Annotated in this window: 56 protein-coding genes and 1 riboswitch (1 of these 57 running past the window's edge); of the genes, 41 read left to right on the top strand and 15 right to left on the bottom strand. The window is 40.5% G+C overall.

The annotated features are described in order from the left end of the window. The 11 genes from QM923_RS06455 to QM923_RS06505 form a co-directional block, all read left to right on the top strand. Positions 1-620 (top strand): LPXTG cell wall anchor domain-containing protein (locus QM923_RS06455; RefSeq protein WP_414291285.1); only part of this gene is annotated, 620 nt, incomplete at its 5' end. 79 nt (positions 621-699) lie between these two features. After that, the gene (gene pgfS / locus QM923_RS06460; RefSeq protein ID WP_414291286.1) at positions 700-1,659 is read left to right on the top strand and encodes a glycosyltransferase PgfS; all 960 of its coding nucleotides are present in this window, start codon (positions 700-702) and stop codon (positions 1,657-1,659) included. A 21-nt stretch (positions 1,660-1,680) separates the two neighbouring features. After that, complete coding sequence (gene pgfM1 / locus QM923_RS06465) at positions 1,681-4,602, top strand: glycosyltransferase PgfM1 (RefSeq protein WP_414291287.1); 2,922 nt, start codon at positions 1,681-1,683, stop codon at positions 4,600-4,602. Between the two features lie 221 nt (positions 4,603-4,823). After that, a complete protein-coding gene (locus QM923_RS06470) occupies positions 4,824-5,027 on the top strand; it encodes a helix-turn-helix transcriptional regulator (RefSeq protein WP_000916945.1) in 204 nt (67 codons plus the stop codon). Continuing rightward, a complete protein-coding gene (locus QM923_RS06475) occupies positions 5,027-5,230 on the top strand; it encodes a hypothetical protein (RefSeq protein WP_414291453.1) in 204 nt (67 codons plus the stop codon). Before QM923_RS06470 ends, QM923_RS06475 begins: the two co-directional genes overlap by 1 nt. Then, positions 5,227-5,577, top strand: coding sequence for a PspC domain-containing protein (locus tag QM923_RS06480; protein WP_414291288.1), 351 nt, complete (start codon positions 5,227-5,229; stop codon positions 5,575-5,577). Before QM923_RS06475 ends, QM923_RS06480 begins: the two co-directional genes overlap by 4 nt. A 14-nt stretch (positions 5,578-5,591) precedes the next feature. Beyond that, positions 5,592-6,293, top strand: a complete 702-nt coding sequence (locus QM923_RS06485; RefSeq protein ID WP_414291289.1) for a DUF3169 family protein — start codon at positions 5,592-5,594, stop codon at positions 6,291-6,293. A 9-nt stretch (positions 6,294-6,302) separates the two neighbouring features. Then, positions 6,303-6,944, top strand: a complete 642-nt coding sequence (locus QM923_RS06490; protein WP_414288073.1) for a CPBP family intramembrane glutamic endopeptidase — start codon at positions 6,303-6,305, stop codon at positions 6,942-6,944. 18 nt (positions 6,945-6,962) lie between these two features. Then, entirely contained in the window at positions 6,963-7,178 is a 216-nt protein-coding gene (locus QM923_RS06495; RefSeq protein WP_004250454.1) for a hypothetical protein, read from the top strand. 137 nt (positions 7,179-7,315) lie between these two features. Further along, complete coding sequence (aspS, locus tag QM923_RS06500; protein ID WP_414291290.1) at positions 7,316-9,121, top strand: aspartate--tRNA ligase; 1,806 nt, start codon at positions 7,316-7,318, stop codon at positions 9,119-9,121. Further along, a complete protein-coding gene (locus tag QM923_RS06505; protein ID WP_414291291.1) occupies positions 9,099-10,040 on the top strand; it encodes a YitT family protein in 942 nt (313 codons plus the stop codon). Before aspS ends, QM923_RS06505 begins: the two co-directional genes overlap by 23 nt. A 53-nt stretch (positions 10,041-10,093) precedes the next feature. On the opposite strand, the gene QM923_RS06510 is transcribed toward QM923_RS06505, so the two are convergent. The 5 genes from QM923_RS06510 to QM923_RS06530 form a co-directional block, all read right to left on the bottom strand. Beyond that, positions 10,094-11,080 (bottom strand): LacI family DNA-binding transcriptional regulator, encoded by a 987-nt coding sequence (locus tag QM923_RS06510; protein ID WP_414259824.1) that lies wholly within the window; start codon positions 11,078-11,080, stop codon positions 10,094-10,096. Between the two features lie 9 nt (positions 11,081-11,089). Then, a complete protein-coding gene (locus tag QM923_RS06515) occupies positions 11,090-11,890 on the bottom strand; it encodes a DUF1189 domain-containing protein (protein WP_414291292.1) in 801 nt (266 codons plus the stop codon). Between the two features lie 204 nt (positions 11,891-12,094). Continuing rightward, positions 12,095-12,937, bottom strand: coding sequence for a sugar ABC transporter permease (locus QM923_RS06520; protein ID WP_254724668.1), 843 nt, complete (start codon positions 12,935-12,937; stop codon positions 12,095-12,097). A 1-nt stretch (position 12,938) separates the two neighbouring features. Then, positions 12,939-14,228 (bottom strand): carbohydrate ABC transporter permease, encoded by a 1,290-nt coding sequence (locus tag QM923_RS06525; protein WP_318779987.1) that lies wholly within the window; start codon positions 14,226-14,228, stop codon positions 12,939-12,941. Between the two features lie 138 nt (positions 14,229-14,366). Continuing rightward, positions 14,367-15,635, bottom strand: a complete 1,269-nt coding sequence (locus QM923_RS06530) for an extracellular solute-binding protein (protein WP_414291293.1) — start codon at positions 15,633-15,635, stop codon at positions 14,367-14,369. 202 nt (positions 15,636-15,837) lie between these two features. On the opposite strand from QM923_RS06530, the gene QM923_RS06535 reads away from it, so the two are divergent. From QM923_RS06535 to QM923_RS06560, 6 genes are all read left to right on the top strand, one after another. Further along, positions 15,838-15,990, top strand: coding sequence for a hypothetical protein (locus QM923_RS06535; protein WP_414291294.1), 153 nt, complete (start codon positions 15,838-15,840; stop codon positions 15,988-15,990). Between the two features lie 62 nt (positions 15,991-16,052). After that, entirely contained in the window at positions 16,053-17,570 is a 1,518-nt protein-coding gene (gene malQ / locus QM923_RS06540) for a 4-alpha-glucanotransferase (protein WP_371620683.1), read from the top strand. 22 nt (positions 17,571-17,592) lie between these two features. After that, the gene (glgP, locus tag QM923_RS06545; RefSeq protein WP_414291295.1) at positions 17,593-19,851 is read left to right on the top strand and encodes a glycogen/starch/alpha-glucan family phosphorylase; all 2,259 of its coding nucleotides are present in this window, start codon (positions 17,593-17,595) and stop codon (positions 19,849-19,851) included. Between the two features lie 182 nt (positions 19,852-20,033). After that, positions 20,034-20,717: a hypothetical protein gene (locus tag QM923_RS06550; RefSeq protein WP_414291296.1), complete on the top strand. Its 684-nt coding sequence runs from the start codon at positions 20,034-20,036 to the stop codon at positions 20,715-20,717. Between the two features lie 144 nt (positions 20,718-20,861). Further along, positions 20,862-21,569, top strand: a complete 708-nt coding sequence (locus tag QM923_RS06555; RefSeq protein WP_414291297.1) for a hypothetical protein — start codon at positions 20,862-20,864, stop codon at positions 21,567-21,569. Next, a complete protein-coding gene (locus tag QM923_RS06560) occupies positions 21,569-22,294 on the top strand; it encodes a hypothetical protein (protein ID WP_414291298.1) in 726 nt (241 codons plus the stop codon). The genes QM923_RS06555 and QM923_RS06560 overlap by 1 nt, the downstream gene beginning before the upstream one ends. Before the next feature lie 69 nt (positions 22,295-22,363). Here QM923_RS06560 and QM923_RS06565 read toward each other — a convergent pair whose 3' ends face one another. After that, on the bottom strand, positions 22,364-23,212 hold the full coding sequence (locus QM923_RS06565) for a putative RNA methyltransferase (RefSeq protein WP_414291299.1): 849 nt from the start codon (positions 23,210-23,212) through the stop codon (positions 22,364-22,366). Between the two features lie 52 nt (positions 23,213-23,264). Continuing rightward, on the bottom strand, positions 23,265-24,521 hold the full coding sequence (tyrS, locus tag QM923_RS06570; protein WP_414291300.1) for a tyrosine--tRNA ligase: 1,257 nt from the start codon (positions 24,519-24,521) through the stop codon (positions 23,265-23,267). A 183-nt stretch (positions 24,522-24,704) separates the two neighbouring features. Between tyrS and mutL the strand changes: the two genes are divergently transcribed. The 3 genes from mutL (at position 24,705) to QM923_RS06585 (ending at position 27,943) form a co-directional block, all read left to right on the top strand. Next, positions 24,705-26,654, top strand: coding sequence for a DNA mismatch repair endonuclease MutL (gene mutL / locus QM923_RS06575; protein ID WP_414291301.1), 1,950 nt, complete (start codon positions 24,705-24,707; stop codon positions 26,652-26,654). Between the two features lie 119 nt (positions 26,655-26,773). Beyond that, entirely contained in the window at positions 26,774-27,367 is a 594-nt protein-coding gene (gene ruvA, locus QM923_RS06580; protein WP_414291302.1) for a Holliday junction branch migration protein RuvA, read from the top strand. Between the two features lie 9 nt (positions 27,368-27,376). Then, on the top strand, positions 27,377-27,943 hold the full coding sequence (locus QM923_RS06585) for a DNA-3-methyladenine glycosylase I (protein WP_414291303.1): 567 nt from the start codon (positions 27,377-27,379) through the stop codon (positions 27,941-27,943). A 58-nt stretch (positions 27,944-28,001) separates the two neighbouring features. On the opposite strand, the gene QM923_RS06590 is transcribed toward QM923_RS06585, so the two are convergent. From QM923_RS06590 to QM923_RS06605, 4 genes are all read right to left on the bottom strand, one after another. Then, entirely contained in the window at positions 28,002-29,033 is a 1,032-nt protein-coding gene (locus QM923_RS06590) for a S66 family peptidase (protein WP_414291304.1), read from the bottom strand. 155 nt (positions 29,034-29,188) lie between these two features. Beyond that, positions 29,189-29,452, bottom strand: a complete 264-nt coding sequence (locus QM923_RS06595) for a SemiSWEET family transporter (protein WP_004250486.1) — start codon at positions 29,450-29,452, stop codon at positions 29,189-29,191. 200 nt (positions 29,453-29,652) lie between these two features. Then, positions 29,653-30,327 carry a DUF1129 domain-containing protein gene (locus QM923_RS06600; RefSeq protein ID WP_414291305.1) on the bottom strand — a complete coding sequence of 225 codons (675 nt, stop codon included), beginning with the start codon at positions 30,325-30,327 and terminating at the stop codon, positions 29,653-29,655. A 12-nt stretch (positions 30,328-30,339) separates the two neighbouring features. After that, complete coding sequence (locus QM923_RS06605; protein WP_004250490.1) at positions 30,340-31,284, bottom strand: magnesium transporter CorA family protein; 945 nt, start codon at positions 31,282-31,284, stop codon at positions 30,340-30,342. Between the two features lie 142 nt (positions 31,285-31,426). Here QM923_RS06605 and uvrA point away from each other — a divergent pair, with 142 nt between their 5' ends. From uvrA to QM923_RS06655, 10 genes are all read left to right on the top strand, one after another. Beyond that, positions 31,427-34,258 (top strand): excinuclease ABC subunit UvrA, encoded by a 2,832-nt coding sequence (uvrA, locus tag QM923_RS06610; protein ID WP_414291306.1) that lies wholly within the window; start codon positions 31,427-31,429, stop codon positions 34,256-34,258. Next, entirely contained in the window at positions 34,251-35,312 is a 1,062-nt protein-coding gene (locus QM923_RS06615) for a M24 family metallopeptidase (RefSeq protein ID WP_414291307.1), read from the top strand. Before uvrA ends, QM923_RS06615 begins: the two co-directional genes overlap by 8 nt. 53 nt (positions 35,313-35,365) lie before the next feature. Next, a riboswitch (M-box (ykoK) riboswitch) is annotated at positions 35,366-35,519 on the top strand. A 298-nt stretch (positions 35,520-35,817) separates the two neighbouring features. Next, on the top strand, positions 35,818-38,478 hold the full coding sequence (gene mgtA, locus QM923_RS06620; RefSeq protein WP_414291308.1) for a magnesium-translocating P-type ATPase: 2,661 nt from the start codon (positions 35,818-35,820) through the stop codon (positions 38,476-38,478). Positions 38,479-38,613: 135 nt separating this feature from the next. Next, positions 38,614-39,012: a transcriptional regulator Spx gene (gene spx, locus QM923_RS06625; protein WP_006149601.1), complete on the top strand. Its 399-nt coding sequence runs from the start codon at positions 38,614-38,616 to the stop codon at positions 39,010-39,012. A gap of 60 nt (positions 39,013-39,072) precedes the next feature. Next, positions 39,073-39,645, top strand: coding sequence for an SP0191 family lipoprotein (locus QM923_RS06630; protein WP_414291309.1), 573 nt, complete (start codon positions 39,073-39,075; stop codon positions 39,643-39,645). Between the two features lie 97 nt (positions 39,646-39,742). Further along, entirely contained in the window at positions 39,743-40,009 is a 267-nt protein-coding gene (locus QM923_RS06635) for an IreB family regulatory phosphoprotein (protein WP_004250500.1), read from the top strand. Between the two features lie 3 nt (positions 40,010-40,012). Continuing rightward, on the top strand, positions 40,013-40,432 hold the full coding sequence (gene ruvX, locus QM923_RS06640) for a Holliday junction resolvase RuvX (protein WP_414291310.1): 420 nt from the start codon (positions 40,013-40,015) through the stop codon (positions 40,430-40,432). Positions 40,433-40,447: 15 nt separating this feature from the next. Further along, complete coding sequence (locus tag QM923_RS06645) at positions 40,448-40,753, top strand: DUF1292 domain-containing protein (protein ID WP_000017624.1); 306 nt, start codon at positions 40,448-40,450, stop codon at positions 40,751-40,753. A 248-nt stretch (positions 40,754-41,001) separates the two neighbouring features. Next, complete coding sequence (locus tag QM923_RS06650) at positions 41,002-42,252, top strand: bifunctional folylpolyglutamate synthase/dihydrofolate synthase (RefSeq protein WP_414291311.1); 1,251 nt, start codon at positions 41,002-41,004, stop codon at positions 42,250-42,252. Positions 42,253-42,338: 86 nt separating this feature from the next. Beyond that, positions 42,339-42,764, top strand: a complete 426-nt coding sequence (locus tag QM923_RS06655) for an SP_0198 family lipoprotein (RefSeq protein WP_414291312.1) — start codon at positions 42,339-42,341, stop codon at positions 42,762-42,764. Positions 42,765-42,898: 134 nt separating this feature from the next. On the opposite strand, the gene QM923_RS06660 is transcribed toward QM923_RS06655, so the two are convergent. After that, positions 42,899-43,711: a Cof-type HAD-IIB family hydrolase gene (locus QM923_RS06660; protein WP_414291313.1), complete on the bottom strand. Its 813-nt coding sequence runs from the start codon at positions 43,709-43,711 to the stop codon at positions 42,899-42,901. Positions 43,712-43,907: 196 nt separating this feature from the next. Here QM923_RS06660 and QM923_RS06665 point away from each other — a divergent pair, with 196 nt between their 5' ends. From QM923_RS06665 to recA, 6 genes are all read left to right on the top strand, one after another. Then, entirely contained in the window at positions 43,908-45,329 is a 1,422-nt protein-coding gene (locus QM923_RS06665; RefSeq protein WP_214262619.1) for an NCS2 family permease, read from the top strand. A gap of 89 nt (positions 45,330-45,418) precedes the next feature. Continuing rightward, complete coding sequence (gene tsaE / locus QM923_RS06670; protein ID WP_195183423.1) at positions 45,419-45,862, top strand: tRNA (adenosine(37)-N6)-threonylcarbamoyltransferase complex ATPase subunit type 1 TsaE; 444 nt, start codon at positions 45,419-45,421, stop codon at positions 45,860-45,862. Next, positions 45,852-46,373 (top strand): GNAT family N-acetyltransferase, encoded by a 522-nt coding sequence (locus QM923_RS06675; RefSeq protein WP_414291314.1) that lies wholly within the window; start codon positions 45,852-45,854, stop codon positions 46,371-46,373. Before tsaE ends, QM923_RS06675 begins: the two co-directional genes overlap by 11 nt. 4 nt (positions 46,374-46,377) lie before the next feature. Beyond that, positions 46,378-47,427 (top strand): glycopolymer--peptidoglycan transferase LytR, encoded by a 1,050-nt coding sequence (gene lytR, locus QM923_RS06680; protein ID WP_414291315.1) that lies wholly within the window; start codon positions 46,378-46,380, stop codon positions 47,425-47,427. 76 nt (positions 47,428-47,503) lie between these two features. Continuing rightward, on the top strand, positions 47,504-48,760 hold the full coding sequence (locus QM923_RS06685) for a competence/damage-inducible protein A (protein WP_414291316.1): 1,257 nt from the start codon (positions 47,504-47,506) through the stop codon (positions 48,758-48,760). A 54-nt stretch (positions 48,761-48,814) separates the two neighbouring features. Continuing rightward, positions 48,815-49,963 (top strand): recombinase RecA, encoded by a 1,149-nt coding sequence (recA, locus tag QM923_RS06690; RefSeq protein WP_414291317.1) that lies wholly within the window; start codon positions 48,815-48,817, stop codon positions 49,961-49,963. Positions 49,964-50,015: 52 nt separating this feature from the next. Here the strand turns inward: recA and QM923_RS06695 are convergent, their stop codons facing one another. Next, the gene (locus QM923_RS06695; RefSeq protein ID WP_414291318.1) at positions 50,016-50,570 is read right to left on the bottom strand and encodes a GNAT family N-acetyltransferase; all 555 of its coding nucleotides are present in this window, start codon (positions 50,568-50,570) and stop codon (positions 50,016-50,018) included. A 108-nt stretch (positions 50,571-50,678) separates the two neighbouring features. Here QM923_RS06695 and QM923_RS06700 point away from each other — a divergent pair, with 108 nt between their 5' ends. Together QM923_RS06700 and QM923_RS06705 are read left to right on the top strand one after the other, a co-directional pair. Then, positions 50,679-52,049, top strand: coding sequence for an MATE family efflux transporter (locus tag QM923_RS06700; RefSeq protein WP_414291319.1), 1,371 nt, complete (start codon positions 50,679-50,681; stop codon positions 52,047-52,049). A gap of 97 nt (positions 52,050-52,146) precedes the next feature. Beyond that, positions 52,147-52,863: a YebC/PmpR family DNA-binding transcriptional regulator gene (locus QM923_RS06705; RefSeq protein WP_414291320.1), complete on the top strand. Its 717-nt coding sequence runs from the start codon at positions 52,147-52,149 to the stop codon at positions 52,861-52,863. A gap of 21 nt (positions 52,864-52,884) precedes the next feature. On the opposite strand, the gene QM923_RS06710 is transcribed toward QM923_RS06705, so the two are convergent. Then, positions 52,885-53,064, bottom strand: a complete 180-nt coding sequence (locus tag QM923_RS06710) for a hypothetical protein (RefSeq protein WP_414291321.1) — start codon at positions 53,062-53,064, stop codon at positions 52,885-52,887. Between the two features lie 379 nt (positions 53,065-53,443). Beyond that, complete coding sequence (locus QM923_RS06715) at positions 53,444-54,127, bottom strand: hypothetical protein (protein ID WP_414291322.1); 684 nt, start codon at positions 54,125-54,127, stop codon at positions 53,444-53,446. Positions 54,128-54,334: 207 nt separating this feature from the next. On the opposite strand from QM923_RS06715, the gene QM923_RS06720 reads away from it, so the two are divergent. The 3 genes in view from QM923_RS06720 to QM923_RS06730 are tightly spaced (each overlapping or abutting the next) and all read left to right on the top strand, a layout consistent with a single transcriptional unit that may run on beyond the window. Continuing rightward, positions 54,335-54,796 (top strand): MarR family winged helix-turn-helix transcriptional regulator, encoded by a 462-nt coding sequence (locus QM923_RS06720; RefSeq protein ID WP_414291323.1) that lies wholly within the window; start codon positions 54,335-54,337, stop codon positions 54,794-54,796. Further along, positions 54,780-56,549, top strand: a complete 1,770-nt coding sequence (locus tag QM923_RS06725) for an ABC transporter ATP-binding protein (RefSeq protein ID WP_414291324.1) — start codon at positions 54,780-54,782, stop codon at positions 56,547-56,549. The genes QM923_RS06720 and QM923_RS06725 overlap by 17 nt, the downstream gene beginning before the upstream one ends. Beyond that, positions 56,539-57,671: the 5' portion of an ABC transporter ATP-binding protein gene (locus QM923_RS06730; protein WP_414291325.1), read on the top strand. Its footprint extends 628 nt past the window's final position; the window shows 1,133 of its 1,761 coding nt (coding positions 1-1,133); its start codon is at positions 56,539-56,541; its stop codon lies beyond the right edge, outside the window. Before QM923_RS06725 ends, QM923_RS06730 begins: the two co-directional genes overlap by 11 nt.

Below are 57,671 nucleotides of genomic sequence, written 5' to 3' on the forward strand. Positions count from 1 at the left end.
CAACAACAGAAGAGCCAACAACTACTTCTACAACTACAACAACAGAAGAGCCAACAACTACTTCTACAACTACAACAACAGAAGAGCCAACAACTACTTCTACAACTACAACAACAGAAGAGCCAACAACTACTTCTACAACTACAACAACAGAAGAGCCAACGACTACTTCTACAACTACAACGACTGAAGAGCCAACGACTACTTCTACAACTACAACAACAGAAGAGCCAACAACTACTTCTACAACTACAACAACAACAGAAGCTACTACAGTAACGACTGAAGGAACAACAGAAGCTACTACAGTAACAACTGAAGAAACAACAGAAGCTACTACAGTAACAACTGAAGAAACAACAGAAGCTACTACAGTAACTACAACAACAACAGAAGAGCCAACAACGACTACTTCAACTACAACAACAACAGAAGCTACTACAGAAACAACAGAAGGTACAACTGTAGAAACTACAGTTCCAACTCCTTCTGAAACTACAACTACAGAAGATAAACCAGGTCTTCCAAATACTGGTGAAGCTACAGGAGCAACACTTGTATTGGCAGGTCTAGTAATCTTGTCAGGTACTGTAGTCTTGAAACGTAAATTTTCTAAATAATATTTAGATGTGTTTCTATTGAGAGGAGAGAGCTAGGCTCTCTCCTTTTTAAGGATAATAAATAGTATGGAGCATTTAGATGAAACTATCAATTCTTATTACACTTTTAAATGAAGAATTAGTTCTATCTCAAACTCATAAAGCTATTTCGGAACAATTGGATAGCATGCTCGTTTCAGAGGAACTATCTGATTACGAAATTCTTTATATTGATGATGGGAGTCGTGACAAGACTTTAGAGCTAATTGACGCCATTTCCCAAGAAAACCACCGAGTAAAGTATATTAGTTTTAGCAGAAATTTTGGACGTGAAAGTGGGATTCTTGCAGGTTTTAAATATGCAACTGGGGATGCTGTCATGGTGATGGATGGGGACTTGCAACATCCGCCCTATTTAATACCACTTTTTGTCAATGCCTTTAAAGAGGGATATGATATTGTTAGTGGGCAAAGAACTCGTGAAGGTGAATCTATTATTGGAAGCTTTTTTGCTCGCTGTTTTTATGCATTTTCGAATCATTCTATGGATGTGCAACTCACAGACGGTAAATCAGAATTGCGTCTTTTGAGTAAAAGAGCAGTTGATGTATTTGTTTCTCTTCCAGAATATAATCGATTTAACAAGGGATTATATGAATGGATTGGCTTTAAAGAGAAAGTTATTTCTTATAAGAATGAGGTTCGTAAAGCAGGAAAAAGCAAATTTGGATTTAAAAAGTCTATGGACTATGCTGTTCAAGGAATCATCTCTTTTAATGATCGCCCATTGAGAATTTGTATTCAATTTGGTTTTGTTAGTATGGCTCTATCTTTGCTCTACATTATTTATGAGCTATTTAAAGTTCTCTTTTCTGCGGACTATACAAGTGGTTACTTTACAACAATAGCTTCAATTATTTTATTCAGTAGCGTTCAACTTATTTTTATCGGTGTCTTAGGAGAGTATATCGGTAAGATTTACTACGAAGTGAAAAACCGTCCTCATTTTATTATAGCTAAGAGTAATATCGAACAGGCTGAAAGAGACAGAATTGGTTAATTTCAAATAGGAGAAACAACAATGAAAAATTGGTTAATGCGTTGGCATGAACTAAAGCAGAAACACCCCAAAGGAGTTCTTTATACTATTAGTGCCTTGCTACCGATGACAATCATGCTGGTTGTTTGGTACTTTATGGGTAGCTACCCCTTTGGGAATAAAAGTTTAATGGCTGTTGACTTCGGTCAGCAGTACATCAGCTTTTTTGGACTGCTAAAAAATGCTATACTCTCTGGTGATTTAAGCAGTTTGACATATTCCTTCACAAAATCTCTAGGTGGAGATATGATTGGGATATTAGGCTATTATTTGATGAGCCCCTTCAATATTATTTATATTATCCTGCCATTCAAATACTATGGACTAGCAGTCGTTCTGACAATCTGGCTTAGATATGGTGCGATTGGTATTTCTTTTGCCCACTTACTAATTAAACGTTTTAAAGGTGCAGAATCAAAACTTTGGATGGTGCCTCTGTTTGCAACAGCATATGCTCTTTCAGGAATGTTGGTATCTTACCAAATGAACGTCATCTTTTATGACGCTATGATTATGCTTCCGCTTGTTATTGTTTATCTTGAACAATTACTGGATGGAGAAACACCTTATCCTTATGCTTTTGTATTAGGTTTAACTTTATTACTTCAATTCTACATGGGCTATATGATTTCGATTTTTGTCGTTTTATATGCCTGCTATTATGTTTCGCCTCGCCTTTCTATTGAGGGTAATTGGAAACAAAAAATAAGACATTATCTACAACCTCTATGGAAGGCTTTCGCCTATTCTGTACTTGGAGTAGCAACAGCATCTATCTTACTTGTCCCTGTCTTCTACAACTTGCTTGAAAGTAAGGGGCAGGTAGGGGATGCCATGAGATTTTCGTTTGCCTTCCAGATTAATCCCTTAGATATTTTATCAAAACTATCTATCGGGGGATTTGATACTGCCTCAGGTTGGTCAGCAGGACCAAATCTACCAAACATCTATATTGGGGCACTTGGTTTTATCGGTTTTATCTTATTCTTTACATCAAGGAAAATTGTAAAAGAAAGAAGGTGGGCTGCTGGGATTGTAACTCTCATTTTCCTTATTTCTTTTGTAAATGAATTTGTAAGCAAAATCTGGCATATGGGACAAAATCCAGCAGGATTCTTCTTCCGATTTTCATGGATCTTTTCTTTCTTTATGTTGGTTCTAGCTTATCAAGTTTTGAAAGAGAAAATTGAGATTTCTCGTCTAGGAAAACTGAGCTCAGTTCTTCTACTAGTCTTGGCAGGAATCTATCTTTATACCAAAGACTTCACATATCTACCAAAGACTCAACCTGAAGCGTTGAATCAGTTCGTTTCAAGCAATTATGTTGTTCTCCTAGTTCTCCTAGTCCTTGCGACAGCTGCTGGATTCTATCTATATTGGGATAGGTCCTTTAAGCCGCAGAAGGAGAAAAAACTTGTATTGTTGATTACAACTGGAGTAATTTGTGCCCTAGTAGCCTTGTTACAGACAGGATTCTTATTCTCTAGAGTAATTCTAACGGTGCTGGTTTATCTAGCTGTTCTTGCCTTGTTACGCCCGAAAATGACGAAACTAGCGGTTGCCCTTTTATCAACATTAACTATTTTTGAACTCGGCTATAATGCCTATCTATCTCAAGTAACTTTTGGTTATGCTGATGTCGATAAGTTTACAGACGCAGCCGTCTCCGTTAAGCGTGTAACAGATAGTGTTCAAGAGAATGCAGATCAACCGTTCTATCGTATCGCAACAACGTTTGCATACTCAAGAACCTTCCCTTCCCTTATTAGTTACCCAGGTTTAAGTACCTTTAGCTCAAGCTTGGAGCGTACTACTATGGATCAGTTCGCCTATATGGGTGATATAGGGATTAATGCTGCGACAGAATACGAAAACGGAACTCCATTAACAGACGCCTTATATGGTATTCGTTACTATATGGATGTTAAGGATGTTGATAAACAAGAAAAAGATGCTCATCCTGAAAGAATGTACTTTAACCGTTTTACAACGCGCTACGATATGAATCGCTACTTTACAGAGAAAGTATATGAAGATGAACGTTATATCGTCTACAAAAATCCAAATTCTTTCCCTATAGCTTTTGGAACAACTGACTTGGTTAAAAATATTGCCTTTGGAAAAAATAATGCTGTGAAAAATCAGGATATTATTCTCAATTCCATGGAGGGAGTTCAAAAAAATCAAGAGAACTATGTAGACTACTTTAAACCTTTAGCCTATGGAGAAGTTGAAACAGAGAATCTAGTGGCAGAAGATGTCAATAAAGATAAAGGAACAGCGGTTTATAAGCGTGAAGATTCTAACAAGGAAGCTATTGTTCGCTATCGCATTACCCCTCGAACAGATTTGACCTATTACTTCTTTGTTCCGGCAGGTCTCAATTCGGAAAAAGACTATTCAGTCTTGTTAAACGGGAAATGGTTGACTCATTCTAAGAGAAATACGCAACGTCAATTATGGCAGATTGCTGACAAAGCAAATGGTAAAGAAACGGTTCTAGAATTTCGATTTAAAACGGATAAAGTAGATCTTTCCAATGTAGGAGTTTATCGAGCAGATGTTGAACAGATACAAAAGGTATTAGAAAATCGTAAAGCTCAAGGTTTAAAAGTTGAGAAGTTTTCAAATACGAATATTGTGGGTTCAGTCAACATTACCGATAATAGCAAGTTCATGATGACTTCTATCCCATTTAGTGAAGGATGGAAAGTAAAAGTGGATGGTAAATATGTTCCGACATCAAAAGCTTGGAATAGTTTCTTATCCTTCCCAATTACTTCTGGGCAACACAAAGTAGAATTTATCTTCTCTCAAAAAGGTAGATTTGTTGGGACTGCTATTACAATTATCAGTGTTATTATTCTTTATTTTGTTCGACTAAAATATAAAGATCAAGAATAGACTGTTGATTAACAAACTTTACCTAGCAGTTACCAGTGATTAAAAATCACTGGTAACTGCTATTTTTTTTTGTAGATTAAATTAGGATAGATGTTTAAAGCTAAATGTCTTGTTTCGTTTACAAAATGACAAAAATCTTAAACTTTTTGACAAATATGCTTGTCAAAAATAAAAAGATATGTTACAATGAAATCAAGATAAGAACAAAGGAGAAAAAAGACATGCTAAAAAATCGTCTAAAAGAGCTTCGGGCTCGCGATGGCCTGAATCAAACAGAGCTGGCCAAACTAGCTGGCGTGTCCAGGCAAACCATCAGCTTGCTTGAGCGGGATGAGTACACGCCATCCATCGTCATTGCCCTGAAGATTGCTCAGATCTTCAATGAGCCAGTCGAGTCAGTCTTTCGCTTAGAGGAGGATGAATGATGAACAAGTATAAAGTGATTTATTACATTAGTATTATTGTATTTATTGCAAATATCTTTGTTATGATTGGAAGCCTCATTGGTTGGTTTACCATCGTTCAAAATAAGTATCTCTTCTGGATTAACATAGTTTTACTATTAGTCTTTAGATGGGTAGAGAGAAAGATAAAATTCAAAAAGATCCTAAAAGGAGAAAAGTCATGAAAGAGTTTTTAGCAGGTTTTCAAGTCGATACTGAGCATAAAGAACTTGCCGGTGTTTGTGCAGGTTTAGGAAATTATTTTAACATTCAAGCCAATATCGTTCGTTTGGCGACAGTCTTGTTGTTTCTCTCTTCTACGGAGATTGGTATTTTAACAGTTACAGCCTATGCTTATCTAGCAGGTTGGCTTGGCAATGAGCCCTTGGGGGATGGAGCAAAAAAAGCAAGAAATCAAGCTTTACTCTTACTTGCTGTTTGTTTGCTTTTGGTATCACTTGGAACAGAAGGCTTGACCGCTATCTTCGAATCAGGTAAAGCTTTTGGTCAATGGTTGTCTGGCTTGTTTTAGAAAGAGGTTGAAATATGGAAAAGAAACAAATCATTTTTGCACTAAAGATTTTTCTTGCAAGTGCTTTATTAGGAATATTTGCTGGTTTCCTTGGTGTTAATCCTTTAGGTATCAGTCAAGAGCAAGTGGTCGTTGCCTTGAAATCACTCTTTCTTGGTTTAGGGATGCTTACGGTGATTCTAACCTTTTATTTCACTAGGAAAAGCCATCAGGCCTATCAGAGTTATCAAAGAGAAGAAGAGGACGAAGAAAACGAACAAGACTACCTTGCCATGTATCGTTTCTTAGATTATGGTACAGTAGCTTGGAATGTTTGCCAAATTAGTATGCTATCCTGCCTACTGATAGATTTGGGAGCTTTAGGTCTATCAGCAGCATCCTTACTTTTGATAGTTTTAGGTATCTGGGCAGGTGCTTACTGTCTAAAAATCACCAGCAAGATTCGTAACTACAAACTTTCTATTACGGCGACGCCTAAGGAAGTTTTGGACTACCTTGATACTTATGATGAGGGAGAAAAACAGGCTGAAATGGAAGAAGCTTACTTGATCTTGTTCAAGGTCAATCAGCTCCTCATTCCTGGTATCTACGTTGTCTTAGTAGTTCTATCTGTAGTATTAGGACAAGTACAGTTGGTTGCTCTACTTGTGGCAGTTGTCATCCATTTGTATACCAATGTTGCACAATTGCGCAAAACAAAACGTTATTTTAAATAGGAGAATCTTATGAAAACACTTAAAAATATCGGCTGGTATAGCCTTGCCTTCTTATCATTTCTTATGGTTTATAGTTTTATTCAGGGCGTAGGTTTAGCTGCCTTGATATTGGGAGCACCTAGCTACGTTGCTGTCCCTGTTTATGTCTTATTAGCAGGAATCTTCACCTTCGTTACCTACAAGTGGTATAAGACAGGAACTGTTACAATAGAAAAAACGGCTCTTAACAAATACATCTGGTTACCTGCCTTGGTATGGATCTTTGTCATTGTTGCAGAAAACTTTTTACCAAATGATCCATCAGTCAATCAAAAGATGGTAGAAGAATTGACTCATAATCAACCTCTTTTCTCTTTCTTTATGGTGGTTGTCTTTGCACCTCTGACAGAAGAGTTAACATTTAGAGGTATGTTAGCTCGCTTTGTCTTCCCTCAGCAAGATAACATCAAGCAAACAGCTATCTTTCTTCTTGTAAGTAGTCTCATTTTTGCTCTTGTTCATTTTCCTGGAACTCCACTACAGTTCCTAGTTTATGCTTCACTTGGATTTAGCATGGGCTTGGCTTATATCAGTAAAGGTGGTTTGGCTTATAGTATAGCCCTACATGCTTTGAATAATTTAATCGCATTTTTAATGATAGTCATGCTATAATAGACTCAGGAGGAAATCATGAAACGAGTACTATTATTAGCAGTGATTCAGGCTGTATTTCTCTTCTTTGTCATCGGCCTACTTGTCTATTTCATTAAGGGGGATTTCTTTTATAACAATCTAGCGATTATCTTTGCTCCTATCGCAGGAGTGATACGATTTGCGACGGCTTATGTGACAGAAATTGTCCTACCAAAGAAGACAGAAGGGATTGCTGAAAAGCGTAAAAAATAAAGAAAACCCAAATCCAGCGAATGACTTTGCTGGATTTTTTCATTTATAAGAGGATTCTCTCAACTTTTCTGCTGATTTTCATGAAGAGCCTGCGCTTTTATGGTAAAATAGTAACAGAATACAAGAGGAGAGAAAACATGAAACGTAGTATGTATGCTGGTCGTGTTCGTGAGGAGCACATCGGACAAGAAATTACCTTGAAAGGATGGGTTGCCCGTCGTCGTGACTTGGGTGGATTGATCTTCATCGACCTTCGTGACCGTGAAGGGATCATGCAGTTAGTTATCAACCCTGAAAAAGTTTCTGCGGAAGTGATGGCAACAGCTGAAAGCCTTCGTAGTGAATTCGTTATCGAGGTGACTGGACAAGTTGCAGCACGTGAGCAGGCAAATGATAAATTGGCGACTGGAGCGGTTGAACTGGATGTAACGGCTCTTACTGTGCTTAATACAGCCAAAACAACACCATTTGAAATCAAGGATGGCATTGAAGCAAACGATGATACGCGTCTACGTTACCGTTACCTTGACCTTCGTCGTCCAGAGATGTTGGAAAACCTTAAGCTTCGTGCCAAGGTGACTCACTCTATCCGCAACTACTTGGACGAGTTGGAATTTATCGATGTGGAAACGCCATTCCTTTCTAAGTCAACACCAGAAGGGGCGCGTGACTATTTGGTGCCATCTCGTGTCAATAAAGGGCATTTTTACGCTCTTCCTCAAAGTCCGCAGATCACAAAACAGTTGTTGATGAATGCTGGATTTGACCGTTACTACCAAATCGTCAAATGTTTCCGTGACGAAGACTTGCGTGGAGACCGCCAACCAGAGTTTACTCAGGTCGACTTGGAAACTTCATTCCTGACTGAGCAAGAAATTCAAGGCATCACAGAAGGCTTGATTGCGCGCGTGATGAAGGAAACAAAAGGCATCGAAGTGACATTACCATTCCCTCGTATGAAGTATGATGAGGCCATGGCTCTTTATGGTTCTGACAAACCTGATACTCGTTTTGAGATGTTGCTTCAAGACGTGAAAGCAGTTGTTAAAGGATTAGATTTCAAAGTCTTCTCAGAAGCCCCTGCCGTTAAAGCCATTGTCGTGAAAGGCGCAGCAGATAACTACTCACGTAAAGACATCGACAAGATGACAGAAGTAGCCAAGCAATATGGTGCTAAAGGCCTTGCTTGGGTCAAGGTTGTTGACGGTGAATTAAATGGTCCAGTTGCTAAGTTCTTGACTGGTATTCAAGGCGATTTAACAAGTGCGCTTGGTCTTGAAGATAAGGACTTGGTTCTCTTTGTAGCAGATACGCTTGAAGTAGCTAACGCAACTCTTGGTGCCCTTCGTGGACGTATTGCCAAGGAACTAGGCTTGATTGATAACGACAAATTCAACTTCCTCTGGGTTGTTGACTGGCCAATGTTTGAATGGTCTGAGGAAGAAGGTCGTTACATGAGCGCCCACCATCCATTTACCCTTCCTGATAAGGATTCTGCAAGAAAGCTAAAGAATAGTGAGAACTATTTACAAAGTTGTTCCAAAGAAAAAGGAAGTGTTCTTGAGAGAATTCATGCAGTCGCATATGATATTGTCTTAAACGGTTATGAGCTTGGTGGTGGTAGTCTTCGTATATATAAAAAAGACTTACAGGAATGCATGTTTAAGGCTCTTGGTTTCTCAGCTGAAGAAGCAAATGACCAGTTTGGATTCCTTTTGGAAGCCATGGACTATGGATTCCCACCACACGGTGGCTTGGCGATCGGTCTTGACCGCTTTGTCATGCTCTTAGCAGGCGAAGATAACATCCGTGAAGTCATTGCCTTTCCTAAGAACAACAAGGCGACAGATCCAATGACCCAAGCGCCATCAACTGTAGCTCTTAAACAACTAGAAGAACTCAATCTACAAGTAGAACAAGATGAAACAAACGAAACTAACTAAAAAGTGGCACTATTATTTGCGCCGCTTTGCTCACCGAGTGAAGATTTTGCGTGTTTTGCAAAGTATCTCCCGAGAAAAATACGATGAAAAAATTTCAGCTTCTCTAGTATATGGTTTTCTATCAGCAGTAGCTGTCAATTTTTTCTTCCAACCAGGACACGTTTATTCAAGTGGTGCAACAGGTTTGGCTCAGATCATTTCTGCGCTTAGTAATCACTTGTTTGGCTTTTATTTCCCAATTTCAGTAGCATTTTACGCTATCAATATCCCGCTGATGATTTTAGCCTGGTACCAAATTGGACATAAGTTCACGATTTTCACCTTTATCACGGTATCCATGAGCTCGCTTTTTATCCAGTTTGTGCCAGTGGTGGTCTTGACAGAGGATCCAATCATCAATGCTCTCTTTGGTGGGGTCGTCATGGGACTGGGAATCGGCTTTGCTTTACGCCATAACATCTCCAGTGGTGGAACAGATATTGTCAGTCTGACTATTCGTAAGAAGACGGGTCGTAACGTCGGAAGTATCTCCTTCCTAGTGAACGGGACAATCATGCTGATTGCAGGTTTGACCTTTGGTTGGAAATATGCCCTTTATTCCATGATTACCATCTTTGTCTCCAGCCGTGTAACAGATGCAGTTTTCACCAAACAGAAACGCATGCAGGCTATGATTGTTACTAGTAATCCAGATGCTGTGATTGAGAAAATTCACAATAAATTGCACCGTGGAGCGACCATGATTCACGATGCTGAAGGGACTTATAACCATGAGCGTAAAGCGGTTTTGATTACGGTTATCACTCGCGCAGAGTTTAATGATTTTAAACTCATCATGAAACAAGTTGATCCGACAGCCTTTGTATCTGTCTCAGAAAATGTCCATATTCTTGGGCGATTTGTCGAAGTTGAAAACTAGTCGTTCAGGTAAATAGGATACAAAAAAACCAACTCAAAATAGAGAGTTGGTTTTTATTTTTCAACGATTTTGTGGGCAATCAACTGGCGGTAACAAATTTGTTTGTTGTTTTTAGCATCATCGATGATCTGGAGAATAGTTTCAAAGGAAACACGACCAAGCTCCAAACTATTGATATCGACATAGGCCGCCAAGTTGAGCTTGGGATTGACTGAGTCGAAGCTGAGGACAGGGACATCCAGTTGGTGTTTTGCGATGTAATCACAGACCCCTGCAGCAAGGAGACTATCAATGGTAATAATAGCGTCAATATTTGGATTGTGTTTGAAGAGAAGTCTACTAAAGCGATAACCATTATCTTCAAGAAATTCAGTAGCAAAGTAAGTCAGATTACTATCAAGAGGCAGATTGTGTTCTTGAAGAGCTTGCTCGTAACCTGTCAGACGGTCTAGTGTTACGAAGAGTCGCTTAGTACCTCCGATAAAGGCAATTCGCTTGCATCCTTTTTTGATGAAATACTCTGTCGCATCAAAACCAGCTTGGACATTGTCATTATCGACAAGTGGAATGAAGGGAGAAAGTGATTTTCCAAGAATGAGGAAGGGGAATTGCTCCTCGACAACAAGTTGCACCAAGGGATCATTTTCTTGAGCGTACAGGAAGATAAGCCCGTCCACACGTTTTCCGTAGACCATTTGTGAAATGGCGTTTAAACGCTCTTTGGCATCTTTACCTGTCGCAATCTGAATGGCGTAGTGGTTTTCAGAGGCGACTTGGGCGATACCACGGAGGACAGATGGGAAGAAAGGATTTTGATAGAAGGCATCTGAGTCGTCAGGAAGGACCAAGCCAATAACTTGGGTATAACTGCTAACAAGACTTCGAGCATTTAGATTAGGATGATAATTGAGTTCTTTCATTGCTTTTCGAACTCGTTTTTTTGTTTCGTCACTAATCGTTGATTTGTTTTGAATAACACGGGTTACGGTTGAAGGAGAAACTCCTGCAGCTTTGGCCACGTCTTTAATCGTAACAGGCATAATAATCTCCTACTTTTTGTAGTCTGGATCACGATAATGAGTCTTATAAAAGATAGTGACCAGGTATAGAACAAATAAAATGTTTTGAACAGTAATCAAAGTTGCCATATTCTGCCCCAAGAGACCTAGAATCAGGGTAAGTAAAGTTGGTAATCCTAAACAGTTCAAAATAAAATGATAGCACTCTTTATAGGTCTTAAATGAGAAGAGACGTGATTTTTTCGTGAAGTAGAGCAGAAGGCTAGCACCTAAAGCTACAATGAAAAAATTAAGTCCAAAGAGGAAACTAGCACCTAAGACCAGGAAGAGACTGATATAGACGCGATTCTGTTGATACCAGTCTTTTGAAATAGCCTGAGTCAAGCTTTCCTTGTTTTGGAAGCTATCAGTTGTGATAGCGTGATAGCGAATGCTGGTTAGTTCTTTTCCTTGCTTACTGATGACGAGTTGCTCAGGTTCAAAGTTAAGAAGTAATTCCTCAGGGAAACTTGAACTAGCGGTAGCCCCGATTTGTACAGAAGCTTGATGAGGAGTCGAACCCGTATAGCTTAGTTTTCCATCTACAATCTGAGCATTGGTAGCTAGATCCTGAACGACTTCGTCGGTCAATGGAGCATAGACATCATCGATGAACGTCTCTAAAGGATAGGTTTCCTGAGAACTGTTCTGGATAGCAATAGGCACCATGGATAAGCTAATCAAGAAAATACTGGTAAAAATCAGTTGAAACCAGTTTAGACCAAAACGATGAGAGAGGGGCTTACGAAATCCCCAAATACTATTAAAATAAGAAAACGGATATGGTAACATAAATCTCTTTCTATAGGCATTTTCTATACGAGTATTATATAGAGAAATGTTTTTTATTTCAAGCGGGGATAGTAGAATCCTTGGTAAAAGTGAATGTTTGTTATGATTCGTCCACTAACTAACAAGGAAATCTCAGCAAGCTCATGTTTCTCACCAGACAATCGATGTACAAGTTCAAAAATGAAAAAGGGTGGCGAGGGTATATTACCCCTTGTCGCCACCGCTTGTAAGTCCTGAAACGAAGTTCTTTTGCAAGAAGAAGAAAAGTGTACAGATTGGAAGAGCGATGAGGATGGCACCTGCTGAGAAGTAGGCGATCTTCAAGTTCTTCGCATTGCTGACGAAGGTTTGTAGACCAACGGCAACTGTAAAGTATTCTTTTTCACGAAGCAAGAAACTAGAGAGGATATAGTCTCCGAAAGGTCCCATGAAGGCCCAGAGTGCTTGTACAGCAACCATTGGGCGAACAAGAGGGAGAACGATTTGCCAGAAGCGGCGGAAGTGTCCTGCACCATCTAGTTTTGCAGACTCATCAAGAGACATTGGCACGGTGTCAAAGTAACCTTTCATCAACCAAGCATTCATAGGGATACCACCACCGACGTAGAGGAAGATGAGGAACCAGCTATGGTTAAGGGCGTTCAACATGAGGGCCATAACAAAGAAGGCAGTCAAAGCGGCCATTGTTGGCACCATTTGGATAATCAAGAAGAAGACCAAACTTTGTTTACGAGCCAAGAAGTTGTAACGGCTATAGGCATAACCAGCAAGTACGATAATACTTGTCTGAACAACCATAGTGATCAAAGCGATGATCAAAGTGTTGAGGTACCATGTGCCGTACAAGGTTTCTGTAAAGAGCCCTTTGAAGTTATCAAGACTGAAATTAACATTGCTGTCGAGCTTGAAGGCCACAACGTTACCGGCCTTAAAGGCTGACATAATCGTGATTAAAAGAGGATAGATAATAACGATTGAAAGTCCAATTAAGTAAAGATAAGTAAGGGTTTGAGTCAGTCTACGTTTGATTTTGATTGAGTTATTCATCTTAGACGTCCTCCATATCAAATGCGTGTAGTTTCTTGAATGCAATCATAGAAATAGAGATGACAATGATTGAAATAATCAAGGTAACAGCAGCTGCCATAGAGTATTGAGGAGCTGTACCAGTTGTCAAACGGTAGATCCATGAGATCAAGATATCGGTTGAACCAGCTCCACCACCGACACTACCAGGACCACCACCATTGAAGAGATACATGATAGAGAAGTTGTTGAAGTTGAAGGTGTATTGGCTGATCAAAGTAGGTGCCGCAACGGCCAAAATCATTGGGAAAGTAATGTTGCGGAATTTTTGCCAAGCGTTTGCACCGTCGATATAAGCTGCTTCATACAAGTCATTTGGAATAGACTGTAGGATACCGAGAGTCAAGACGTAGATATAAGGGAATCCAAGCCAACCTTGCATCATAATCAAGGCAACCTTAGTCCAAGTAGGGTCTGTTTTCCAAGGAATGAGTGCCCCGTCGAGGAATGGAAGAACCTTAGCAAAGAGAGGGATAACTTGGGTATTGATAGCACCAACACTATCGTTGAACATGTTTGAGAATGTCAAGATAGTGATAAAGGCTGGAACCGCCCAAGGTAGAAGGAAGATAACACCAAAGATACGTTTCCCCTTGATGAATGGTTGGTTAGCGATAATAGCTGTAAAGATACCGAGTACGATTTGCAAAGTAGATGCAGATAAAGCCCAGATAATAGTCCAAGAAAGGACAGAACCGAAGGCTGAACGGAAGGTACTTAAGCTCCAGATATTTGTAAAGTTAGTCAATCCAACCCAATCCAAGAGTTTGTTTGGTGGTAAATGTTGGAAATCGTAGTTAGTAAAGGCAATCATCAAGGTTACAATAACCGGGAAGATGATGGCAAATGTCATGGCAACGTAAGATGGAATGATAAGCAAGTAAGGGAATCCATTTTCATAGATACCTTTAATCATATCCTTAAGTGTCAATGGGACAGGGATGCCATTATTGATACGTTTTGCAATCGTGTGAGCGTCTTTAATATTGAGAATATAAAAGGCTAGATAAACAATTACAAAGATAGAGTGAAATGCACCACGAATCAACATGAAGAGAGAGTTGTCACGGCCAGGTTTTTCACCGAGTGTGATCAAATTGCTCAATTCAGGTGCTGCAAGTACTATAAAATAGAGGACAAAAGCCACTGTTACAGCAAGGAAGATAAAACCTTTAGCTTTTTGTTTGTTGTAGATTTGTCCCAACCCAGGAATCAATGAAAGCAAGGCTGCTTTTTTTGGTTGTTGTTCCATGAGCGCTCCTTTCATAAGATACGAGCATTGAGCTCGATGCTAATCAGCAAAATTGCTGAAAACATTGTCAATATATCTAAAAATCAAGGGAGATGTTTAAATTATCTCCCTTGAATCAATCAATTAGTTACCAAATTTTTAGTTACCAAATTTTTGTTGGATTGTTTCTTTGATCAATGTTACAGCATCATTAGCAGCTGTTTTAGCATCTTTCTTACCGCTTACAGCATCAAAGAGCATTGTTTTAGCTGGGTCCCAAACTGTTGACATTTGAGAGATGTTTGGCATTGGTTGTGCGTTCTTGAACTGCTCGATAACAGCTGTAGTCAACTCATCTTTTTTACCTACAGCGTAAGTACGAGCTTCAGTGTTAGCTGGGATTTCGTTAGTTGCATCGTAGAATGCTTTTTGTTGGTCAGTTGAAACAAGGAAGTCTACGAATTTTTGAGCGCCTTCAAGGTTCTTAGTGCTTGATGGGATGATCCAAGCTTTACCACCACCAAAGGCTGCGTAGTTTTTACCGTTTGGAAGAGTTGGGATAGTTGCAACACCGTAGTTTACTTTAGCATCTTTGAATGCTTGAGCTTTCCAAGGACCGTCGATGATCGCAGCTGTTTTACCTTCTTGGAATTGAGTTTGGATCAAGTTTCCAGCACCTTCAGTGTCTTGCATACCTTTAGGCCATTTATCGTACCAAGTTTTAGCGTATTCAATACCTGCGATAGCACCATCGTTAGCAAGACCGATATCTTTAGGATTTTTACCGTTGTCACCGAATACGTAAGCACCGTTACCAGCAAGAAGTCCGTATGCGTAGTAGAAGTTAGTCCAGTCAGCTAGGAAAGCAGTTGTTTTACCTTCTTCACCAGCGAAAGCGTATTTGCTATCTTTAGCAAGATTTTCTAAGTCAGCAAATGTTTTTGGAGCTTCTTTAATCAAATCTTTGTTATAGTACATAACAAGTGATTCGATAACGGCTGGAGCACCGTAAACTTTTCCACCAACAGTTACAAGAGATTTAGTAGTATCGTCCGTTTTAGCACCGTCGCTCAAAGTTACTTCTGAAAGTTGTCCGTCAGTACCAAGGCTACCTACACGGTCGTATGGTGCCATCATAACATCAGGGGCTTTACCAGATTGGTTATCTAGTGAAAGGTTATCAAGCCCACCCATTTGGTCTCCTGTTTTGATGTTAACTTTTACACCAGCTTCTTTTTCGTAAGCTTTTGCAGCTGATTCAGCAAAGGCTTTGTATTGATCTTCAACGTAGAAAGTGATTTCTTTCGCTTCTGATGAACCAGAATCAGCAGGCTTATCAGCAGTTTTGCTTCCGCAAGCTACCAAAAGCAAGCTAGCAAGAGTAGCAGTACCAAGTACAGCTGCGCTCTTCATGAATTTAGTTGACATAGTGTATTCCTCCTAAAGAATAACAAATTTAAATTTCGAGGAAACGCAAACGTTTTCCCTTATGACCTTAGTATAGCACAAACAGAAAACGGTTGCAAGCGTTTTTTATAAAAATTTTTAAAAAGCTTAAAGTTAAGAAAAACTGAAAACTGTCCCTACAATAGGAAGAAAAGATAAATAATTAAGGAAAAAATGTTCGGAAATGGATGAATGGAAACGATTGCGCAATTTTTTTGAAAAAATAAATAAAGCTACAAAGGAAGATATAGTAAATTTTATTTTTAACAATATAAATAAAATCAAAAAACTTTTTTTACAAACGCTTGCATTTATTTTAGAAATGGGGTATACTTGACTTAGCGCAAACGTTTGCGCAAAAATTTGAACAATTAATAAAAAAACACTTGAGGTGCTATTATGAAGAAACGTCAAAGTGGTGTGTTGATGCACATCTCATCACTTCCAGGAGCTTACGGAATCGGATCATTTGGTCAAAGCGCCTATGATTTCGTTGACTTCTTGGTTCGTACAAAGCAACGTTACTGGCAAATCCTTCCTTTAGGAACAACCAGCTACGGAGATTCTCCTTATCAATCTTTCTCAGCCTTTGCTGGAAACACTCATTTTATCGATCTTGATATTTTGGTAGAGCAAGGCTTATTAGAAGCAGGTGATCTTGAGGGAGTAGATTTCGGTAGCAACCCAACTGAAGTTGACTACGCTAAAATTTACTATGCACGTCGTCCCCTTCTAGAAAAAGCAGTCAAACGTTTCCTTGAAGTTGGAGATGTGAAAGACTTCGAAAGATTTGCTCAAGACAACCAATCATGGCTTGAACTTTTTGCAGAGTATATGGCTATTAAAGAGCATTTTGATAATTTGGCTTGGACAGAGTGGCCAGATGCAGACATTCGTGCTCGTAAAGCTTCTGCTCTTGAAAGCTACCGTGAACAATTGGCAGACAAACTTGTTTACCACCGAGTAACCCAATATCTCTTCTTCCAACAATGGTTGAAATTGAAAGCATACGCTAACGAAAACCACATCGAGATTGTGGGGGATATGCCAATCTATGTTGCTGAAGATTCAAGCGATATGTGGGCAAATCCACACCTCTTTAAAACAGATGAAAATGGGAAAGCAACTTGCATCGCAGGATGCCCACCAGATGAGTTTTCTGCTACTGGTCAGCTTTGGGGGAACCCAATCTATGACTGGGAAGCAATGGATCGCGATGGTTACAAATGGTGGATTGAACGCTTGCGTGAAAGCTTTAAAATCTATGATATCGTGCGTATCGACCACTTCCGTGGATTTGAGTCTTATTGGGAAATCCCAGCTGGTTCTGAAACAGCGGCACCTGGTAAATGGGTGAAAGGACCTGACTACAAACTCTTTGCAGCGGTTAAAGAAGAACTTGGTGACTTGAACATCATCGCTGAAGACCTTGGTTTCATGACTGATGAAGTTATTGAACTACGTGAGCGCACTGGATTCCCAGGAATGAAGGTCCTTCAATTTGCCTTCAATCCAGAAGACGAAAGTATCGACAGCCCACACTTGGCACCAGCTAACTCTGTTATGTACACAGGAACACATGATAACAACACTGTTCTTGGTTGGTACCGTGATGAGATTGATGATCCAACTCGTGAGTACATGGCACGCTACACAAACCGTAAAGAGTACGAAACAGTAGTGCATGCTATGCTTCGTACAGCCTTCGCATCAGTAAGTTTCATGACGATTGCAACTATGCAAGATTTGCTAGAGTTGGATGGTTCAGCTCGTATGAACTTCCCATCTACTCTTGGTGGAAACTGGTCATGGCGTATGACAGAGGAACAATTGACTCCTGCTGTCGAAGAAACTTTGCTTGACTTGACTACAATTTATCGCCGTATCAATGAAAATTTGGTAGAATTAAAGAAATAAGACATTATCAGGAGACATAAAAATGTTACCATTAAAAGAATTTGTACAAAATCGTTACAATAAATCTATCGCAGAATGTAGCAATGAGGAGCTTTACCTTGCTCTTCTTAACTACAGCAAACTTGCAAGCAGCCAAAAACCAGTGAACACTGGTAAGAAAAAAGTTTACTACATTTCAGCTGAGTTCTTGATTGGTAAACTCTTGTCAAACAACTTGATTAACCTTGGTCTTTATGACGAAGTTAAAAAAGAACTTGCTGACGCAGGTAAAGAGTTGATCGAAATCGAAGAAGTAGAATTGGAACCATCACTTGGTAACGGTGGTTTGGGACGTTTGGCAGCCTGCTTTATCGACTCCATCGCTACACTTGGATTGAATGGTGACGGTGTTGGTTTGAACTACCACTTTGGTCTTTTCCAACAAGTGCTTAAAAACAACCAACAAGAAACTATTCCTAACGCTTGGTTGACTGACCAAAACTGGTTGGTTCGCTCAAGCCGTAGCTACCAAGTGCCATTTGCACACTTTACATTGACATCTACTCTTTACGATATCGATGTACCTGGTTACAAAACTGCTACGAAAAACCGCTTGCGTTTGTTTGACTTGGATTCAGTTGATTCTTCAATCATCCAAGATGGTATCGACTTTGACAAGACAGATATTGCTCACAACTTGACTCTTTTCCTTTACCCAGACGATAGCGACAAACAAGGTGAATTGCTCCGTATCTTCCAACAATACTTCATGGTTTCAAACGGTGCACAATTGATCATCGATGAAGCAATCGAAAAAGGAAGCAACTTGCATGACCTTGCTGACTACGCAGTTGTACAAATCAACGATACTCACCCATCAATGGTGATTCCTGAATTGATCCGTCTGTTGACTGAACGTGGTATCGAACTTGATGAAGCAATTTCTATCGTTCGTAGCATGACTGCCTACACAAACCACACAATCCTTGCTGAAGCCCTTGAAAAATGGCCTCTTGAATTCTTGGAAGAAGTGGTTCCGCACTTGGTACCAATTATCAAAGAATTGGACCGTCGTGTTCGTGCTGAATACAAAGATCCAGCTGTTCAAATCATTGATGAAAACGATCGTGTACACATGGCCCACATGGATATCCACTATGGATACAGCGTAAACGGGGTTGCCGCTCTTCACACAGAAATTTTGAAGAACTCTGAGTTGAAAGCTTTCTACGATCTTTACCCAGAAAAATTCAACAACAAAACAAACGGTATTACTTTCCGTCGTTGGCTCATGCATGCTAACCCAAGCTTGTCTCACTACTTGGATGAGATTCTTGGACGCGAATGGCACCATGAAGCTTCTAAATTGGAAGATCTTCTTTCATACGAAGACAAGGCTGCTGTCAAAGAAAAATTGGAAAGCATCAAAGCTCACAACAAACGTAAATTGGCTCGTCACTTGAAAGAACACCAAGGTGTGGAAATCAATACTAACTCAATCTTTGATATCCAAATCAAACGTCTTCACGAGTACAAACGTCAACAAATGAACGCTTTGTATGTTATCCACAAATATCTTGACATCAAGGCTGGTAATATCCCTGCTCGTCCAATCACAGTATTCTTTGGTGGTAAAGCAGCTCCTGCCTACACAATCGCTCAAGACATCATCCACTTGATCCTTTGCTTGTCAGAAGTGATTGCTAACGACCCAGCAGTAGCACCACACTTGCAAGTGGTAATGGTTGAAAACTACAACGTTACTGCAGCAAGCTTCCTCATCCCAGCATGTGACATCTCAGAACAAATCTCACTTGCTTCTAAAGAAGCTTCAGGTACTGGTAACATGAAATTCATGTTGAACGGAGCTTTGACTCTTGGTACTATGGACGGTGCTAACGTGGAAATCGCTGAGTTGGTTGGAGACGAAAACATCTACATCTTTGGTGAAGATTCAGAAACTGTTATCGACCTTTACGCAAAATCAGCTTACAAATCAAGCGAATTCTACGCTCGTAAAGCGATCAAACCATTGGTTGACTTTATCGTGAGCGACGCTGTTCTTGCAGTTGGTAAGAAAGAACGCTTGGAACGTCTTTACAATGAATTGATTAACAAAGACTGGTTCATGACTCTTCTTGACTTGGAAGACTACATCAAAGTGAAAGAGCAAATGCTTGCTGACTACGAAAACCGTGACGCATGGTTGGATAAAGTCATCGTCAACATTGCTAAAGCAGGATTCTTCTCATCTGACCGTACAATCGCTCAGTACAACGAAGATATCTGGCACTTGAACTAAGATTCTCTGTAACAGATTATAAAATAAAACGCATCTTTAATAGATGCGTTTTTGTTTTTAGCTATAAAAGAGTAGGGGCTTTTATAGAAATTTGTCCATCCCGTTAAAAAGCTAGCACAATATAGGAAAAACAGGTATACTATTGTTAATTAAAATGAATCATATCAAGGATAGGGAAAATTATGACAAAAAAACTAGCGTTGGCAGTAGTACTTTTTGGAATGGCACTGTTGACATTGACAGGTTGTTTTATGAAAAGCAGCCGAAGATTTATCGAAGGGAAAGCCTCAGAGTTAAGTCAGGTCTATCCGACGGAGAATCTAGAAGACTTGTTTGAAAAGTTTCCAGGAGGGTTTAGTATTTGGAGTGAAGACCTTTATGATTATAAAGAGGAGGGTTATCTCTTCCAATCTGTAAAGTTAAATGGTGATATCGAGGCTCGAAAAATTATTGGAACTATTTTATGGGAGAAAGTAACTTTTGATAATGATGATAAAAGACATACAGAAGTACTCTATGAAGGTGGAGTAGTTTATAAAGATGGAATGATTCAATTGATGGATCCTCAGGCAAATGCGACGATAAGGAATCCTAAACTATTGCTCCAAGAATTTACAATCAATAGAAATACTCTGTCGAAATTAAAATTGGGGAGAAAAAGCTATAGTTTTGAAACAGGGAGCGCAGATATTGACTATACTCTATCGGATCCTATTTTAAACACCTACATGGGAGTGGAGCAGGATAAAGAATTAAAAATGATTATTTATATTATGCATGAGACGGTTGAAAACAAGGCTTATAGCTATACTTTAGATATTAAAGATGGTCATAACTATCATACAGAATTAATTGAAGGTTACTAAAGTTATATTACGGAAAGAGTAATAAATTTGTGTAAAAAGCACTGCGAGGTAAAAATATGAGTGAAAAAACTTCATCAGTTATTCTAGATGGAACTAATCCAACACTAGATGCTTCGGATTTGTCCTATGAAGAGGGGAAAATATATGTTTAAAAAACTTACAATGCTCATCTTATTAGTTGGAGCGGGAATGGTCATTCTCTCCGGCTGTAGTCTAAAGAATAGCCGGCGATTTATCGAAGGAAAGGCCTCAGAGTTAAGCAAGGTCTACCCAACAGAAAATCTAGAAGACTTGTTTGAAAAGTTTCCGGATGGATTTGGTATTTTTAGCGACGATATTTATGATTATAAAGAAGGGAAAGGCTATTTTTACCAATCTATTGAACTAAAGGGTGATGCTGAGAATAAAGTGGTTAGAGGAACTTTTAAGGAGAAAAAAGTCAGCATAGATGAGAATAAAAAACGAACGGAAGAAGTACTCTATGAAGGTGGAGTGATTTATAAGGATGGAACGATTCAATTGACGGATCCTCAGGCAAATGCGACGATAAGGAATCCTAAACTATTGCTCCAAGAATTTACGATTAATAGAAATACTCTGTCGAAATTAAAAATGGGGAGAAGAAGCTACAGTGTTGAAACAGGGAGCGCAGATATTGACTATACTCTATCGGATCCGATTTTAAACAACTACATGGGAGTTGAGCAGAATAAAGAACTAAAAATGGTGATTTATATCATGCATGAAACCATTAAAAATATGGCCTATAGCTATACTTTAGAAATTCAAGACGGGCAAAATACACATGCGGAGATTATCAGTGGTTATAAAAGTCGAAAAGAAAAAGAATAATGGATAAATTTATGACAAAAAAATTAGCGCTAACAGCAGTACTTTTGGGAATGGCACTATTGACATTGACAGGTTGTTTTATGAAAAGCAGTCGAAGATTTATTGAAGGGAAAGCCTCGGAGTTAAGTCAGGTCTATCCAACGGAAAATCTGGAAGACTTGTTTGAAAAGTTTCCGGATGGGTTTCAGATTCGTATAACAGATATTAATGAGGATAGTGAAGACTCTCCTTCGATTAGTTATCAGGTAGTTTTAAATGGAATTTCTGAGACCAAAGAAATAAAAGGAGAAATTATCAAAGAAAGCTCATTCGAGAATTCAGATGGGAAAATTGAAGAAGAAACATTATATAAAGGAAATGTCTACTACAAAGATGGCAGTCTTCATTTATCGGAAGGAAATTCTTCTAAAAATAAAGAAAAGGGTGATTTAAAACACTCACGACTTTTAATGCAGGAATTTTCTATTTCAAGGTCTAGTTTAAAAAGACTAGAAGTAGCTCTTAAAGGATATAGCTTTGAGACCGGTTCTGCCAGTATCACCTATAAGCTCAAAAATGAACAAGTAAATGATTATTTAGGTTTAGAAAATGATGCCCAACTTAATATGGACATCAATATTTTTGAACCAACGGTCTCAGGAAAGAATTACGGTTACTCCATCGTTTTTAGAAAAGATAGGCTCTATCATTCAGAAGGTATTGTTGGAAAATTAAAAGGTAATTAAAATGAGTGACAACAATGAAACCCGCATCTCAAGAAGAGATGCGGGTTTTGTAGTATATCAAAAATTTATTCACAGTGCTTTCCCAACCAGAATCTCTGCTTCGATAGTAATCTCTGTCAATTGACTCCAGTCAATCTTGCTTTGGTCGACGTGAAAGAGGAGGGGTGTCATGCTGAGTAAGGCCTGTCTTTGCTCTGCGGTGATGGACTTGGTCAGGGAAGCAGTCTGGCTATACTGGATGCTGAAATGTTCCTGGAAATGTTCCTTGATATCTTGGTTGGAATAGTCCTTCTTTGTTAGCTGGTCCTGTACCATTTGGCGGATTTCCTTGAGGTGGTTTTCAGTAGGAATAACCTTGATTAAGATGCTGTCCTTTGATAAGACACGGTGAAATTCTCCATAGTTAGCAGGCGAAAAGATATCAAGCAGGATATCCATGCTGGCGTCTTTTATAGGAAGGCGAGCCAGGTCGCCAACAAACCAGTTGACTGCCCAGTTGGATTCGCTTTTGGCAGCGATTTGGACTGAGTCTTTTGAAATGTCAAAGGCGTAGAAGGTCTTGTCAGGATGGGCTTCTTGGAGCTTGCGAGAGTAGAAGCCTTCGCCACAACCAATGTCCAAGATGGTTTTTGCAGATGATTTAGTCGCTAGTATGTCTGAGATGCCTTCTAAGATAGCCTGATAAAAGCCAGCTTCTAGTATTTGCTGGCGATTTTGAAAGTTTTCCTTGTCGTAGTTGGCCGATTGTTTGATTTGCGGAGCTAGATTGACATAGCCGAATTTTGCTAGGTCAAAAGAATGGCGGTTGCTACACTTGAGGCTTGACTCTACCAAGGTCAGATTTTCTTGGCAGATAGGACAGGCAAAGGCACTAGCGGTAGCAAAGCGCTGGAGTTTGGGTTTGAGGTTTGTATTCATAGTTTTAGTCTAGCAAAAAAAGGACTGGATGGCAAATGCCTCCAGTCTGTTTTTAATATGTAAGGACGAAGTATTTTTTCTTACCACGTCGAATAACAGTCAATTCATTCTCTAATTTGTCTGCGTCACTCAAGACATAGTCAAGGTCTTGGATGCGGTAACCATTTACGTAGATAGCTCCGTTTTGTACGTCTTCACGGGCTTGGCGTTTTGAGTTAACCACGCCAGAAGATACGAGAAGTTCAACGATGTTGTGATTTTCGTCTGCCTGTACTTGGTAGTTTGGCACGCCACGAAGTCCTTGTTTGAGTTCTTTGACAGAAAGGTTTTTGATATTTCCGGCAAAGAGTTGCTCAGTGATGTTGAGGGCTTCTTTGTAGGCTTCTTCACCGTGGACAAGTGTTACAACTTCACGAGCCAGGACTTTTTGAGCCAAGCGTTCGTGTGGCGCCGCTTCAAATTGTTTACGGATCTCTTCAATCTCGTCAAGTGACAAGAAAGTAAAGATTTTCAAGAAACGAACAGCGTCAGCGTCCATGACATTCATCCAGAATTGGTACATTTCGTATGGAGAAGTCTTTTCGGGGTTGAGCCAAACAGCGTTCCCTTCAGATTTACCAAATTTTTTACCAGTCGCGTCTGTGATGAGTGGCACTGTGATAACGTGACCAGTCTTGTCAGCCTTACGACGAAGCAATTCGGTACCAGCAGTCATATTTCCCCACTGGTCAGAACCACCGATTTGAAGGGTTACATTGTGCTCTTGGTTAAGGACAAAGAAATCGTACCCTTGCATGATTTGGTAGGCAAACTCAGTGTAAGAAATCCCTGTTTCAATACGTTTCTTCACAGACTCCTTGCTCATCATGTAGTTGACAGTGAAGTATTTTCCGATATCACGGAGGAAGTCAATGAAGCTGATACTGCCAAACCAGTCGTAGTTATTGACCATGACAGCTTTATTTTCACCATTTTCAAAGTCAAGAAAGCGAGAAAGTTGTCCTTGGATAGACTTGACCCAGCCATCTACTGTGTCTTTTGTTTGGAGACTACGTTCAGCATCTTTGAAGGACGGATCTCCGATGAGACCTGTAGCACCGCCAACGAGCGCATATGGTTTGTGACCTGCTAACTGCAAACGACGACTGGTCAAGATTGCGACAAGGTGACCTAGGTGAAGGCTGTCAGCAGTTGGATCGTAGCCAGTATAATAAGAAACTTGACCTTCTTCTAGGGCTTTACGCAAAGCTTCTTCATCAGTCGTTTGAAAAATCAAACCACGCTCTTTTAGCTCATCAAAAATGTGCATGTGTCTTTTCTCCTTTTTAAAATATTATTTCTACCTATTTTACCACAAAATTGGCAAATAACCTAGTAAAATCGGGAAGAAAGTTGCTACTCGGACTTTTTTGGAAACGAGTGAAATATGGTATAATAGCACTAGCTTATTTTCAGAGAAATAGATAAAAATAGTTAAGAAAGGGGCTGAAAGATGTCTCATATTATTGAATTGCCAGAAGTCTTGGCCAACCAGATTGCAGCAGGAGAAGTTATCGAACGCCCTGCTAGTGTAGTCAAGGAGCTAGTTGAAAATGCCATCGATGCCGGCTCAAGCCAGATTATCGTAGAGGTTGAAGAAGCTGGACTTAAGAAAATCCAAATCACAGATAATGGTCACGGGATTGCCCACGATGAGGTCGAGTTAGCTCTCCGTCGTCATGCGACCAGTAAGATTAAGAATCAAGCGGATCTTTTTCGGATTCGGACCCTCGGCTTTCGTGGTGAAGCCCTGCCCTCTATCGCATCTGTTAGTGTTTTGACTTTGTTGACAGCGGTGGACGGTGCAAGTCACGGGACCAAACTAGTGGCTCGTGGGGGAGAAGTTGAGGAAATCAATCCAGCGACCAGTCCTGTGGGGACTAAGGTTTGTGTGGAGGATCTCTTTTTCAATACACCGGCTCGTCTCAAGTATATGAAGAGCCAGCAGGCAGAGTTGTCTCATATCATTGATATTGTCAATCGTCTGGGGCTAGCCCATCCGGAGATTTCTTTTAGCCTGATTAGTGATGGCAAGGAAATGACACGAACAGCTGGTACGGGTCAACTGCGTCAAGCCATTGCTGGAATTTATGGTTTAGCCAGTGCTAAAAAGATGATTGAGATTGAGAATGCTGACCTAGACTTTGAAATTTCTGGTTTTGTCTCATTGCCTGAATTGACACGGGCTAATCGCAACTATATCAGTCTTTTTATCAATGGTCGTTATATCAAAAACTTCCTGCTCAATCGTGCTATTTTAGATGGTTATGGCAGTAAGCTCATGGTGGGGCGTTTTCCGCTGGCTGTGATTCACATCCAGATCGATCCTTATCTAGCAGATGTCAATGTGCACCCGACCAAGCAAGAGGTGCGGATTTCCAAGGAAAGAGAACTGATGGCGCTGGTTTCAGAAGCTATCGCAAAGAGTCTCAAGGAACAGACCTTGATTCCAGATGCCTTGGAAAATCTGGCAAAATCTACTGTTCGCAATCGTGAAAAGGTGGAGCAAACGACTTTGCCACTGAGAGAAAATACGCTCTACTATGAAAAAAATGAACCGACAAGACCGACACAAGCTGAGGTAGCAGACCATCAGGTGAACCTGACTGAAGAGAAACAGGATTTAAATCTGTTTGCTAAGGAAACATTGGACCAGATGACCAAGCCAGCTAAATTGCATTTTGCAGAGAGAAAGCCTACTAGCTATGACCAACTGGACCATCCAGAGTTAGACCTGGCTAGTCTTGATAAGGCTTATGATAAGTTGGAGCGGGAAGAATCTTCAAGCTTCCCAGAGTTGGAATTTTTCGGTCAGATGCATGGAACCTATCTCTTTGCCCAAGGTCGAGATGGCCTTTACATCATAGATCAGCACGCGGCTCAGGAACGGGTTAAGTATGAGGAGTATCGTGAGAGCATTGGCAATGTTGACCAGAGTCAGCAGCAACTCCTAGTGCCCTATATCTTTGAATTTCCTGCGGATGATGCCCTTCGTCTCAAGGAAAGAATGCCTCTCTTAGAGGAAGTTGGTGTCTTTCTAGCAGAGTACGGGGAGAATCAATTTATCTTGCGCGAACATCCCATTTGGATGGCAGAGGAGGAAATTGAGTCTGGAATCTATGAGATGTGCGACATGCTCCTCTTGACCAAGGAAGTTTCAATCAAGAAATACCGAGCTGAACTAGCCATTATAATGTCCTGCAAGCGGTCCATCAAGGCTAACCACCGTATCGATGACCACTCGGCTAGACAGCTTCTATACCAACTCTCCCAATGTGACAACCCATACAACTGTCCACACGGACGTCCTGTTTTGGTGCATTTTACTAAGTCGGACATGGAAAAGATGTTCCGTCGCATTCAGGAAAATCATACTAGCCTCAGAGAGCTAGGAAAATACTAATACTCTTCGAAAATCTCTCTAAACCTCGTCAGCTTTACCTTGCCTAACTCAAGTTATGCCTACGGTTAGCTTCCTAGTTTAGATTTGATTTTCATTGAGTATAAATTGAAGGGAAAATTATGTACGAATATCTAAAAGGTATCATTACCAAAATTACTGCCAAATATATCGTCCTTGAGGCAAATGGTATCGGCTACATTTTGCACGTGGCTAACCCTTATGCCTACTCAGGACAAGTCAACCAAGAAGCACAAATCTATGTGCATCAAGTTGTACGTGAAGATGCTCATCTACTTTACGGTTTTCGTTCAGAAGACGAGAAAAAGCTCTTTCTTAGCTTGATTTCTGTATCAGGCATTGGCCCTGTTTCCGCTCTTGCCATCATAGCAGCTGATGACAATGCAGGCCTCGTTCAAGCTATCGAGACCAAGAATATCACCTACTTGACTAAATTTCCTAAAATCGGGAAGAAAACAGCCCAACAGATGGTCTTGGACCTAGAAGGTAAGGTGGTTGTGGCAGGCGATGACCTCCCTGCTAAGACTGCAGCTCCATCTAGCAGTGACAACCAAGAATTGGAAGAAGCTATGGAAGCCATGTTGGCCTTGGGCTACAAGGCAGCAGAGCTCAAAAAAATCAAGAAATTCTTTGAAGGAACTTCTGATACAGCTGAAAACTACATCAAATCTGCCCTTAAGATGTTGGTGAAATAGGAGAACTCTATGCCTAAACGCTGTGGCTGGGTTAAAATGAACAACCCTCTCTATGTAGCCTACCACGATGAGGAGTGGGGGCAACCCTTACATGACGACCAAGCGCTTTTTGAGTTGCTCTGCATGGAGACCTATCAGGCTGGTCTTTCTTGGGAAACAGTGCTTAATAAACGCCAAGCCTTCCGTCAAGCTTTTCATGGTTACCAAATTCAAGCGGTCGCAGAGATGTCGGATGAAGAATTGGAAGCTTTGATGGATAATCCAGCTATCATCCGCAATCATGCTAAGATATTTGCGACGCGCACCAACGCTCAAGCATTTTTACAAGTTCAAAAGGAGTATAATTCTTTTGACACCTATCTCTGGTCTTTTGTAGATAGGAAAACCATGGTCAATGATGTTCCTGATTATGCCCAAGCCCCTGCCAAGACGACTTTATCTGAGAAAATATCCAAGGATCTCAAAAAACGAGGCTTCAAATTTACTGGACCAGTCGCTGTCTTGTCCTATCTGCAGGCTGCAGGGCTAGTTGATGACCATGAGAATGATTGTGAATGGAAGGGTGGAAATAAGTGACGTTAGATGTCTAGAACATCTGAGAGTATAGAAAAAAGCTGAGAAATTCTTCCCAGCTTTATTTGTTATAGTCAAAGCGAATGACTTGCTCCGTTGCGTCTACATGGGCGTGGACTCCAAAGGGAACAATTGCTCTTGGTGTGGCATGGCCAACGTTTAGATTATAGACAATCGGGATAGTGCTATCAATGGTGTCCATTAAAGCCTCCTTATAGTTGTCATAGAAAGTTTCATCCATAGGTTTTCCGACCAAGAGTCCACTGATGACTTCAAATATCCCAGTTTCTTTTAAAGCCTGCAACATTTTTTTGAAAACATCAGGTTCAGGCTTTTCTTCACTTGTTTCTAGCAATAGAATCTTTCCTTTCCAGTCGGATAAGTCAGGGAAGAGTCTGTACTTTTGGCAGAGTTCTGTACTGTCTACATATCGAGAGTTGTCAAAGATATCGTAGAGGGATTCGAGGCAACCACCGAGGATTTTTCCCTCGAACTGGGCAGTTCCTTGTAACAAGTCAAAACCTGTATTTGTATGGCTGACACGAGGTGTTCCCAGAGCCTTGGGACTGAAGTCAGTTCTTTCCTCATACCAAAGGTCGCTAGGGCGGATTTCTGAGATTTTTCCAGTCTCAATCAATTCTTTAAAGTAGTGGAGGCTGTATGGCAACATTTCTTTGTCTAACTCACAAATGTCTGCTAAAAAGGATTGACCATAAAAAGTCTTGATTCCTAGTTTATGCAACATGAGGTGGTTCATAGTTGTATCCGAGAAGCCAAGAAAAATTTTTTGTTTGATAACCTTTTGTAGTTGGTCATTTTCAAAAAGATAAGGCAATAAACGATAGGTATCGTCTCCACCGATGGCGCATAGGATCATGTCGATGCTATCATCAGAAAAGGCCTGAATTAAATCCTCTGCACGCGCTTCAGGATGTTCTTTGATAAAGTCTAAGCCTTTTAGTGAATGAGGTAAAAAGATAGGATTGAGTCCGAGGTCTTTGAGACGTTGGACTCCCAAGTCCACTTCGTGTTTGGCAAAGTCCTCTCCGATAATCCCACTAGATAAACTTATAATACCAATAGTAGAAACCATATCTCATCCTCCTAGAAATAAATTGATGCTATTGTACCACAAAAGATGAGGGGAAACAACAAGAATTAGAGTCAGAAGAAGGCTTTTAGATCAAGAAAGTAAGCAAAAAGCAACCAATCGTGTGGTTACTTTTTCTTTTTATATTAGTTGCATTCTTATAGAGCAGTAAGGAAGGTCAGTCCGCCAAGGATAACCCCAGCCGAGTTTGGAATGATTAGAATCCAGTCTTTCTTAGGCTCTTTTGTCCATCCATAAATGACCCAGATTAAGCAAGAGACTGCTGCTGATAAAGGTTGAAATGGTTGAGCTTTATTTCCTTGTAAATTGGCAAAAATTTGGGGGATGTAGGCTATAAATACAATAATCCCGATAAAGGCACCAATTGAACCAACAATTTGATTAATTCTCTGTTTAGTCATATATATTTCTCCTTATTACTTTATTAGTATAACAGAAAAACAACTTGGATTCAAGGACAAAACCTCGGGATTCTAAGGAAAGACTTTACATTAGAACGTTTTTAGAAAATGTAGCTACTTTTCTTTGGAGAATAAAAAAAAGCTTTGGAGCCATAATAAAAGTAGTCTGTCTGTAAAACACACTACTTTTATTGTTTATCTTAATATCTAGCAGGTCCGGCACTTGCGCTCTTGATGTTGAAACGTTTTTTGAGGTAGAAACGTAGGGCAAGGAGAGCTCCTCCAATGACCAACAAAACAAGAGGTGGTAAGCTGATGTTGATGGCTTGTGGAAGGAAGTTGCTCAAGAAGAGAATGAGAACCCAGGCAAACATGGTTGCTAACATAACCAAAAGTGATTTCCAGAATGGTGGGCGTTGGCTACGGTCAGTATCTGGTCCGTAGTAGCGGTAAATGAAGTGGTAGAGAAGATAGAAGGCAACTCCACCAAAGGCCCCTACACTGATAAGTGTTACCAATCCGTAGGCCACAGGTTGGTTTGAGAAGAAGCTCATCAAGGCGCTAACTACTGCAAATAATCCTGTGATGAAAAGGGCTGAATCCAACATCATCAATTTTGGATCGTCATTTTCCTTTGGATGTTCTTTTTCGTATTGCTCTTTTTCGCTGAAACTATGAGCCCAGTGAGTTGGTGCTCCGTAGATAGAACGAGCTGTCGCTCCTTTTGGTTGTTCTTCGAGGATATGAGGAATGACTTCTTCAAGGATAGCCTTGATTTCAGCATCTGTTTTTCCGTCCTTGAGAAATTGCTGGGTTGCAATATGGATAAATTCCTGGTTTTTCTTTGTTAATTCTTTTAAATCAATCTGTGACATAATAACTCCTGTTTAGAACCATTTTTTATGGATGAGGTAAAGAGTGAGAGAAACACTCATAGCAAAGGCGATAAAGACGATGAGCCAGAAAGCATGCGGTTCTCCGTTTAAAGGGATTTCATTGTCCTTAAAGTTCATTCCGTAAGCTGAGAAAATCATAGTCGGGATAGACATAACGATGGTCACGAGGGCCAAGGTTTTCATGATATTGTTCTGGTTGTTTGAAATGATAGAGGCAAAGGTCTCTGTCATAGAGTGAAGGACGTTTCCATAGATGTCCGCCATCTCGATGGCCTGTTGCGTTTCAATCAAGGTATCTTCGAGTAGGTCTTCGTCTTCAAGGTATTTCTTAATATTGCTAGTTGCGCTGGTCAATTTTTTAATCACGCGCTCATTTGTCTTAAGAGAGGCCTTGAAGTAGACGATGGTCTTTTCCAACTCCATGAGTTCAATCAATTCTTCATTTCGAGTAGATTTGTGAAGTTGGGTTTCGATTTGCTCACTCTTACGTTCGATTGAACGTAGGGCAGTTAGGTAAATCTCCGCATTGCGGTAGAGGATTTGGAAGATAAAGCGCGAACGCATAAAGGTATAGAAATTCCGAAGTCTCCGATTGATAAAGACATCTAGAAGTGGTAGAGGTTCCAAACAAGTGGTAATGATAGCCTCCTCTGTGATGATAATCCCCAAGGGAATGGTCACATAGTAGGTACGGTTATTTCTCTCCTCGGTAATGGGAACGTCTACGATGATCAGAGTGTATTCATCTTCAATGGTAATACGAGACATTTCTTCGGCATCGAGTGGTGCACGGAGGTCAGCGATATCAATATCAAAAGCAGAAGCGATTTCCATCGATTCGCTCTGGGTAGGATTGACGAGATTGATCCAAGTGCCCGGCTGGAGCGTATCGATCTCTTTAAATTCAGTTGTTGTTGAGAGAAAGACTTGTTTCATATCTCCTATCCTTTCCTAATCTATTCTGTGTTTAAGTGATTTTTAGCACCGTACTATTATACTACAAATTCGGCTTTTTTGGTAATAGAATTTCACTTTTTTTGGTATAATGGAAAGCAACAATGGACTAGAAAGAAGTAACATGCAAGATAAGATTGTCATCCATGGGGCACGCGCCCATAATTTAAAAAATATTGACGTGGAAATTCCACGTGACAAGCTAGTTGTGGTGACGGGGCTGTCGGGTTCGGGCAAATCCAGTCTTGCCTTTGATACCCTGTATGCAGAAGGGCAACGTCGCTATGTAGAGAGTCTATCAGCCTACGCTCGTCAGTTTTTGGGCAATATGGAAAAACCAGATGTGGACTCTATCGATGGTCTCAGCCCTGCCATTTCTATTGACCAGAAAACGACTAGTAAAAACCCTCGCTCAACTGTAGGAACTACGACGGAAATCAACGACTACCTACGTCTCCTCTATGCACGTGTAGGAACACCCTACTGTATCAATGGGCATGGAGCCATCAAGGCTTCGTCTGTAGAGCAGATTGTAGACAAGGTTTTGGAATTGCCAGAACGCCAGCGTCTGCAGATTTTGGCTCCTGTTATTCGTAAGAAAAAAGGGCAACACAAGACGCTGATTGAAAAGATTCAAAAGGATGGTTACGTTCGTGTCCGTGTCGATGGGGTTGTCTATGATGTGACCGAAGTTCCTGACCTTGAAAAGAATAAGCAACATAATATCGATGTGGTGGTAGACCGTATTATCATCAAAGAAGGTATCCGTAGTCGTCTCTTTGATTCCATCGAAGCAGCCCTTCGTATCGCAGAAGGTTATGTGGTTATCGATACTATGGATGATTCGGAGTTGCTCTTTTCAGAACATTATGCCTGCCCAGTCTGTGGTTTTACAGTTCCAGAACTAGAACCTCGTCTCTTCTCCTTCAATGCACCGTTTGGTTCTTGTAGCGAGTGTGATGGTTTGGGGATCAAGCTAGAGGTTGATACGGACTTAGTCGTACCAGATGCTAGCAAGACCCTTCGTGAAGGAGCCTTAGCGCCTTGGAATCCTATCTCTTCTAACTATTATCCAAATATGTTGGAACAAGCCATGACAGCCTTCGGAGTGGACATGGATACTCCTTTTGAGGATTTGTCGGAGGCGGATAAACATCTTATCTTCTATGGTTCAGATGGTAAAGAGTTCCATTTCCATTATGAAAATGAATTCGGTGGAGTTCGTGATATCGATATTCCTTTTGAAGGTATTATAGGGAATATCAAGCGTCGCTATCATGAAACCAATAGCGACTACACTCGTACTCAGATGCGTCTTTATATGAATGAGCTAACCTGTGGTACTTGTCACGGTTATCGCCTCAACGATCAGGCCTTATCCGTTCGTGTAGGAGGAGAGAAAGCTCCTCATATTGGAGAAATTTCAGACCTCTCCATCGCAGACCATTTGGAAGCTATTGAACAGTTGACCCTATCAAAAAATGAAGCCATTATTGCTCGTCCGATTCTTAAGGAAATCAAGGATCGCTTGACCTTCCTCAATAATGTCGGTCTTAACTATTTAACGTTATCCCGTTCTGCAGGAACATTATCAGGTGGGGAGAGCCAACGTATTCGCTTGGCAACCCAGATTGGTTCCAATCTCTCAGGAGTCCTCTATATCTTAGATGAGCCGTCTATCGGTCTTCACCAGAGGGACAATGACCGCCTGATTGCCAGTCTGAAAAAGATGCGTGATTTGGGGAACACCTTGATCGTGGTAGAACACGATGAAGATACCATGCGTGAGGCAGATTATTTGATTGACGTTGGTCCTGGTGCAGGGGTCTTTGGTGGAGAGATTGTAGCAGCAGGAACGCCTAAGCAGGTAGCTCGCAACAGTAAGTCAATTACAGGACAGTATCTGTCAGGGAAACGTGCGATTCCAGTACCGACGGAACGCCGTATAGGCAATGGTCGCTTTATCGAGGTGACTGGGGCGCGTGAGAACAACCTACAAAATATCACCGCTCGCTTCCCACTCGGGAAATTCATTGCGGTGACAGGGGTCTCTGGCTCAGGGAAGTCGACACTTATTAACAGCATCCTCAAAAAAGCCATTGCTCAAAAGCTCAATCGCAATTCAGACAAGCCTGGAAAGTTTAAGGCGATTACAGGGATTGAGCATATCGATCGTCTGATAGACATTGACCAGAGTCCAATTGGACGAACACCGAGGTCTAATCCTGCTACCTATACAGGTGTATTTGACGATATTCGTGACCTCTTCGCTCAGACAAATGAAGCCAAGATTCGTGGCTATAAGAAGGGTCGTTTTAGTTTTAACGTCAAGGGCGGTCGCTGTGAGGCCTGCTCGGGTGATGGGATTATCAAGATTGAGATGCACTTCTTGCCAGACGTATACGTAGCTTGTGAAGTCTGCCATGGGACTCGCTACAACAGTGAAACCCTAGAAGTTCATTATAAAGAAAAAAATATCTCGCAAGTCTTGGATATGACCGTCAACGATGCGGTGGAATTTTTCAAACACATTCCGAAAATTCAACGCAAACTCCAAACGATCAAGGATGTAGGTCTAGGTTATGTGACCTTGGGACAACCAGCTACGACACTATCTGGTGGAGAAGCGCAGCGTATGAAGCTGGCTAGTGAGCTCCATAAACGCTCGACAGGTAAGTCCTTCTACATTCTAGATGAACCGACAACTGGTCTTCATACAGAGGACATCGCTCGACTACTCACCGTTTTGTCTCGCTTTGTTGATGATGGTAATACAGTTCTCGTGATTGAGCACAATCTAGATGTCATCAAAACAGCAGACCATATCATCGATTTAGGTCCAGAAGGCGGTGTTGGTGGTGGTATCATCATTGCAACAGGAACTCCAGAGGAAGTAGCTGCCAATGAAGCAAGCTATACAGGACAGTATTTGAAAGGAAAGTTACATCATGAATAAACGTGTGCAAGCATTTCTCGATAAAATGCAAGAAAAAGAACTAGATGGAATCATTATCAATAACCTTAAAAACGTCTATTATTTGACAGGATTTTGGGGTTCAAATGGTACGGTCTTTATCAGTCGTGACCGTCAAATTTTGGTGACGGATGCCCGCTATATCATCGCTGCTAAGCAGGAAGTTACTGGTTTTGAGATTTTTGCAGAACGTGACGAGTTGGCTACTATTGCAAAAATTACAAAAGATACGGGTCTTTCTCGTATCGGGTTTGAAGATGAAATCTCGGTTTCTTATTACCACCGCATGCAAGCTGCTTTTGAAGGTTTGGAATTAATTCCTCAGACACAGTTTGTTGAAGCGCTTCGCATGATTAAGGATGAGACAGAGATTGCGACTATTCGTAAGGCTTGTTCTATCTCTGACCAAGCTTTCCACGATGCCCTTGAATTTATCAAGCCAGGGAAGACTGAAATTGAAATTGCCAACTTCCTTGATTTCCGCATGCGTGAGCTGGGAGCGGCAGGCTTGTCTTTTGATACCATCTTAGCGAGTGGCATCAACTCTTCTAAACCCCATGCTCACCCAATGCACAAGCCAGTAGAACTAGGCGAAGCTATCACTATGGACTTTGGATGCCTTTACGAGCATTATGTGAGTGATATGACTCGTACCATCTACCTAGGCCATGTCAGCGACGAACAAGCAGAAATCTACAACACTGTTTTAAAGGCTAACCAAGCATTAATTGACCAAGCTAAGGCTGGCTTAGGTTTCCGTGACTTTGACAAAATCCCTCGTGATATCATTGTGGAAGCAGGCTATGGACAATACTTTACACACGGTATCGGACACGGTATCGGACTTGATATCCACGAAGAGCCTTACTTTAGCCAAACTTCTACAGAAGTTATCAAAACTGGTATGGTCTTGACTGATGAACCTGGTATTTATATTGAAGGTAAATACGGGGTTCGTATCGAAGATGATATCTTGATTACAGATACAGGTTGCGAGCTATTAACCCTAGCTCCAAAAGAATTGATTGTAATCTAAGAAAAATGAGATAAATCGTTGACTTTTATTAGTTAAAGGTTTATACTGAAAGGCGAAAACGGTAGGTGAGGCTACCATAGGGATACGGATGACTACCGCAAAGCAGTGGAGACACTACTCGTTGGTCAACAGTCCTGGTCGCGAAGGTCAAGACTAAGCTCATTACATCGCCCTATGGAGTTAAAGCTTGAACGAAAACAGATAATAAGTTTTTTAGTCCTACCATTTTATGGTAGGATTTTCTGCTGTTTTAAAACAAAGAAAGGAGACAAACGATGCAAATTGACGATCATCCAGAACCGCACATACACAGCCAATCGCTGATTTGTGTCGTTCTGTCCCTATAAAGTGATTGGTCTCTGTGTATGATACTCTTCGAAAATCAAATTCAAACCACGTCAACGTCGCCTTGCCGTACTCAAGTACAGTCTGTGGCTAGTTTCCTAGTTTGCTCTTTGATTTTCATTGAGTATGAAATTATCATTCATACAGATAGGAGAAACCAATGAAAACTACAAAAGAAAGATTAGCAATTGCTATTCAAACTCCATTAAAAGATAGTCTAGCTTTTTATCATACAAGTCTAAAAGGCTTAGACCAAGAACAAGTTGAAGAAAACCGTGACCTATATGGTGAAAACACCATTACCAAGGGTCAAGAGGATTCCATCTTTAAAAAGATTTATGAGTCCATTATCAATCCTTTCACAATCATTTTGCTTGTGATTGCCTTTATTTCCCTCGTTACAAACGTCTGGCTTGCCAAACCTGGCCAAGAGGATCCTACGACCTCTATTATCATCGTTGTCTTGGTTTTGATTTCAGGAGGCATCCGTTTTGTCCAAGAGTTGCGGAGCGACAAGGCGACAACCAATCTTTCAAAAATGATTGTCAACACTGCAACTGTTATTCGCGATGGTCTTGAACAAGAGTTGCCAATCGATGAGTTGGTTGTGGGAGACCTCGTGAAATTGAGCGCTGGAGATATGATTCCAGCAGATGTCATCTTATTCGAATCGCGCGACTTTTTCGTTCAACAGTCAGGTTTGACTGGAGAAAGTGATGCAGTCGAAAAACTTGCTTTAAATAAAGCCACCAATCAAAATGTAGATAGCCTACTAGAAGCAGAATCTTTGGCATTCATGGGGACAAACGTTATCTCAGGAAGTGCGACAGCTATGGTTCTAGCGGTTGGTGATGATACCATGATGGGAGCTATTGAGCAAACTCTTAATACTTACGATGAGCCAACTTCTTTTGAACGTGAAATGAACAGCATTTCCTGGCTCTTGATTCGCTTGATGCTTGTCATGGTTCCGATCGTGTTTTTCGCAAATGGATTGACCGATGGAGACTGGCTAGAGGCTGGAGTATTTGCCTTGAGCGTCGGTGTCGGCCTTACACCAGAAATGCTGCCGATGATTATTACAGCTAGCTTGGCCAAAGGTTCTATTATCATGGCTAAGGAAAAGGTAGTCATCAAAAAACTCAATGCTATCCAAGACTTAGGAGCAATCGATATCCTTTGTACGGATAAAACTGGAACTCTAACGCAAGATGAGATTGTCTTAGAATACCCTTTGGATATCCATGGTGATTTGGATATGGCAGTCTTAAGAAGAGCTTATCTAAATTCACATTTTCAAACAGGTTTGAAAAACTTGATGGACCGTGCCATCATCAGTAGAACTGAAAAAGAAGCCAAGGAACATGTTATCCTACAAAATCTCGATACCAGTTTCCAAAAAATCGACGAACTACCATTTGATTTTGAACGTAGACGCATGAGTGTTATCGTCAAAGATGATAGCAATGTTGTTAGTATGGTGACCAAAGGCGCCTTGGAAGAAATGTTGACCATTTCGACACATGTGGAATATCGTGGAGAAATAATCCCTATTACGGAAGGTATTCGCCAAGAAGTACTGGCAGAAGTTGGTCAATTAAACCGTCAAGGTTTACGTGTATTAGGTGTTGGTTACAAGTCAGGTCTACGTGAAGATTATGCCTATGCTGTGACTGATGAAAGTGACATGATCCTTACGGGTTATCTTGCCTTCTTGGATCCACCAAAACCATCTGCAGCACCCGCTATCCAAGCTTTACTTGAGCATGGTGTCAGAACAAAGATTTTAACTGGGGATAATGAAAAAGTAACCCAAGCCATCTGTGAAAAGGTTGGTTTGGATGTTGAGCAGATGCTTTTGGGAGCTGATATCGACCAAATGACAGACCAAGAATTGGCAGAAGCGGTTGAAAGTGTAACAGTCTTTGCCAAATTGTCTCCTGACCAAAAAGCTCGAATTATTCTACAATTGAAGAAAAATGGTCATGCCGTTGGTTATATGGGTGACGGTATTAATGATGCCCCATCTATGAAGGTGGCAGATGTTGGAATTTCCGTTGATACAGCAGTAGATATCGCAAAGGAAACAGCTGATGTTATTTTGCTGGACAAGGATCTCATGGTTCTTGAAACTGGTATCGTTGAGGGCCGTAAGGTCTACGCCAACATGACCAAATACATCAAGATGACCGTTAGTTCAAACTTTGGGAATATCTTCTCACTATTGGTTGCAAGTATTTTCTTGCCATTTTTACCAATGGCTCCTGTTCATCTCATTGTCCTAAACCTAGTCTACGATTTATCTTGTGTGGCACTGCCATTTGATAATGTGGATCAAGACTTCCTAAAACAACCCCATACATGGGAAGCAAAATCTATTACTAGATTTATGGTTTGGATGGGTCCAATCTCATCTGTCTTTGATATTTTGACCTTTGTCTTCCTATACTTTATCATTGTTCCTTTGGTGACAGGCTATCATTATGTTCATGGTTCTGAATCTGCTATCCAGTTTATTATCTTGTTCCAAACAGGCTGGTTTATTGAATCTATGTGGTCTCAAACTATGGTTATCCATATGCTTCGTACGGCAAAAGTTCCTTTTGTACAAAGCAGACCAGCTTGGCTTGTAATCTTGACAACCATGGTTGCCGCAATTTTCGTAACTAGTCTACCTTATGGACCGCTAGTAAATATTCTTTGTTTAGCTCCATTAGGACTTCCGTATTTCTTGTTCCTAACCTGTATTATTTTCTTGTACATGTTTAGCGTCACAGTTATTAAGAAATTTTACATTAAGAAATATAAAGAATGGTTATAGTTCGGTTTTTGTCAAGAAAAAAGATAGAAAACTGGGGCAAAAGTTAAATTTTTTTAAAAATAGGTCGCAAGTCCGATGTTTTTTATGGTATAATAGAATAAACTGATAGTAACATGTAGCGAAAGGGGTAGGTACATGATCAAAATTTATACAGTCTCAAGTTGTACTAGCTGTAAAAAAGCTAAGACCTGGCTCAATGCCCACCAGTTAAGTTATAAAGAACAAAACCTCGGTAAAGAGGGAATTTCTAGAGAAGAATTATTAGATATTCTAACAAAAACAGACAATGGAATTGCGAGCATTGTATCATCAAAGAATCGCTACGCTAAAGCTCTTGGAGTTGATATCGAAGATTTGAGTGTCAATGAAGTACTCACCTTAATAATGGAAACACCACGCATCCTAAAAAGTCCAATTCTTGTTGACGAGAAACGTTTACAAGTTGGCTATAAAGAAGATGACATTCGTGCCTTCTTGCCACGCTCTGTCCGCAATGTAGAAAATGCAGAAGCACGTTTACGTGCAGCACTATAAAACATCAAGGCTGGGAGTGACTCCTAGCCTTATTTGATAGATAAATAAGGAAAAATAAATATGAAGAAGATAGTTATCGGTACAGTTGCGCTCCTATTTTTGCTAGCTGGCTGTGGACAGAAAAAAGAGTCTGCGGAACCTTCTAAAGATACAACGACAGAAGCTCTTCAATCAACTTTGCCTGTTCTGGAAAATGCCAATAACAATACAGTTGTAACAAAGACGCTTGTTCTACCTGCTGACGAAAATGGAGTTCAACAGACCCAGACTATTACCTATAAGGGAAAACAGTTCTTGACCTTAACGATTCAGCAAAAACGACAAGTTTCAGAAGACCTCAAAAGCTTTATTGCAGAGCATGGATTAGAGGAAGCAAAAAAGGCCTTGAAAGAAGGAGAAGGCAAGGATGAATCGGTCCAAGAAGCACGTAAAATTCCTGGATTTAACCTTGAAACCAATCTTTTAAGTGAAACCGAGGTTGAAACAAAAACAAGTTATGATTTTCAAGTTCTAGACGTTAAAAAGGCAAGCGAAAGCAAATATTTAAAAAATGTGGGATTAGAAAATCTACTAAAAAACGAACCAGAAGAATATATTAAAAATCGAGTTGCAAGTGGCGCGACTATCCAGTAAGGAAGTCACAGAAAATCAGCAAAATCAGGCTGTGTCATTTGTAGAATGGCTGTGAATGTGCTATAATAGTACTATTCTAAGGAAAGAGGGTGTTAGAATGGGATTTACTGAAGAAACCGTACGTTTTAAATTGGATGATTCCAATAAAAAAGAAATTAGTGAAACATTGACAGAAGTCTATGCTTCATTGAATGAGAAGGGGTATAACCCTATTAACCAAATTGTGGGCTATGTTCTCAGTGGAGACCCAGCTTACGTTCCTCGTTACAATAACGCAAGAAATCAAATTCGTAAATACGAACGCGATGAGATTGTTGAAGAATTGGTCCGCTACTACCTTAAGGGACAAGGAGTCGATCTATAACCAATGAGAATTATGGGGTTGGACGTTGGTTCCAAAACAGTAGGAGTAGCGATTAGCGATCCGCTAGGGTTTACAGCACAAGGACTCGAAATCATCCAAATCAATGAAGAACAAGGGGAGTTCGGTTTCGAACGACTCAAGGAATTGGTTGATACCTATATAGTGGAGCGCTTTGTTGTTGGTTTACCTAAAAATATGAACAATACCAGTGGACCGCGGGTGGAAGCGAGTCAAACCTATGGAGCAAAACTGGAAGAACTCTTTGGTCTGCCAGTGGAGTACCAGGATGAGCGCCTAACCACGGTTGCTGCTGAGCGCATGTTGATTGAGCAAGCAGACATTAGTCGCAATAAGCGTAAAAAAGTTATTGATAAATTGGCAGCTCAATTGATTTTGCAAAATTATTTAGATAGAAAATTTTAAGACAGAGGAGAAACTATGTCACACGATCACAACCATGATCACGAAGAACGTGAACTTATTACACTTGTAGATGAGCAAGGAAACGAAACTTTATTTGAAATCCTTTTGACTATTGACGGAAAAGAAGAATTTGGTAAAAACTATGTTCTTCTTGTACCAGTTAATGCAGAAGAAGATGAAAACGGTGAAGTTGAAATCCAAGCATACTCATTCATCGAAAATGAAGATGGAACTGAAGGTGAATTGCAACCAATCCCTGAAGATTCAGAAGATGAATGGAACATGATTGAAGAAGTCTTCAACAGCTTTATGGAGGAGTAAAAACATCCGGGGGATGTTTTTAGCCCAACTCCTAGAAACTAGAAAGAGTTGGAACATCCGGGGAACGTTTTTAGCCCTGCGCTAGAAAATAGAAACGCAGGTAGTCTGGGAGACTGTATCACCCCAACTCCCAGAAACTGGAGAGAGTTGTAACGTCCAGTGGACGTTTTTAGCCCGTATTGAAATAAAATATAGCTAATTAAGTAAAAAGCGAAGAGAATCTTCGCTTTTTTGTTAAGGAGATAAGCATGATTGAAGTAGAAAAATGGCTTCATAGTCGGATTGGTTTGAATTTCAGATCAGGTTTAGGACGGATGCAAAGAGCGGTAGATTTGCTGGGGAATCCTGAGCAAACCTATCCAATTATCCATGTGACAGGGACAAATGGCAAGGGGTCAACTATTGCTTTTATGAGGGAGCTTTTTGTTGCCCATGGGAAAACGGTTGGTACCTTTACTTCGCCCCACATTGTCAGCATCCATGACCGTATCTGTATTAATGGTGAGCCTATATCGGACGAAGATTTTATTCGTTTAGCCGATCAAGTTAAAGCAATGGAGCAAAGACTTTTAGAAACCCACGATCAGCTATCTTTTTTTGAGTTGCTGACCTTGATTGCTTTGCTTTATTTTAAAGAGCAAAAAGTAGATTTGGTCCTACTGGAAGTTGGGATAGGTGGACTTCTTGATACTACCAATGTCGTGACAGGAGAAATTGCAATCATCACATCAATCGGCCTCGATCACCAGGAGACTTTGGGGGATAGTCTGGTAGCAATTGCAGAGCAGAAAGCAGGAATTTTTAAGCCCGGGAAATCAGCTGTGATTGCAAATTTAGCACTGGAAGCCCAACTCGTTTGTCAAAAAACTGCTACTGATTTGGGTGTAAGTCTCTACCAAGCTGATCAAGATTTTTCTTTCCGAAATGGGAACTTTTCTTCCTCTCTAGCTGACTTTAACCACCTAATATTGGGACTGGAGGGAGCATATCAGGAGGAAAATGCAGCTCTTGCCTTGCAAGCTTTTCTACTATTTATGGTACAAAGAAACGAGAAAGTAGATCAAGAAGCAGTACGTGCTGCCTTGCAAGCTACTAAATGGGCTGGAAGGCTAGAAGCTGTCACTGAGCACATTTATCTAGATGGGGCTCACAATTTACCAGCTCTAGAGCGTTTGGTTGAGTTTATCCAAGAAAAAATCCAGCAAGGGTATCAGCCTCACATCCTATTTGGTGCCCTAAAGCGGAAAGATTATAGTGGGATGCTTACTTATTTAACAGAGCATTTACCTGATGTAGCTCTCTATGTTACGAGTTTTGATTATCAGGGTTCCTTGGAAGAGCAAGACTTTGGAGATTATACAAGCATTGCTTCTTATCGAGATTTTATAGATAATTTTGAAGCTTCTGCACAAGAGAAAGACTTGCTATTTGTGACAGGATCTCTCTACTTTATATCTGAGGTTCGCGCTTGTCTTATGAAACAAAAGTTATTTGATTGACCCTCCTATCTTTATTTGTTATAGTAAAGGTGTGGTGGCTCGGCAGGGTTATTCTGATTTTAAGCCACTAAAAGAAAGGAGCCATGATGTCACTAAAAAAATTCACACTTTCTCTTGCTTCTTTGGCAAGTCTTAGTCTCTTAGTTGCATGTTCGCCAAAAGAGCAGGCAGCTCCTTCAACTCAAGCAAGTACTAGTACGGAAGTAACGACTGCTCAGTTAGCAGAAACGACTGTTTCTAGTTCTACGGCTAGCTCAGTAAGCAACATTGATGGGACCTATAAAGGGCAAGATGAGGGAGATAGCATTACTCTCGTTGTTACTGGTAATACTGGAACATGGACAGAAGTAGAACCTGATGGTGATCAGGAAATTAAGAAGGTCACCTTCGAACCAGAAAGTCAGAGAGTCTTTATTGGAGATGATATCAAGGTTTATGTAGCTGATGGCAATCAAATGATCATTGATGATATGGGTCGCGAAATTTCTGATCGTATCGTTCTAAAAAAATAGACATCTTTTGTAAGGATTTGAATCTCGTTAACACGGATTCGGGTCCTTTTTTCTTTAATCAATTTTTGGCATAAAAAATCCATACGATTAAGGTAGCTATTTTCTACCAAAAAAGTATGGAGGGATAGATTTTATTAAAGGAACTGCTCTTGTAAAAAGTGAGCGACTCCGTCTTCTTCGTTGGTTAGTGGTAATTGCTCGTCTGCGAAAGAAAGTAGAGCGGGATTAGCATTTTTCATGGCATATCCTCTACCTGCAAAGGAGAGCATTTCTTGGTCATTGTGTTCGTCACCAAAGGCAATCAGGTTCTGTCTGTCTATATTCATGACATTTAGAAGGTATTCAAGGGCAAAGGCCTTGTGAACACCTTTTGGAGTACATTCAAGAATGTTCAAGGGACCGCCCCAAGTATTGATATTAAGCTGATACTTGTAAAAGCTAGTCATCTCTTCTGCTAGTGCATATTTATCGTCTGCCCTAGTTTGTAATAAAATACAGTTGGGCCCCTTGGTCACTAAGTCAGACTTGAATTGATTTTCAGGACGAAAGTTTTCAACACCAAACAATTTAGGATCTGCAATTTCCTTGTCTGGGGCTGTAATGTAAAACTTTTTACGGTATTCACCTGCGATAAAGTCTGCTTCAATCTCCTCTTTTCGTTTCACGATATCCAAGAGATATTTTTTGTCCACAGTAAGGCATTTTTCATGTTTCCAAGCCCTACCAGGTAGGTGAGTGAGCGAACCGTTGAAGTTAATCATAGGAGTCTCAAGTTCAAGTTGGTCATAAAAATCTTTGGCCATACGATATGGGCGACCGGTTGCGATAACCACATGGTGGCCTTTCTTAGAAATTTTTTTAATGGTTTCTTTTGTAAAGTCAGAGAGTTTGCTTTCTCCATTAAGTAAGGTACCGTCTAAGTCCACGGCAATCATTTTTTTAGTCATAAAATCCTCCCGAATTTAGTTTCAGATAAGATGTTTCCTATTATATCAAAAAGCTGAAAGAAAAGCTGACTATAAGCAAAAATAAGAAGAATTATATCCTCTAAGAATTTTTAAAAATAGGAAAAACAGCTTGAAAATGTGAATGATTGATGATATAATAGTCACATTGTTCGTAAAATGACAAAGGAGATTAAAAATGGACAAATTATTTAAACTAAAAGAGCACGGGACAGATGTCCGTACAGAGGTGCTTGCTGGTTTAACAACTTTCTTTGCAATGAGTTATATTCTCTTTGTAAACCCTCAAATGCTTTCGCAAACAGGAATGCCTGTTCAGGGTGTATTCTTGGCAACAATCATCGGTTCTGTAGTAGGAACTTTGATGATGGCTTTCTATGCTAACTTGCCATACGCACAAGCTCCAGGTATGGGACTTAATGCTTTCTTTACATTTACGGTTGTATTCGGAATGGGCTATACTTGGAAAGAAGCTCTTGGTATGGTCTTCATCTGTGGGATTATTTCACTGATTATCACATTAACAAATGTTCGTAAAATGATCATTGAGTCTATTCCTACAACACTTCGTTCAGCAATTTCAGCTGGTATTGGTGTTTTCCTTGCTTATGTTGGTATCAAGAATGCTGGCCTTTTGAAATTCTCAATTGACCCCGGTACTTATACTGTAGCAGGTGAAGGAGCAGATAAGGCTCAAGCAGCGATTACTGCAAATGCAGCAGCTGTTCCAGGATTGGTAGATTTCAATACTCCAGCAGTATTGGTAGCTATTGCAGGTCTTGCCATTACAATCTTCTTTGTTGTCAAAGGTATTAAAGGTGGGATCATTCTTTCTATCTTAACAACGACAGTCCTTGCGATTGCGGTTGGTCTTGTTAATTTGTCAGGAATCGATTTTGCTAGCAACAATCTTTCAGCAGCAGTTAACGACCTAGGAACTTTATTTGGTGCAGCCCTTGGTTCAGAAGGTTTGGGTTCTCTGATTTCAAATACTTCACGTTTACCTGAAACCTTGATGGCCATTCTTGCCTTCTCATTGACTGATATTTTTGATACAATCGGTACTCTTATCGGTACAGGTGAAAAAGTTGGGATCATCGCATCAAGTGGTGAGAACAATGAATCAGCTAAATTGGATAAGGCTCTATATTCTGACTTGGTGGCGACATCAGTTGGTGCCATTGCAGGTACTTCAAACGTTACAACTTATATTGAGTCAGCAGCAGGGATCGGTGCTGGTGGACGTACTGGATTGACAGCCTTAGTTGTTGCTATCTGTTTTGCTCTATCAAGCTTCTTTAGCCCACTTCTTGCCATTGTGCCTTCAGCTGCGACAGCACCAATTTTGATTATCGTCGGAATTATGATGCTCTCTAACTTGAAAAACATCCCTTGGGATGATATGTCAGAAGCAGTGCCTGCTTTCTTCACATCTATCTTTATGGGATTCAGTTACTCCATTACACAAGGGATTGCTGTTGGTTTCCTAACTTACACTTTAGCGAAGATTGTTAAAGGTCAAGTTAAGGAAGTGCATGTGATGATTTGGATTTTAGACGCTCTGTTCATTTTGAACTACATTAGCATGGCTCTAAACTAAAGACAAAAACTTTAAAAAAGAAGGAGGAAACTCCTCTTTTTTTATTACTAGAAATGTCGCAAAAGAAAACTTTTTGGTATAATAATAACATGCACACAAAAAATGAAGATGAACTAATCGCTCTTGGACAAGAGTTGGGTAGTCTACTTGAAAAAAATGATGTATTGATTTTGACTGGTGAATTAGGTGCTGGAAAAACCACATTAACAAAAGGTCTAGCTAAAGGACTAGGGATTCATCAAATGATCAAAAGTCCTACTTATACCATTGTTCGAGAATATGAAGGACGCCTACCCTTATATCACTTGGATGTTTACCGCATCGAAGGAGATGCAGATTCAATCGACCTTGATGAATTTCTTTTTGGTTCAGGTGTGACGGTTATTGAGTGGGGACACCTATTAGGTGAGGCTCTTCCAGCCGACTATCTGGAATTAGAAATTCTTAAAGATGGTGAGGGCCGTGAAGTTGTCTTTCATGCTCATGGTCAACGAGCGACAGAACTTTTGAAGAGGCTTACGAATGGAGTATGATTTATTAATTCGTGAAGCAGAAGTTGAGGATGCTACAGAACTTATTGCACTTTTGGATCAGATTGGTCATGAATCTAGTTTTACCAGTCTGGATGAAAATGGTATTGCAATGACTGAATCAGAAATGCAGCATTTTATTGACAAGCAGGCCCAATCGGACAATCAAATTACTTTACTAGCTTTTTTGAATGAAGAATTGGCAGGAGTCATCAATATAACGGCTGATCAGCGTCCGCGAGTTCGACACATTGGCGATGTTTTCTTGGGCATCAAGAAAGCCTATTGGGGCAATGGTCTTGGTAGTATCCTGATGGAGGAAGCTATTGAATGGGCCCAGTCGAGTGGAAGTATTCGACGCTTACAACTGACAGTTCAAAAACGAAATCTAGCAGCTGTTCATCTATATAAAAAGATGGGCTTTATCATAGAAGGCCAGCAGGAACGTGGTGCTTGTATAGAAGGAGGAGAGTTTCTTGATGTCTACCTGATGGGGCGACTGATAGACGAATAAATGTATGGCAAAAAAAATAATCGGAATGTTTTTAGGCTTTGTTCTTGTGACAGTGCTTGGTGTGGGAGCTTATGCCTACACGATTTACCAACAAAGCACACAGACTTTGGCCAAAACCTATAAACAAATTGGGGAAGAAACGAAAGTCATCGAGGCAACTGAGCCTTTGACAATTTTACTGATGGGTGTGGATACAGGTAACGTTGAGCGTACAGACCCATGGGCGGGTAACAGTGATTCGATGATCTTGGTAACAGTAAATCCTAAAACCAAGAAAGTTGTGATGATGAGTTTGGAACGTGATATCCTGACCCAAATCCAACAACCGGATGGTAGTGTTAGAGAGGCTAAGCTCAACGCGGCTTATGCCGATGGTGGTGCAGAGCTTGCTATCTCGACCATTCAAAAAATGATGAATATCCATATCGACCGCTACGTCATGGTCAATATGCACGGTCTTCAAAGAATGGTTGATGCTGTAGGTGGTATCACAGTAAATAACACTCTAGGTTTCCCAATCTCTATCCAAGACCAGGAACCATTTAACACGATTTCTATCGGTGTTGGGGAGCAAACCCTAAATGGTGACGAGGCGCTAGTGTATTCACGTATGCGCTATCAGGATCCAGAGGGGGACTACGGTCGTCAGAAACGTCAGCGCGAAGTCATTCAAAAGATTGTTGAGAAAATTCTTAGTTTGAATAGTGTTAGTCACTACCAAGAAATTTTGAAGGCTCTTAGCGATAACATGCAGACAAATATCGAGATTACAACAACAACGATCCCTCAGTTGATGGGCTACCAAGATTCCTTTAAGAATATTGAGTCTCAGCAATTGCGTGGAGAGGATGCAATGATTGATGGGACATCTTACCAAATCGTGACATCTGAACATTTGTTAGAAATGCAAAATCTCTTGCGTCGTTCATTGGATAAGCCAGAAGTTACCGAGTTGGAGACAAATGTAGTCTTGTATGAAAACATTTATGGTCGTTTGCCACAAACGACTGGTTCTGTTGCAGATCAGGAACAACAAGGCCAACAAGAACAATAAGAAATGAATACTCAAATCGTAGGAATTTTCCTGCGATTTTTTCAAAGAAATCCGAATAGGTAAGTAGGAGGAAAAAATGAAAGCGGAAATTATAGCTGTTGGAACAGAAATTCTAACAGGTCAAATCGTCAATACCAATGCTCAGTTTTTGTCTGAAAAGCTAGCAGAAATCGGTGTTGATGTCTACTTCCAAACGGCTGTAGGAGATAATGAATCTCGTCTCTTATCCTTGTTGGAGATTGCTCAGAAACGGAGTGATTTAGTGATCCTAACGGGAGGGTTAGGTCCAACAGAGGATGATTTGACCAAACAAACCTTGGCACAATTTCTAGGGCGTGATTTGACTTTTGATGCTCAAGCACAGGCTAAATTGGATGATTTCTTTGCTCATCGACCAGACTATGCTCGGACTCCAAATAATGAGCGCCAGGCACAAATTGTTCAGGGGTCAATCCCGCTCCCAAATAAAACGGGACTAGCGGTTGGTGGTATGATTGAGGTAGATGGCGTGACTTATGTTGTCCTACCAGGTCCGCCAAGTGAACTGAAACCTATGGTTTTAAATGAGCTACTACCAAGATTGACAACAGGAGCTAAGTTGTATTCGCGTGTCTTACGTTTCTTTGGTATTGGTGAGAGCCAGCTAGTGACGATTTTGTCGGATTTGATTGAAGAGCAGACGGATCCAACCATAGCACCGTATGCAAAAACAGGAGAGGTGACTCTGCGTTTGTCTACAAAGGCTACTAGTCAAGAAGAAGCAAGAAAAGCTTTGGATAATCTGGAGGAAAAAATTCTTGCCCGCCAGACTTTTGAAGGTGTTGCTTTAAAGGATATTTGCTATGGTTATGGCGAGGAAGCGAGTCTAGCTAGTGTAGTTGTTGAGGGGTTGAAAAAACAGCATAAAACCATAACGGCTGCGGAAAGTTTGACAGCTGGGCTTTTCCAAGCAACTTTGGCAGACTTTTCGGGAGTGTCAGCTATCTTTAAAGGTGGTTTTGTCACTTATAGTCTAGAAGAAAAGGCTAAGATGTTAGATATTCCACAAGTAGAGTTGGAAAAACACGGAGTTGTTTCAGCCTTTACGGCGGAAAAAATGGCAGAGCAGGCACGACTTAAAACTCAATCAGACTTTGGGGTTAGCTTGACAGGAGTGGCTGGTCCGGATAGTTTAGAAGGCCATCCAGCAGGTACAGTTTTTATCGGTTTATCTCAAGCATCAGGGACAGAAGTTATCCAAGCTAATATCGCAGGACGGAGTCGAGCAGATGTTCGTAAAATTGCGGTTATGCATGCTTTTAACTTAGTTCGCAAAGCTTTATTAAGTGACTGACTTTTGATATAATAGAAGAAGGTTCTTAGAATCATTAAAATATAGGAGAACAAAATGGCGAAAAAACCAACAAAAAAATTAGATGAAATTGGGAAAAAATTTGGAGCTGACCGTGAAAAAGCTTTGAATGATGCGCTTAAATTGATTGAAAAAGACTTCGGTAAGGGTTCAATCATGCGCTTGGGTGAACGCGCAGAGCAAAAAGTACAAGTAATGAGTTCAGGCTCTTTGGCGCTTGACATTGCACTTGGTTCAGGTGGTTATCCTAAGGGACGTATCATTGAAATCTACGGTCCAGAATCATCAGGTAAGACAACAGTAGCTCTTCATGCTGTAGCGCAAGCCCAAAAAGAAGGTGGAATCGCAGCCTTTATCGATGCGGAGCATGCTCTTGATCCAGCTTATGCAGCGGCACTTGGAGTGAACATTGATGAATTGCTCTTGTCACAACCAGACTCAGGTGAACAAGGTCTTGAAATTGCAGGAAAGTTGATTGACTCAGGAGCCGTTGACCTTGTGGTTATCGACTCTGTTGCAGCTCTTGTACCTCGTGCAGAAATCGACGGGGATATCGGAGATAGCCACGTTGGTCTTCAAGCTCGTATGATGAGCCAAGCTATGCGTAAACTTGGTGCTTCTATCAACAAGACTAAGACAATCGCTATCTTCATCAACCAGTTGCGTGAAAAAGTTGGGGTTATGTTTGGTAATCCAGAAACAACTCCTGGTGGACGTGCCCTCAAATTCTATGCTTCAGTTCGTTTAGACGTTCGTGGAAGCACACAAATTAAGGGAACTGGCGACCAAAAAGATACTAACGTCGGTAAAGAAACTAAGATTAAAGTTGTGAAAAACAAGGTTGCCCCACCGTTCAAGGAAGCTCTTGTTGAAATCATGTACGGAGAAGGTATTTCTAGAACTGGTGAACTCTTGAAGATTGCTAGTGATTTGGATATCATTCAAAAAGCAGGTGCTTGGTACTCATACAAGGGTGAAAAAATCGGACAAGGTTCTGAGAATGCGAAGAAATACTTGGCAGATCACCCAGAAATCTTTGATGAAATTGACCACCAAGTTCGTGTTCAATATGGTTTGATTGAAGAGGAAGAAGGTTCTAAAGAAACTTCAGCAGCTGATACGGACTCTAACCAAGAAGTGACTCTTGATTTGGGCGATGCTCTTGAAATCGAAATTGAAGAATAAGAATAAAAAGAAAAAGTAGCAGTAAAACTGCTACTTTTTTATTTCGTGTTGACTAGTGTTCGCTAAAGCGGCGGTATTTGATGCGAAAGTCAAAGTAGTTCTCTTCTTGTAATTTTTGAAAGATATTCCGATAGGCTTCTTCGTCAAAATGGTCGCCACGATAGAGAATTTCGAAACTCATTCCCTCGTATTCCAAGAAGGCGTTGGCAGTTTTAAAGCCATTTTGTAAGTAAAAGTCCATGCGGGATTTTCTTTGTTCGAGATTGTCACAGTCTTCGTCTAATCGCTCCACTTCAAGAATCATAGTACGCTGGTAAAAATCAATGAGTTTTTCAATGATTTCTCTCCCGTACCCATGACTGCGGAGATGGGGCATAATGGCAAAGAAGCTAATGTAGAAAGCTTTTTGATTAGAAATGGCAAAAGCGAAGCCGACAAATTCTTCTTCGTTATAAAAGGCGAAAAAGTGGGCGTCATCTCTATCCTGGTAACTTAAAAATTCCTCCAAAGAGACGCGTTCTTCTTCAGGGAAGGCCTCCTTGTTTAATTGTTCCACTTTCTCAAGGTCTGGGAATACATCTGTAATTAACTGACTTGTTAAGCTCATACATATCCTCCTTTTCTGTCACGATTATACCAGATTGTTTACATATAGGCAACGCTTTCTTAAGGAAACTCCCTTGTTCCTCAACTTGAAAGCTGATATAATAGCCTTATGAATAAGAAATCAACGGTGGACTTGATTCATGGTCCTATCCTTCCTTCACTGATTAGTTTTGCTTTACCAATTTTACTATCCAATATCTTTCAGCAACTCTACAATACAGCTGATATTTTGATTGTTGGGCGTTTTTTAGGACAAAATTCCTTGGCGGCAGTCGGAGCTACGACAGCCATTTTTGATTTGATTATTGGATTTGCCCTCGGAGTCGGAAATGGGATGGGAGTCGTTATTGCCCGTCTTTACGGTGCTCGCAATTTTGCTAAAATTAAAGAAGCTGTAGCGGCGACTTGGATTTTAGGTGCTATCCTGAGTGGTCTTGTCATGTTGATGGGGTTCTTCGGTCTTTATCCACTCTTACAATATCTCGAAACACCTGCAGAAATCCTCCCCCAATCCTATGAATACATCTCCATGATTGTTAGTTGCGTGGGAGTTAGCTTTGCCTATAATCTCTTTGCAGGATTGTTACGATCAATTGGTGACAGCCTTGCAGCACTTGCTTTTCTGATTTTCTCAGCTATCGTTAATGTCATTTTAGATTTGTATTTTATTACACAACTGCAGCTAGGGGTTCAGTCTGCAGGTCTTGCAACCATCATCTCGCAAGGTTTGTCAGCTATTCTCTGTTATTTCTATATCCGCAAGAGTGTTCCAGAGCTTCTTCCAGGTCTCAAACATTTCAAATGGAATAAGGCGCTCTATATTGACCTTTTGGAGCAAGGGTTAGCTATGGGCTTGATGGGTTCAATCGTCTCTATCGGAAGTGTTATCTTGCAATCCTCTGTTAATGGCTTTGGAGCAGTGATTATCAGCGCCCAAACGGCAGCGCGTAGAATCATGGCCTTTGCCCTATTGCCAATGACGGCTATTTCAGCTTCCATGACAACTTTTATCTCTCAAAACTTTGGGGCAAAACGACCAGAACGTATCGTTCAAGGTCTTCGTATAGGGAGCTATTTGAGTATGTCTTGGGCTACCTTTGCCTGTATCTTCCTATTTTTTGCAAGTCCTAGCCTAGTTTCTTTCTTAGCGAGTTCAACAGATGGTTACTTGATTGAAAATGGGACCTTGTACCTACGTATTAGTTCTGTTTTCTATCCGTTTTTGAGTCTTTTATTGATTTATAGAAATAGTTTGCAGGGACTCGGTCAAAAACTCTTACCCCTCATATCTAGTTTTATCGAGTTTATCGGGAAAATTGTTTTCGTCGCTTGGATTATTCCTTGGGCAGGTTATACAGGTGTGATTCTATGTGAACCGCTACTTTGGCTTGTTATGACTGCACAGCTTTATATCTCACTCTCTCAGCACCCTTGGATAAAAGAAGGCAAGAAAATCTTGGCTGTTAGCGGGCAATCCTAGCTTAATTTACAAAAGAAAAATCCATTTCCTCTAGTGAAAATCGGATAGACTTGTGTTATAATAAGAAAGATTAAAATGTGAAAAAAGGAGATTCCTAATGGGACGTAAATGGGCCAATATCGTAGCCAAGAAAACGGCTAAAGATGGAGCTAACTCTAAAGTATATGCAAAATTTGGTGTAGAAATCTATGTAGCAGCTAAAAAAGGTGAGCCAGATCCAGAACTAAACACTACTTTGAAATTCGTTATCGATCGTGCCAAACAAGCGCAAGTGCCAAAACACGTTATTGATAAAGCTATCGATAAAGCAAAAGGAAATACAGACGAAACCTTTACAGAAGGACGTTACGAAGGATTTGGGCCAAATGGTTCAATGTTGATCGTTGATACCTTGACTTCAAACGTTAACCGTACAGCTGCCAATGTCCGTGCTGCTTTTGGTAAAAACGGTGGAAACATGGGAGCTTCAGGTTCTGTATCTTACCTATTTGACAATAAGGGTGTTATCGTATTTGCAGGTGAAGATGCTGATGCCATCTTTGAGCTTTTGCTTGAAGCAGATGTCGATGTAGACGATGTAGAAGCAGAAGAAGGAACAATCACTGTTTACACAGCTCCAACTGACCTTCACAAGGCTATTGTGGCTTTGCGTGAATCTGGTATCGAAGAATTCCAAGTGACAGAACTTGAGATGATTCCTCAATCAGAAGTTGAGTTGTCAGGTGAAGATTTGGAAACATTTGAAAAACTTTACAGCGTTCTTGAAGACGACGAAGACGTACAAAAAATCTACACAAACGTAGATGGGTTCTAATTAAAAAACAGTGACCAAGAGTCACTGTTTTTTAATTGTAGCAAATTCATAAAGTTTTTCTGCGGTTAGGAGGGCCATTTTGTCCATGCTTGTTTTTCCTTTTCTAAGGTCAGAAACAGTAGTCCATGGAACTCCAGCGCCTTGCGAAATAGCAGATGTAGACATCGAACTGTCTAATAATTCTTGAATAACTTTTCTCATATTTATTTGTCCTTTTTATTTTTGAGATAAATGTATACATTAATGGCGATTATAAATATAGCTATTGCACTAACCATTGGTTCCCTCTTTTCATTTGATAAAATAGAAGTTCGAAGGCCTTTCGCATCTACTTCTTAGCACTTCCTTTTTTCTTTTACTGAATTTGGGCTTTATTTTGCGATAGATGTTACTGTTTTAGGAATATTTTCTATCGCCTTTTCAAGTTATTTGAGCCGATCTTCTTTGTACATCTCAGCTAGCCCTTACCTTATCTTGATTATATCATATCACGGTACGCCGATAGATGCAAGAGTTTTTATGAAGTTTAAAAAATAAGGGGAAAATGTCGTAAATCACTGAAAAACTAAGCTATTTTATGTTAGATTCTGATACCAGTATCATATTGTTTTTGAGATTCCAATCCTAGGGCAAATTTACGGATGAGAAGAAACTGGCCGTTCTCCTGTTTTACGAAAGTCAGTACAACTGTCTTAGTATTAGAACCGAGGGATAGATAGGTGATTCTCTTGATGTCGTAGTCACCTGAGGTTGACTCGATTTCAGAATCCGGTTGGCCATGCTTGCTGATAATATCTTTATAGTTGGAGCCCCCTTTTCCTCTGTTTGCAGTATCACCTTCGATCAAAGCATCGAATTGTTCCTTGGTCCAAGTGAAGGAATCGGTATCTTCCGTATTATCCTCATCATTATCCTCATCGGTGCTATTATCTGGTAGCGTTCCAAAATCGTCATCCTCTGTTAAAGAGGTCAGACTTCTGTATGGGTGACGAAAATTTCTAGCCAGGTCGGTAAAAACACTAGAAGGGAGTACTTGCGTTGTCAAAACAAGGAAAATGGATCCAATGCCTAGGGCAGTTCCAATAATCGCCAATATTTTACGGTTTTGGAGATTGAGGATGATACCAAAAACACCTAGACCTATTGCAATAATAGCAAAGAAAAAAGATAGTACGCTGATGATTGGCAACCAGGATCCGAGAAGTGCAAGGCTTCCCAAGATGATAGCAATGATTCCTAAGATTTTCTCTTCTTTTTGTTTCATTTCTAAATTTCTCATTTCTAATCAAGCTGAAATCTTATCCGTGTGAGATATTGTTTATTATAGATAAAATGAGAACTAATGTCAATTTTAAATAAAATAGTTCTCCTGGAAACTTTTTTCTTGACATCCTATTTGAAAATGATAAAATAGTTCTCATGAAAACTAATTGGTTCTCTTGGGAACTATTTTGTTTAGAAGGGAGCAATCATGGATAAGCCAATGTTAACTTTTAAACGTTTTGGTCATCAGGTTCACCTTATGGTGCAAAAGGAAGCAAAACGTTGTGGTATTGAATTTATGGGCGGACCGCAGGGCCAAGTCATACGATTTTTAGACTATCGTGAGGAGTCTGGACAGGCGGTGTTAATCAAGGATATTGAGCAGGAACTCAATATCACCAAGTCAGTCGCCAGCAATCTAGTGAAGCGTATGGTACAAAATGGTTTGGTGGAATTGGAAGTGAGTCCAAATGACAAGAGAGCCAAGTACGTTCGATTGACGGATAAATCACGCTCTCAGATGAAGCCAATCAAGTCTTTCTTTGATCGAATTGACCGTAGTCTACTTGATGGAATTTCTGAGGAAAAACTAGCTGTTTTTGAAGAAGTCATGGGTCGACTACAGGCTAATGTAGAGAAAATGGGAGGTAAGAATGAAGAAACTCGCTAAACGTATCACAGGAAAAGAGTGGGGAATGATTCTCTTGACTGTTCTCTTTACCTGCTGCTCGGTCTATCTAGAGTTAGAAGTACCGACTTACGTTTCAAAAATAACAGAATTACTCGGAACGCCAGGTACGGAGTTGGGAGACCTTTGGTCGCCAGCAACTAAGATGATGGGTTTGTCATTCTTGGCCTTCCTATCATCTGTAACAGTTGGATTTTTTGCCGCTCGAGTTGCGGCATCCTATACGGCTCAACTACGAAGCGATATTTTTAATCGTGTTTTGGATTACTCTCAGACAGAAATTAAACGTTTCTCTATTCCTAGTCTTTTGACTCGGACAACCAATGATATCACGCAGATTCAGATGCTCTTTACCATGGGACTTCAGGTAGTTACTCGCGGACCAATCATGGCATTCTGGGCCATTGGTAAAATCCTTGGCAAGTCTGAATACTGGATTTGGGCAGTAGTGGTGGCAGTCATTGTCAATGTTCTGATGACAACTGTCTTGATGACTTTGGCCTTTCCTAAACAATCTGTCATTCAAAAATTGACAGATAAACTCAATAGTATCACTCGTGAAAGCTTGACAGGGATTCGGGTTGTTCGTGCTTATAATGCTGAGGAATATCAAGATAAGAAATTCGAAGAAGCCAATGATGAAGTCACACGACTCAATCTCTTTGTCAGTCGCTTAATGGCCATTATGAATCCTATTATGATGGCGATTTCTAGCGGCTTGGTCCTTGCCATTTACTGGATTGGAGCCTATCTTATCAACGACGCTAGCTTGACAGAGCGTCTACCCCTCTTTAGCGATATGGTGGTCTTCATGTCCTATGCTATGCAAGTGGTAATGGGCTTCTTACTCATGGGTGCTCTCTTTATCGTCTTGCCTCGTACCTTGGTTTCTGCAGGTCGTATCAATCAAGTCTTGGACCTTCATTCCTCTATTGAAAATCCTAGTCACCCACAGACAGCAAACTCTTCTGTAAAAGGTCAAGTGGAATACCGCGACGTAACCTTCCGCTACTCTAAAAACTCAGAAGCAGTTGTGGAACATGTTAGCTTCAAGGCAGAAGCAGGGCAAACCATTGCCTTTATCGGCTCAACTGGTTCTGGTAAATCTACTCTAGTTAACCTCTTACCCCGTTTTTATGATGTATCAGAGGGAGAAATTCTAGTAGACGGCGTCAATGTTCAGAATTATGACTTAGAAGATTTGCGTAATAAAGTTGGCTATATCCCTCAAAAAGCTGTGCTCTTTTCTGGAGATGTTAAGGGCAATCTCGACTTTGGTAAGAGTCAAGAAACGCCACTAAGTGAGACGGCCATGTGGCAAGCTCTGGAATTGGCCCAGTCTAAAAACTTTATCGAGGATAAGGAAGCAGGTCTTGACTCAGAAGTGGCTCAAGGTGGGACCAATTTCTCAGGTGGACAGAGACAACGTCTGGCCATTGCACGCGCCTTGGCTCGTAAACCAGAGATTCTCATTTTTGATGATTCATTCTCAGCCTTGGACTACAAGACCGATCGTATCTTGCGTCAAGTATTAGCTGAAAAAACACAATCCATGACCAAGTTAATCGTTGCTCAACGCATTTCAACCATTATGGATGCAGACCTGATCTTAGTCTTGGATCAAGGTAAAGTCGTGGGACAAGGCACCCACAAGGAACTTCTTGCAAGCAATGAAGTTTACCAAGAAATTGCCTACTCACAACTATCGAAGGAGGAATTGGAACATGGAAAATAAGAAAATGTCCTTATGGAAACAGTGTAGACCTTTTCTAGCAGGTCTCCAACTTCCCCTACTAATCGCAGTTGTGGCGGCGATATGTTCAAGTATTATCACGGTTTATGGACCAACTAAGATCAAAGAAATTACCAATTTGATTTCAGATGGGTTAATGACAGAGATTGACCTAGAGGCTGTCTCAAGTATTGCTAGCTTTTTGGTTATCCTCTATGTGCTTGGGATTATCCTGAACTATACGCAAGCCTACATTTTTTCAACTAGTATCCAACATTTCTCAAAACGTTTGCGGACAGCTATTGCTGAGAAAATCAATCGCTTGCCACTTGCTTATTTTGACCGTCATTCTCAAGGGGACACCCTTTCTCGTGTGACTAATGACGTTGATACAGCAGCTCAGTCTCTTAACCAAAGTCTTGGGACAGTTCTCTCAGCTAGCTTTTTACTGATTGCTGTTTTGATTACCATGTTTGGTATGAACTGGATTTTGGCACTAGTAACCGTTGTTTCAACACTTGTTGGATTTACGGCGGTTTCCGTAATTATGGCCAAGTCGCAGGGCTACTTTAAAGCTCAACAAAATAACCTAGCAGCTGTAAATGGCTATGTGGAAGAAATGTACTCTGGCCACAATGTGGTGACCAGCTATAATGCTGTGGAACCAACAAAAGATACATTTGCAGGCTTGAATCAGATTCTACATGATAGCATCTGGAAATCTCAGTTTATTTCTGGTATCATGATGCCTGCCATGGTCTTTGTAGGCAACTTTAGTTATGTTCTAGTCATTATCGTCGGTGCTGCCTTGGCTCTTGAAGGGTATATCAGTATCGGGATTATTGTAGCCTTCATGGTTTATGTTCGAACATTCTCGCAACCCTTATCACAGATTGCCCAAGGAATTACCAGCTTACAACAAGCTAGTGCAGCCATGACTCGTGTCTTCGAATTTCTAGGTGAAGAGGAAATGGAAGATGAATCTCATAAGGAAAGACAATTGACCAACATGAAGGGTGAAGTGGTCTTTGACAGAGTTTCATTTGGCTACACACCGGAACGAACGATCATTCATGACTTTTCTGCGACAGCTCATGCAGGTCAAAAGATCGCGATTGTCGGACC

The organism is Streptococcus infantis, assembly GCF_047463275.1.
Taxonomy (GTDB): domain Bacteria; phylum Bacillota; class Bacilli; order Lactobacillales; family Streptococcaceae; genus Streptococcus; species Streptococcus infantis_AF.

Coding starts and splice junctions, on each gene's coding strand:
- pgfS (WP_414291286.1), top strand. CDS start 700: ATGAAACTATCAATTCTTATTACACTTTTAAATGAAGAATTAGTTCTA.
- pgfM1 (WP_414291287.1), top strand. CDS start 1,681: ATGAAAAATTGGTTAATGCGTTGGCATGAACTAAAGCAGAAACACCCC.
- QM923_RS06470 (WP_000916945.1), top strand. CDS start 4,824: ATGCTAAAAAATCGTCTAAAAGAGCTTCGGGCTCGCGATGGCCTGAAT.
- QM923_RS06475 (WP_414291453.1), top strand. CDS start 5,027: ATGAACAAGTATAAAGTGATTTATTACATTAGTATTATTGTATTTATT.
- QM923_RS06480 (WP_414291288.1), top strand. CDS start 5,227: ATGAAAGAGTTTTTAGCAGGTTTTCAAGTCGATACTGAGCATAAAGAA.
- QM923_RS06485 (WP_414291289.1), top strand. CDS start 5,592: ATGGAAAAGAAACAAATCATTTTTGCACTAAAGATTTTTCTTGCAAGT.
- QM923_RS06490 (WP_414288073.1), top strand. CDS start 6,303: ATGAAAACACTTAAAAATATCGGCTGGTATAGCCTTGCCTTCTTATCA.
- QM923_RS06495 (WP_004250454.1), top strand. CDS start 6,963: ATGAAACGAGTACTATTATTAGCAGTGATTCAGGCTGTATTTCTCTTC.
- aspS (WP_414291290.1), top strand. CDS start 7,316: ATGAAACGTAGTATGTATGCTGGTCGTGTTCGTGAGGAGCACATCGGA.
- QM923_RS06505 (WP_414291291.1), top strand. CDS start 9,099: ATGAAACAAACGAAACTAACTAAAAAGTGGCACTATTATTTGCGCCGC.
- QM923_RS06510 (WP_414259824.1), bottom strand. CDS start 11,080: ATGCCTGTTACGATTAAAGACGTGGCCAAAGCTGCAGGAGTTTCTCCT.
- QM923_RS06515 (WP_414291292.1), bottom strand. CDS start 11,890: ATGTTACCATATCCGTTTTCTTATTTTAATAGTATTTGGGGATTTCGT.
- QM923_RS06520 (WP_254724668.1), bottom strand. CDS start 12,937: ATGAATAACTCAATCAAAATCAAACGTAGACTGACTCAAACCCTTACT.
- QM923_RS06525 (WP_318779987.1), bottom strand. CDS start 14,228: ATGGAACAACAACCAAAAAAAGCAGCCTTGCTTTCATTGATTCCTGGG.
- QM923_RS06530 (WP_414291293.1), bottom strand. CDS start 15,635: ATGTCAACTAAATTCATGAAGAGCGCAGCTGTACTTGGTACTGCTACT.
- QM923_RS06535 (WP_414291294.1), top strand. CDS start 15,838: ATGGATGAATGGAAACGATTGCGCAATTTTTTTGAAAAAATAAATAAA.
- malQ (WP_371620683.1), top strand. CDS start 16,053: ATGAAGAAACGTCAAAGTGGTGTGTTGATGCACATCTCATCACTTCCA.
- glgP (WP_414291295.1), top strand. CDS start 17,593: ATGTTACCATTAAAAGAATTTGTACAAAATCGTTACAATAAATCTATC.
- QM923_RS06550 (WP_414291296.1), top strand. CDS start 20,034: ATGACAAAAAAACTAGCGTTGGCAGTAGTACTTTTTGGAATGGCACTG.
- QM923_RS06555 (WP_414291297.1), top strand. CDS start 20,862: ATGTTTAAAAAACTTACAATGCTCATCTTATTAGTTGGAGCGGGAATG.
- QM923_RS06560 (WP_414291298.1), top strand. CDS start 21,569: ATGGATAAATTTATGACAAAAAAATTAGCGCTAACAGCAGTACTTTTG.
- QM923_RS06565 (WP_414291299.1), bottom strand. CDS start 23,212: ATGAATACAAACCTCAAACCCAAACTCCAGCGCTTTGCTACCGCTAGT.
- tyrS (WP_414291300.1), bottom strand. CDS start 24,521: ATGCACATTTTTGATGAGCTAAAAGAGCGTGGTTTGATTTTTCAAACG.
- mutL (WP_414291301.1), top strand. CDS start 24,705: ATGTCTCATATTATTGAATTGCCAGAAGTCTTGGCCAACCAGATTGCA.
- ruvA (WP_414291302.1), top strand. CDS start 26,774: ATGTACGAATATCTAAAAGGTATCATTACCAAAATTACTGCCAAATAT.
- QM923_RS06585 (WP_414291303.1), top strand. CDS start 27,377: ATGCCTAAACGCTGTGGCTGGGTTAAAATGAACAACCCTCTCTATGTA.
- QM923_RS06590 (WP_414291304.1), bottom strand. CDS start 29,033: ATGGTTTCTACTATTGGTATTATAAGTTTATCTAGTGGGATTATCGGA.
- QM923_RS06595 (WP_004250486.1), bottom strand. CDS start 29,452: ATGACTAAACAGAGAATTAATCAAATTGTTGGTTCAATTGGTGCCTTT.
- QM923_RS06600 (WP_414291305.1), bottom strand. CDS start 30,327: ATGTCACAGATTGATTTAAAAGAATTAACAAAGAAAAACCAGGAATTT.
- QM923_RS06605 (WP_004250490.1), bottom strand. CDS start 31,284: ATGAAACAAGTCTTTCTCTCAACAACAACTGAATTTAAAGAGATCGAT.
- uvrA (WP_414291306.1), top strand. CDS start 31,427: ATGCAAGATAAGATTGTCATCCATGGGGCACGCGCCCATAATTTAAAA.
- QM923_RS06615 (WP_414291307.1), top strand. CDS start 34,251: ATGAATAAACGTGTGCAAGCATTTCTCGATAAAATGCAAGAAAAAGAA.
- mgtA (WP_414291308.1), top strand. CDS start 35,818: ATGAAAACTACAAAAGAAAGATTAGCAATTGCTATTCAAACTCCATTA.
- spx (WP_006149601.1), top strand. CDS start 38,614: ATGATCAAAATTTATACAGTCTCAAGTTGTACTAGCTGTAAAAAAGCT.
- QM923_RS06630 (WP_414291309.1), top strand. CDS start 39,073: ATGAAGAAGATAGTTATCGGTACAGTTGCGCTCCTATTTTTGCTAGCT.
- QM923_RS06635 (WP_004250500.1), top strand. CDS start 39,743: ATGGGATTTACTGAAGAAACCGTACGTTTTAAATTGGATGATTCCAAT.
- ruvX (WP_414291310.1), top strand. CDS start 40,013: ATGAGAATTATGGGGTTGGACGTTGGTTCCAAAACAGTAGGAGTAGCG.
- QM923_RS06645 (WP_000017624.1), top strand. CDS start 40,448: ATGTCACACGATCACAACCATGATCACGAAGAACGTGAACTTATTACA.
- QM923_RS06650 (WP_414291311.1), top strand. CDS start 41,002: ATGATTGAAGTAGAAAAATGGCTTCATAGTCGGATTGGTTTGAATTTC.
- QM923_RS06655 (WP_414291312.1), top strand. CDS start 42,339: ATGTCACTAAAAAAATTCACACTTTCTCTTGCTTCTTTGGCAAGTCTT.
- QM923_RS06660 (WP_414291313.1), bottom strand. CDS start 43,711: ATGACTAAAAAAATGATTGCCGTGGACTTAGACGGTACCTTACTTAAT.
- QM923_RS06665 (WP_214262619.1), top strand. CDS start 43,908: ATGGACAAATTATTTAAACTAAAAGAGCACGGGACAGATGTCCGTACA.
- tsaE (WP_195183423.1), top strand. CDS start 45,419: ATGCACACAAAAAATGAAGATGAACTAATCGCTCTTGGACAAGAGTTG.
- QM923_RS06675 (WP_414291314.1), top strand. CDS start 45,852: ATGGAGTATGATTTATTAATTCGTGAAGCAGAAGTTGAGGATGCTACA.
- lytR (WP_414291315.1), top strand. CDS start 46,378: ATGGCAAAAAAAATAATCGGAATGTTTTTAGGCTTTGTTCTTGTGACA.
- QM923_RS06685 (WP_414291316.1), top strand. CDS start 47,504: ATGAAAGCGGAAATTATAGCTGTTGGAACAGAAATTCTAACAGGTCAA.
- recA (WP_414291317.1), top strand. CDS start 48,815: ATGGCGAAAAAACCAACAAAAAAATTAGATGAAATTGGGAAAAAATTT.
- QM923_RS06695 (WP_414291318.1), bottom strand. CDS start 50,570: ATGAGCTTAACAAGTCAGTTAATTACAGATGTATTCCCAGACCTTGAG.
- QM923_RS06700 (WP_414291319.1), top strand. CDS start 50,679: ATGAATAAGAAATCAACGGTGGACTTGATTCATGGTCCTATCCTTCCT.
- QM923_RS06705 (WP_414291320.1), top strand. CDS start 52,147: ATGGGACGTAAATGGGCCAATATCGTAGCCAAGAAAACGGCTAAAGAT.
- QM923_RS06710 (WP_414291321.1), bottom strand. CDS start 53,064: ATGAGAAAAGTTATTCAAGAATTATTAGACAGTTCGATGTCTACATCT.
- QM923_RS06715 (WP_414291322.1), bottom strand. CDS start 54,127: ATGAAACAAAAAGAAGAGAAAATCTTAGGAATCATTGCTATCATCTTG.
- QM923_RS06720 (WP_414291323.1), top strand. CDS start 54,335: ATGGATAAGCCAATGTTAACTTTTAAACGTTTTGGTCATCAGGTTCAC.
- QM923_RS06725 (WP_414291324.1), top strand. CDS start 54,780: ATGAAGAAACTCGCTAAACGTATCACAGGAAAAGAGTGGGGAATGATT.